Here is a 57671-nt window from a genome sequence, read left to right on the forward strand (position 1 = left end):
AGAAGGGCAACCACACCTTCGACTTCGAGCCCCCTCCGGAGCCCATCTCCGTCCACGGCGACACGTTCCGGCTGGAGCAGGTGGTCTCCAACCTGCTGGAGAACGCGCTCAAGTACAGCCCGGACGGCGGGACCATCCGCGTGCGGCTGTCGTTGACCGACGACGTCGCGGTGCTGTCCGTGACGGATCCGGGCATCGGCATCCCGGAGGACCAGCAGCAGCAGCTCTTCGACCGCTACTTCCGCGCGCGCAACGCGTCCACCCGCTCCTACGGCGGCCTGGGGCTGGGCCTCTACATCAGCCGCGACATCGTGGAGCGCCACGGCGGCCGCATCTGGGTGGAGAGCACGCCGGGACGCGGGTCGACCTTCTACGTCGCGCTGCCGACACTCGCCGCCGCGAGGCCCGCGCTGCCGCAGGTGTGGCCTGATCGCCAGCTCCACTGAATCCCCGGCCGCGCCGCGCTGAAAGAACTTCAGCCCTGCCTCGCCGCCCCTGCCGGGAACCGGATGCAAAGGGCTGGAATCCCACGATGCCCGGCCCTGGCACGCCCCCTGCTCTATCCGGGTGCACGGGAGGGAAGGCACCCATGGAGAACATGACGATGACAGGCGAGTCCCCGGTCACGCGCGACAACGAGGGGTGGATTGTCCGGGTGAAGGTGGGCGGACGCATCCAGGAGGTGCGCTGCACCTCGGAGAACCAGGCGCGCTACTTCGCCGCCGTGCTGTCCTTCAACGCGGCCCGCCCCTCGCGCCTGCGCAACTAGCGCGAGGAGCCCCCGCCCGGCTCGAGCATTGAGCCGGGCCCCGCGGCTCAAGCATTGAGCCGGGCGATGTCCGTCGACAACACGTTGGCGAAGGACACCCAGCCCAGGTACGGGGCCATGAACCAGGGCGCCTTGCGGTCCACGCGGCTGGCGGCGGCGGTGTACGCCGCGATGCTGCCCAGCAGCGCCCAGCTCTCCACCGCCGCGGCCTTGAGCCGGCGCTTGCGGAAGAACAGGTGGGACCACGCGGCGTTGAGCCCCAGTTGCACGAACCACAGGCCCAGCGCGCGCGAGCGCTCCACGCCCGCCGGAGAGCCCCAGATGCGCCAGCCGGAGACGGCGATGAGCCCGTAGAGCGCCGTCCACACCGGCCCGAACGCCTGCCGGGGCGGCTGGAAGGACGGCTTCTTCAAGCGCCTGTACCAGCGCCCCTCCACGGCCTCGTGGGTGCTGCGCGCGTTGAGGAACACCGCGCCCGCGGTGAGCGCGCCGAAGGCGCCCAGCGCCACCAGTGATTCGCGGTTGAGCGTGGCGTTGTGTTCCAGGCCCTCGGAGCCTCCCAGCTCGCTGAGCTGCATGTCGTTCCTCCCGGACGTGAAGAAGCCGTGGTGCGAGCCCACAAGCTGTGTCCTCGCACCACGGCCCGCCACGTCCGTCCCGCCTGCCTGGCTGTGTGCTCGGGGCTGCGCGGGAACGGACGCGAAGTCCATCGGCGCGCGCCGCCGTCCCCCGGGCGAAGGTCCGACGCCGGGGAGGGCGGGCGTGCACGGGCTCCCGTGGTCCGGGAGCCGCTCGTGATCTCGCCCGTTCAACGGGCTGCGGAAGGAGCCGCAGGGCAGCGCCTTCGACGCCGGGCAGAGGCTTCAGCGCACCGTGGCCTGGCTCAGGGCGCGGTGCACGGACTCCAGGGCCTTGCGCGCCTCCAGCAGCTCGGCGCGCTCGGCCGTGAGGGAGGCGACCTGTTGGGCCAGCACGTCGCGCTCGCCCTGGAGCGTCTCCACGGCGCGGCGCAGCGACGCGGCCTCGTCCTTGGCGCCCTCCAGCTCCACGGCGAGGCGCTCCTCCTCCGCGAGGCTGTCGGCCAGGGCCTGCTTGCCCTTCGTCACGACCTGCTCCAGCGCCTCGTGCTCCCTCGCGGCGGCCTGGAGGGCCTGGCGGGCCTCCTGGAGGGACAGGAGCGCTTCATCGCGCTCGCCCTCCAGCGAGGCCAGCTCGCGCTCCAGGTCCGCGAGCAGCTTCACGCGGCCTTCCATCTCCGCGGACAGGCGGCGGGCCTCGTCCATGCGCAGGCGGGCCTCCTCGGTGGCCTTCTCCGCTTGGCGGCGGGCGACCTCCAGGTCCTGCGTGAGGGTGAGGTTGAGCGCCTTGAGCTTGGTGAGCTCGGCCTGGAGGTGGGTGATGCGCTCCACGGCGCGCTGGCCGGCCTCCGCGACGGTGGCGGGCAGCGGCTCCGGGCGCGGGTTCTCGCGCACGGCCTTGAGGCGGGCCTTGAGCTTCTCGCGGCGGGACTCGGAGTCCTCCTCGCGGGGAGGCGCGGGCGTCTGCACCTCGACGGGGGCGGGCGCGGCTTCCTGTCGGGCCACCGTCTCGGTGGTGGTGACGGTGGAGGACTGGACGGAAGCGTACGTCGTCATGGGTTCTGCCTCGGAAGGCATGCGGAGGGCCTGAACGCCCATCCGTCCATCGAACTGTACTCCGGGCGGCGGGCCCGCGAAGGTGGCCGGGGCGCCCCGAGGGGCCTCCGCCTGCGCCATCGCCGGAGGCGGCGAGGCGAAGGTCACGGGAGCGCCCCGCGCATCGGCGCGAGGCGCCTCGGCCTGCGCCGCCGAGAGAGGCGCGCGGGCGGCCTCGGCGTGCGCCGGAGGACTCGCGAGCGTGGCGCGGGGGGCGTCGGCGTGAGGCGCCGGGCCCGCGACGGCCGCGCGAACATCCGCCAGGGGAGGCACCGGCGAGCGGGCGGCATCCGCGTCCGGCGCGGCCTGCCCCGTGCGCTCCATGCGGGCCACCTCGGCGCGCAGCGCCTCCGTGTGCGTCACCGAGTGGGCCAGGGGCGCCACGCGCGTCGCGTCCACGTGCACCGCGGCTTCCGGGCGCGCCGTCAGCGCATCCCAGCGAGCGGCGGCGGGCGCGGGCGGCTCCACGTGCGTGGGGGTCGGCTCGGCGCCCAGGGGCTCCCGGCCGAAGGCTTCGACCACGGCCTCCCGCTGCTGCGCGACGGACACGTTCCACGCGGACGCGGCGACGGCTTCCGCCACCTCGCGGTGCGACACCGGCGGCACGGCGTCCGCGTCCCAGGCGGACTCCTCGGGCGCGGGGGCCTGCGCCACGTTCCAATCAGACGCGGTCTCCTGCGAGTCCGCCTCCAGCCACGGCGCGGGCGGCGCCTCTTCCTCCTCGCGGCGCGACTCCGGGGACACCAGCGCGGACAGCGCGTGCGACACCGGCGAGAACGTCGGCGCCGTCACCGCCGGCAGTCCCTGCGCGGCCGGGGGCGGCGCGGCGTGCTTGGGCGGTGCGTTCAGCGCGGCCTCCATCGCCTCGGCGGCGGTGGGGCGCGGGCCGGCGCGGCGCTCGATGCGCGAGCGCACCTCGGAGGACAGGTCCGGCGCTTCCGCGACGGGCGGCGGCGCTTCCGGCGCGGCGGGCTCCGGCTGGGCGGCGGCGGCCCCCGTGGGGTCGGCCGGGTCGAGGGCGCCCGTCAGCGCCCCCAGGCGGAGGCGCGGCTTCGCGCGGGACACGTTCTGTTCGAAGGCTTTCTTCATGGGGGAATCTCAGCCGGCTTTCGTCGCGGTGCCGGCCTTCACCGCCGCGGCGTGCGCGGCCACCAGGCGCGGCAGCACGTTGTCCAGCATGGCCTGGATGTCGTTGGCCCCCTTGGACGTGGGGTCCGCCACGAACACCGGGCGGCCCTCGCTGGAGGCCTGCGCGAACTTGGTGCACTGCCGGATGATGGTGGGCAGCAGGTACTCGGGGTAGTGCGTCTGGAGCGCCTCCAGCGCCTCCTTCGCCAGCTTGAAGGTCGCGTTGAAGGAGTTCACCACGATGAACACGTGGTCCAGCACGTGGTTCAGGTCCTCCTCCAGGCTCTGCACCGTTTCGAACAGCAGCTTGAGGCCGTGGAAGGACAGGAAGTCCGCGAGCACCGGCACGAACAGGTCGTTCGCGGCCATCAGCGCGTTCAGGTTGAGCAGGCCGAAGGACGGGGGCGCGTCGAAGACGATGAAGTCGTACTGCGCCTCCACGTCCTTGAGCGCGTTGCGCAGCTTGAACTCACGGCCGGCCATGGGCATCAGCGCCAGGTCCACCGTGGACATGCTCAGGTTGGACGGGATGAAGTCCAGGTTGGGCAGGGTGGACTTCTGCACCACCTGCGCGAGCGGCGTCTTGCGCACCAGCACGTCCAGCAGCGTCTTCTCGAAGTCCTCGCCCTCGTAGCCCAGGCACTTGGTGGCGTGGCCCTGGCTGTCCAGGTCGATGAGGAGGACGGCGTAGCCCAGCTCCGCCAGGCGCCACGCGTAGGACGTGGACAGGGACGTCTTGCCGGTGCCGCCCTTGAAGTTGAGGAAGAGCTGCTTGCGCAGGCCGGCGGTGGGCGGGAACTTGTTGAGCGTCGTGCGCAGCTCCCACACGTCCTCCGGGCCGTAGGCATCCTTGCGCAGCTCCGCGGGGATGGCCTTCGGAGTCACGCCGAGCATCTCGGCCACCTGCTTCGAGCTGTACGTCGGCGCTTCCATGAACGACCCTTCGGATGACGTGTGAGGCCTGGGTGCGTTTGCACCTTGCCTCAAGCGGCGAAGTATTTGTGCCCCCTTCGCACGATGGCCCCTCGGGCCACCAGCAGGGCAACGGCCTCCTGGGCCAGTTCGGCCGGAGCGGACAGCCCGGACGTCAGCTCAGCGAGCGAGCGTCCGCGAACGGCGACCCGCACCTCCTGCAACATCGCCCCACACAGCGCTTCCACGGGAGAAGGGCCGCGCTGGGGAGGAGCCGGTGGCGGCTTGGAGGGCGCCGGGGCCCGGGCGGGCGGCGGCGCGCCCATGGCGACCAGCGCGGCCTGCACGGGCGTCCGCCGCGCGGCGGGTTGCGCGGGAGGCGGGACAGGCGCGGCGGGAGGAGCGGAGGCCACCGGGCGCGAAGGCAGCGCGGAGGGCCCTGAAGCGAAGGACACGGGCCCGCCGTTCGCGACCCGGGCAGGCGCGGGAGCCGCGCCGTGCATCGCGACCTGGACAGGCGCAGGAGCCGCGCCGTGCATCGCGACCTGGACAGGCGCGGGAGTCGCGCCGTGCATCGCGACCTGGACAGGCGCGGGAGTCGCACCGTGCATCGCGGCCGAGACAGGCGCAGGAGCCGCACCGTGCATCGCGACGGGTGCGGAGCGGGCACCGCCCACGGTGGCGACCGCGAGCGCGGGCGCGGCCATGGGGACGGCGGTCCACTGCGAAGTGTTCGCGGCCACGTCCGCGAGTGACACCGGCACGGCGGCGTGTGCGGGAATCGAGGGAATCGCCTGCGGCGCCGCGACCGGAGCACTCACCTGCGGCGCGGCATTCACCGCCACGGCCTGCGTGGCGACGGGCTGCGCGACATTCACCGGCGCGGCCTGAGCAGCGACGGGCTGCACGGCATTCATCACCACGGCCTGCGCGGCCTGAGCAGCGACGGGCTGCGCGACATTCACCGGCGCGGCCGGCGCGGGCTGGGCGACGACGGGCTGCGAGGCATTCACCGCCACAGGCGGCACGGCATTCACCTGCATGGACTGCACGGCCTGAGCGACGACGGACGGAGCGCCCTGCCCCACCGCCTGCGCCACTTCCACCGCGACCGCGGGAGCCGCGCGCACGGGCTCCGCGGGCTTCACATCCAGCGTCGCGCGCACGGGCTTCACGGGCAGCGTCGCCAGCCGGCGGATCTCCCGGCGCCGGTGCGCGTCGTCCAGCGCGACCACCGCGGACACGTCCTGTCCCAGGATGCGCGAGAGGCTCTGCGCCGCCGCCTTGCGCACGCGCGCCTCGCCGTCGTCCAGCGCCCCCAGGAGCAGCATCCGGGCGTTCTCGCCCCGGCCCGCGCCCAGCGCCAGCGCCGCCAGCGCGCGGACCTCCGGATCCGCGTCGTGGATCGCGTCCTCGCCCAGCCGCCGCGCCGTCTCGCCCTCCAACCCCAGGGCCAGCAGCGACGCGCGCCGGCGCACCGCCCGGTCCGCGTCCTTCATCGCCTGCGCCAGGTGCGGCGCCGCGTCCCTGGGCGCCAGCACCAGCAGCGCCTTCAGCGCCGCGATGCGCACCTCCGGCACCGGCGACGACAGGAGCGGCGACACCACCGACGCGCCCTCCTCCCGGCACAGCCCCGCGAACGCCTGCACCAGCGCCACCTGCGCCGTCGCGTCCGTCTCCGCGTGCAGCGCCGCCGCCAGCGCGGGCGCCGCCGCCGGATGCGCCAGCGCCTTCAGCCGCTCCGCCGCGCGCACCCGCGCCGCCGCGTCCGCCGCCGACAGCTCCCGCACGGAGAACCCGAACAGCGTCTCGTCCGTAGGGCTGCCCGCGTGCCCCGACAGCTCCGCCATCTGCTCCGGGCTCACCTTCAGCCGGCCCTCGCTCTGGAGTCGCTGCGCCTCGCGCGCCACCGCCGACAGGCCCGAATCCGACATGGCCACCGGGGACCGGGGCGGAATGGGCGCCGCGGGCTTCTCCGTCCACGGCACGCTCGGCTCGGAGGGCTTCAGGGGCACCGCCGGCCCGCTGTACGGCGTGCGCACCGCCGGCACGTCCCCGCGGAGGATGACCTCGCTGCGCAGCTGCGAGATGAACGACGCCAGGTCGAACCCCAGCTCGTCGTCATCGTCCTCCGCCACCGCGCGCGCCTGCCCGGACGCGTGGATCCGGCTCGCGTCCAGCAGCTTCGCCATCAGCTGGTCGCGCTCCAGCCGCAGCGCGTGGTTGAGCCGCGACAGCTCCTCGCGCTCGGCCTGGGCGCGGGCGCTCTTCACCTCCAGCCCGGCCAGCTCCCGGCGCAGCTCCAGCTCGCGCTGACGCGCCTCCGACAGGTCCTCCTTGAGGTGCGAAAGCTCGTCGCGCGTAGACGCCAGCTCGCCATGCAACTGCTGCGCACGGGCCTCGAAGTAGACGATCTTTTCGAGTGCGCTCTTGAGCAGCGCGTCCGGACGCTCGTCACTCACGACTGGCTCTGGCCTCCCCGCGAAGGCGCACGGCGGCGCTCCCCGGCTCGCGTCACCGAAGGGACTCCCCGGTTTCCCGACCTGGCGCCGGGGCGGGCACCTTATGTCAGCCCTACGTGCTACGTAAACCACGGAAACACCAGGGGTTTTCCCCCGCCAGGGCACGCCGTGATTGACAACGCCGCCCGGGCCGATTTTTCGGCCTCGCGCCCGCGTGCACGCATGCTCCAATGGGCCCATGGCCCCTACGCGCATCGACACCGCGGTGACCCGGATGTTGGGGATCCGCTATCCCATCATCGCAGCCCCCATGTTCCTGGTGTCCAACGCGGCGCTCCTGGAGGCCGCCGGGCGCGCGGGCGCCATCGGGGCGGTGCCGTCGCTCAACTACCGCACCGCGCAGGCGTACCGGGACTTCCTCGCCGCCTTCCCGGAGGGCGTGCCCTTCGGCGTGAACCTCATCCTCAAGTGGGCCGAGCGCCTGGAGGAGGACGTGGCCGCGACGGTGGAGCGCAAGGTGCCGCTGGTCATCACCAGCCTGGGCGACCCCACGCCCATCGTGGAGCGCGTGCACGCGTACGGCGGCAAGGTGTGGAGCGACGTGATCTCGCTGCGCCACGCGGAGAAGGCCGTGAAGGCCGGCGTGGACGCGCTCGTCGCGGTGGGGACCGGCGCGGGCGGCCACGCGGGCAACCTGAGCCCCCTGGTGCTGGGGCCGTGGCTCAAGGCGGAGCTGGGCGTGCCGGTGGTGCTCGCGGGCGCGCTGTCCACGGGGCGCCACCTGGCCGCGACGCTCGCGCTGGGCCTGGACGGCGCCTACGTGGGCACGCGCTTCCTGGCCACCGAGGAGGCCGGCGCCGCGCCCGACTACAAGCAGGCGCTGGTGGACGCGAGCCCCGAGGACCTCGAGTACACGAAGGAGGTGACGGGCGTGCACGGCAACTTCCTCAAGGCCGCGCTGGAGCGCTTCCGCGCGGGCCAGGGCAAGGCGTGGAAGGACACCTGGAGCGCGGGCCAGGGCGTGGCCTTCGTGAAGGACGTGCTGCCCGCCGCCACCGTCGTCGAGCGCATGGTGCGCGAGTACACCGAAGCCCGCGCCGCGCTGCCGTCCGAATCCTGAAGCGGCAGTGAAGCAGCCCGGGTGTCGAGCCCCGCTTCCGGCAGGTCCCGCCGGAAGCGCGCGGTCTCCCCGGACCCGCGTGGACCGCCTCCCCACCCACGGAGCAACCCCGCACGTCGGGCGCGCGCGCGCGGCCTTCCCCTGACGTCATGGGAGGGACGCGGGCGCGCGCGCCTACCACCCCGGTTCGGCGCGCGTCGCACGCGCGAAGAAAGCACCCGGGAAGCCTTGCCAAACGCGCGCGCCGGAGCGGCGGAAACGGCGAATTGTCGCGGGTTTGCGGGCCCTTTCCGCACGCCCGGAGATGTCAGACCCCACTCGTAATCTGTGTCTCACGAGGTCACGCAAGGCAGCGACTTCTCCCCGGTACCTCTCCGTCCGAAATGCGGGGGGAGAAGCTCCTCTTTCGACAGGTTTTCCACGCCATGGAACAACGACTGGCAACCCTCATTGGAAACGCGGTGCGAGTGGCCCGGCAGCGGCTGGAGCTGACGCAGGCCGATGTCGCCGAGCGCGTCGGCATCGCCACCGAGGTGTACGGGCGCTTGGAGCGCGGGCACATGCTGCCCAGCGTGCGGACGTTGCGGAAGCTGTGCCTGGTGCTCAACTGTTCGTCGGACGTGCTGCTGGGCCTGAGCGCGACGGCGGCGGTGACCGGGGACGGCGCGCCGCAGCTCGCCGAGGATCCGCCGGAGTACCGCGAGCGGCCGGAGGTGCGGCGCCTGTTGCGCACCGTGCGCAAGCTGGACTCCCCGCGCCTGCGGCTGTTGGGGCAGGTGGCGCACGCGCTGGAGCGCTGAGGGGGCCGTTACTCGGCCGCGGGCTCCGCGTCCACGGACGCGGGAGGTTCGCGGTGGACCGGGGGGGATGAAGTCCCGGCGACGGGCAGCCGGAGGATGAAGCGCGCACCGCCTTCCGCGCGGTTCTCCGCGTCCAGGGTGCCGCCCGCGCGCGCCACGTAGTCGCGGCAGAGCGCCAGGCCCAGGCCGGTGCCCTTGCCGGGCGGCTTCGTGGTGAAGAAGGGCTCGAAGAGGCGCGGCAGCGCGGCCTCGGGGATGCCCGGCCCGTTGTCCTCCACCTCCACCCGCACGCGGCCGTCCTCCATGCGCGCGCGCAGCACCACGTGCGCGGGCTTGCTGGAGCGGGCGGCCTCCAGCGCGTCCGCGGCGTTGAGCAGGAGGTTCACCAGCACCTGCACCAGGTGGCGGGGCGTGACGCGCGCGGGGGAGAGCCCCGGCACCACGTCGCGCTCCACCGCGCCCAGGCTGCGCAGGCGCACCGAGGCCAGCCGCTGCGCCTCGGCCAGCGTCTCCGCCACGTCGCAGGACTCCGCGCCGTCGGGGGCCTCGCGGGAGAACAGGCGCAGGTCGGTGACGATCTGCTGGATGCGCAGCACGCCCTGCTGCGTCTCCTCCAGCACGCGCCGCACGTCCTCCAGGTCGTCGGGCACTCCTTGCGCCCACTCCTCCTGGAGGTAGTGCAGGTTCGACTTCACGTACGCGAGCGGGTTGTTCACCTCGTGGGCCACGCCCGCGGCCAGCTGCCCCACCACCACCAGCCGCTCCACCTCCGCGCGCTGCCGCTCCACGCGCGCGCGGCGCGACTCGCTCTCCGCCAGCCGGCGCAGGGCCTCCACGCGCTCCAGGTGGGCGTGGCGCTCGGCCGCGCGCAGCTTGCGGAAGGCCTCCGCGCCGTAGGCGGACACCGCGAACACGAAGAGGAGGCTGAAGCACTGGCTGACGCTGCCCAGCCACGGCACGTGCGCCCGCCACAGCATCAGCAGCACCGACAGCAGCGTCCCGGCCATGGCGGACCACACCGGCAGGCGCTGCCCGGGGACGAAGACGGCGACGAAGAGGGGCACCGTGTAGAACGCGGGGAACAGCGGGCTCGACAGGCCCCCGGTGAGCTCGATGCACACGGTGAGCGCCGTCAGGCTGAGGACGCCCGCGGTGATGCCGCTGAACGGCGGGCGCAGCCACCCCGCGCCCACGGCGGCCCCCAGCACGAGGAACGAGCCCGCCCACGCCAGGTGCACGCCGAGGAAGTCCGCGCGGAAGCCGCCCAGCACCAGCGGGTGCGCCAGCGAGCCCAGCGTGATGAACAGCGCGCACCACCAATACGTGCGCCGCCGGACCCGCCTCCGGGCCCGGACGTCCGCGTCCGCGTCGTCCCACGCGCTGGCGGTCGGAGGCGTCACCCCGCGCTAGTCCCCCCGGGCGCGTCGCGCGGCGGGCCGGGCGAGGTGGCGCTGCGCGTACGCCTGGAGCCCCGGAAGGTCCTTCGTGCGCCCCATCATTCCGGCCCACGCCAGCAGCGACGCCATCAGCACGTCCGCGGCGCTGAAGCGCGAGCCCACCAGGAACTCGCGCTCGCCCAGCCGCGCCTCCAGGACGCGCGCCGCGGCGTCGAAGCGCCGCACCGCGCGCTCCGCCAGGGCCGGGACGCGCTGGTCCTCCGGCAGGGACTGGGTGTGCTCCAGGAAGGCCTCCAGTTGCGGCTCCAGCGTCGTCACCGCGAAGGAGATCCACTGGTAGTACTCGGCGCGCTCGGGCGAGCCGGGCGCGGGGGCCAACCCCTTCTCCGGGAAGCGGTCCGCCAGGTGGAGCAGGTGCGCGGTGGACTCCAGCAGGGGCGCGCCGCCGTCCTCCAGCGCGGGCACGACGCCCAGCGGGTGCACGTGCTGGACGTAGTCCGGCTGCTTGTGCGCGCCCTGGGAGAGGTCCACGCGGACCAGCTCGTACGGCACCCCCAGCTCCTCCAGCAGCCAGCGCGGACGCGTCGAGCGCGTGCGTGGCGCGAAGTACAGCTTCATGTCGAGTCCTCCCGAGGACGGCGCAGGCGGCGGGGCTTCCCCAAGCGAACCGCGCCCCGCCCCCGTTTCTTCGCCTGTCCGGCGCCGGAGGGCAAGATGGGGTCCGGACACACAGCGCGGAGCCGACAGCCGCGGCACTCGGCGCCGCTCCACACCGCCTCGAAGAGGGCGCACGTCCGGTCGATGGTGTCGAAGTCCTCCGTCACGAAGCCCAGCTCGAAGTTGCGGACGTCCTCGCCCTTGGCGCCCAGCCCCGCGCCGGTGAGGTTGGCGCTCCCCAGGTAGACCCAGGCGCCATCCACCACCACCGCCTTGAAGTGGACCCGCGGGCACACCTTCAGCTCCAGCCCGCCCTCCACCAGCCGCGAGCGGGCGTCGAACGCGGCCCGGAACGGCCGGCTGGGCAGCTCCGCGTGCAACAGCCGCAGCGCCACGCCCCGCGCGGCCAGCCCGTCCAGCACCTCCAGCAGCGGCACGAACGCCCCCTTCGCGCGCTCCACGTACATGGCCTTCACGTTGGCGGTGGCCATCCACACCGACTCGCGCGCGTGGGCCAGCTTGCGCAGCACCACCTCCCGGTACAGCGCGCTCCCCGACAGCAGCTCCGCGTCGATGGGTCTCATCATGTCACCCAGCGTCGCACACAGGATTACATGACACCATCCCCTCCCCGTCCGCTCCGTCGGCCGGTGAAAGGAGGCGTGGGGGGCGGCTTGACCGATGACCTGGGGTCATTTAGCTCCATGACATGGCGGGAGCACTGGCCGCGAAGCGGGACGTCCCCCTGCGGGCGCGGCGGGACGAGGACAAGGAGGCGCGGCGGCGGGCGCTGCTGGCCGCGGCGCGGGCGCTGTTCGAGGCCACGTCGTTCGCCGAGGTGAAGATGGCGGACGTCGCGGCGCGCTCGGGCCTGGCGAAGGGGACGGTGTTCCTCTACTTCCCGACGAAGGAGGCGCTGTTCCTGGCGCTCCTGGACGACCTGCTCACCGCGTGGTTCGCGAAGCTGAACCGTCGCCTGGCCGAGGGCGGCGCGTGGACGGGCCCCCAGCTGGCGCGCGCGGTGGCCGCGTCGCTGGAGGGCGAGGAGACCTTCACGCGGCTGCTGGCGCTGGCGCAGACGGTGCTGGAGCAGAACGTGACGGTGGCGCAGGCGCGCGCGTTCAAGGAGCGCGTGCTGGTGGCCATGGACACGACGTCGGCGCTGCTCCAGGCGCGGCTGCCCTTCCTCACGCCGGAGGCGGCGGGCCAGCTCATCCGCCACGTGCACGCGCTGGTGACGGGCTTGCGGCAGATGGCGGACATCGCGCCCGTGGCGCGCGAGGTGCTGACGCTGCCGCACATGGCGCCCCTGCGCGTGGACTTCACCGCCGAGCTGACGGCGGCCATCACCACCCTGCTTCGCGGGCTCGAGGCCCGCTGACCCTTCACGCGTCTTTGAGAAGAAACGGAGCGTTGTCATGCTGGAAGCCGTCGCGTCCCTCCTTCCCCAGGCCTCGGTCGAGGTGGACCGCATCCGCGCGGTGTTCGAGTCGCAGCGCGCGAACCGCTGGAACCTGTCGCGCAGCACGGCGGCGGAGCGCATCGCGAGGCTGCGCAAGCTGCGCGAGGCCATCCTCGCGCGGCGCGAGCAGCTGGCGGAGGCCATCCACCAGGACTTCCGCAAGCCGGCGGTGGAGGTGGAGCTGACGGAGATCCACCCGACGCTGGAGGAGCTGAACCACACGGTGAAGCACCTGAAGTCGTGGATGAAGCCCAAGCGGGTGGCGACGCCGCTGACGCTCAAGGGCGCGTCCAGCCACGTGCGCTTCGAGGCGAAGGGCGTGGTGGTCATCCTGTCGCCGTGGAACTACCCGTTCCAGCTGCTGGCGGCGCCGCTCATCGCGGCCATCGCCGCGGGCAACGCGGTGATGCTCAAGCCCAGCGAGAAGACGCCGCACACGTCCCGCTTCCTGGCGAAGCTGCTGCGGGACCTCTATCCGGAGAACGAGGTGGCGGTGTTCGAGGGCGGCGCGGAGGTGGCGGAGGCGCTGCTCCAGCACCCGTTCGACCACTTCTTCTTCACGGGCAACCCGAACATCGGGCGCAAGGTGATGGCGGCGGCGACGAAGTTCCTCTCCAGCGTGACGCTGGAGCTGGGCGGCAAGTCGCCGGTGATCATCGACACGTCGGCGAACCTGAAGGCGGCGGCGGAGGCGCTGGCGTGGGGCAAGTTCATCAACGCGGGCCAGACGTGCGTGGCGCCGGACTACATCTACGTGCCGGCGTCGAAGCAGCAGGCGTTCCTGGAGGCCTTCAAGGCGGTGCTGACGCGCTTCTACGGGGCGACGGAGGCCGAGCGCCAGGCGAGCCCGGACTTCGCGCGGGTGGTGGACCCGGCGGCGTGGAGCCGGCTCAAGGAGGTGCTCGACCGCACGGTCGCCGCGGGGGCGAAGGTGGAGGCGGGCGGCACGGCGGACGGGCCGTCCAGGTACGTGGCACCCACGGTGTTGTCCGGGGTGACGACGACGATGCCCATCATGGAGGCGGAGATCTTCGGGCCGGTGCTGCCGGTGCTGACCTACGAGCGGCGCGAGGAGGTCTACGCGCACATCAACGAGGGCGGGAAGCCGCTGGCGCTGTACGTGTTCTCGCAGGACTCCAGGATGGTGGAGGAGGTGCTCCAGCACACGACGTCGGGCGGGGTGGTGGTGAACAACGTGCTCATCCACGTGGCGAACCCGAACCTGCCGTTTGGCGGGGTGGGGATGAGCGGCCTGGGGAACTACCACGGGCACTACGGCTTCAAGACGTTCAGCCACGAGCGGGCGGTGATGGTCCAGTGGATGAAGTCGCTGGCTGCCGTGTTCTTCCCGCCGTATCGGGGAAAGGCCCAGGCGTGGGCCTCCCGGGCGACCCGGATGTTGGAGTAGGTCCCGGGGTTGGAGAGAGGAACCGGCATGCGCGTGGTGTCAGTGGAGGAGGGCCTGGTCCCGGGAGACCTGCAGGCGGTGTTCGACCGCCTCCAGGCGCGCCGCTGGGAGCTGGCGAAGACGGGGCCGAAGGAGCGCCTCGCGCGGCTGGAGAAGCTCAAGGCGCTGCTCCTGGAGCGGCGCGAGGAGCTGGCGGACGCGCTGCACGAGGACTTCCACAAGCCGCCGGCGGAGGTGGAGGCGACGGAGGTCCTCCCGGTGCTGCTGGAGCTGGCGCACGTGCAGAAGCACCTGAAGGCGTGGATGAAGCCGCGCAAGGTGGGGGCGCCGCTGCTCCTGGCGGGCACGAAGAGCGAGGTGCACCCGGAGCCCAAGGGCGTGGTGCTCATCCTGGCGCCCTGGAACTACCCCTTCCACCTGCTGGTGTCGCCGCTGGTGGCGGCGGTGGCCGCGGGCAACGCGGTGCTGTGCAAGCCCAGTGAGAAGACGCCGGGCACGGCGCGCTTCCTGGCGCAGCTGCTGCGGGACGTGTTCCCCGAGGACGAGGTGGCGCTGGTGGAGGGCGGGCCGGAGGTGGGCGAGGCCTTGCTGCGGCTGCCCTTCGACCACTTCTTCTTCACGGGTGGGCCGCGCGTGGGGCGGCGGGTGATGGAGGCGGCGGCGCGGCACCTGGCGGGGGTGACGCTGGAGCTGGGTGGGAAGTCGCCGGTCATCGTGGACGCGTCGGCGGACGTGGACGCGGCGGCGGAGCGGATTGTCTGGGGGAAGTTCCTGAACGCGGGACAGACGTGCATCGCGCCGGACCACGTCTGGGTGCACGCCTCGAAGGAGGAGGCGCTGCTCGCGGGGCTGAAGTCCGCGCTGGAGCGCTTCTACGGGAAGACGGAGGAGGCGCGGCGGGCGACGCCGGACCTCTGCCGGATGGTGGATGCCGGGGCGTTCAGGCGCGTGTGCCGGCTGCTGGACGAGTCCGTGGCGGGAGGCGCGCGGGTGGTGGCGGGCGGCGGCGTGCACGCGGAGACGCGCTACATCGCGCCCACGGTGCTGGCGGACGTGACGCCGGAGTCGGCGGTGATGGACGAGGAGATCTTCGGGCCGCTGTTGCCGGTGCTGCGCTTCGAGTCCCTGGACGAAGTGGTGACGCAGGTGCGCGCGGGCGGCAAGCCGCTGGCGATGTATGTCTTCAGTCAGGAGGAGGCGACGGTGGAGCGCCTGCTGAAGGAGACGAGCGCGGGCGGCACGGTGGTGAACAACGTGGTGTTGCACAACGTGAACCCGCAGCTGCCGTTTGGAGGCGTGGGGCAGAGCGGCCTGGGCGCGTACCACGGCGAGGCGGGCTTCAAGGCCTTCAGCCACGAGCGCGCGGTGGTGCGGCAGGGCCGCACGGCCTTCACGAACCTCTTCTTCCCGCCCTACCGGGGCAAGGCCCAGCGCCTGGCCCGGCTCGCGAGCAAGCTGTTCGAATAGGACTCAGCGACAATCGGCATCACGTCAAAGAGCTTGGGATTTCCTGACAGTGCAGGCCCAAGGCGTCGTCACCCGTGTACGCGACGTCCTTCGTGTAGTCGTCAAGACAGATTGGCTCCCATCTCTTGGACCTGCCTGGCTGACGAGCAATAGGCTATGGGCCGACGCTGTCTTCCGGGGGACGGATGCAAAACCAATCTCGCTCCAGGCCAATCCCATGGCAATGGCATGGCTTCCTGCTGCTGTTGGGAGGAGGGCTCTGGGGCTGCCCTGGACAGGATGCGCCCCCGCGTCCTGACGAGAGCTGCCGCTCCGCCGTGTGCGGCGGAGCGGATGGCGGCCTCTCAGGAGATGCCGGCATGAATGGAGGCGGAGCGCAGGCGCCCTCGGCCATCGACCCCTCCGTCCCAACCGACTTCGGCGCCTCCATCGAGTTTCTCTACAAGGGCCCGAACCCCGTGCAGGTGGACGTGGCCGAGGGCGCCCTGGAGCCACGTCGCGTCGCCGTCGTTCGCGGGAAGGTGGTTGGCAGGAATGGACAGCCCATCGCGGACGCCCGCGTCGGTGTCCTCGCTCACCCCGAGCAAGGCCATACGCTCACGAGTGCCCAAGGGGAGTACTCGCTCGCCGTGAATGGCGGTGGGGCACTCACGATCGATGTGGAGAAGCCAGGGTTCCTGCCCGTGCAGCGCCAGGTGGACGTTCCGTGGCGCGAATTCGTTCCGCTCCCAGAGGTGGTGTTGACCGCCCTGGACTCCAACGTCACGGCCATCACGCCGGGAGCAACGGAGTCGCAGGTCGCGCGTGGCAGCGTGGTGGAGGACAGCGCCGGCAGCCGCCAGGCCACCCTGGTGTTCGCCCCCGGCACCCAGGCGGAGATGTTCCTGCCCGACGGGACCCAGGTTCCCCTGACGGGACCATTTCACGTGCGCGCGACCGAGTACACCTCGGGCCCCGAGGGCCCCTCGGCCATGCCCGGCATGCTGCCAGCCACCAGCGGCTACACCTACGCCGTGGAGCTGAGCGTGGACGAAGCCCTGGCGGCAGGCGCCACCGAGGTGCGCTTCAACCCGCCGGTCCAGGGATACGTTGACAACTTCCTGGCCTTTCCGGCGGGTCTCGTCGTGCCCTCCGGCTACTACGACCGGCAACAGGGCCACTGGCGCACGTCGGGCAATGGGCGGGTCATCACGCTCGTGGGGGAGCGCGATGGGCTCGCTCAAGTGGATGCGGATGGAGATGGCGCGCCTGACGTCCGTGAGCAACTGACGGCCATGGGCTTCACCGATGCGGAGCGCGCGCGCCTGGCCGCCTTGTACGCCGTGGGCAAGAGCCTGTGGCGGGTGCCCGTCACGCACTTCACGCCGTATGACTACAACTGGCCCTTCGGGCCTCCACCAGATGCGCAAGAGCCCCAGCAGCCCGAGCCACGGCCAGAAACACCGGAGGCCCTGCCCGACTGCGAGAGTGGCAGCATCATCGAGTGCCAGAACCAGACGCTGGGAGAGGTCCTGTCCATCCCCGGGACACCCTTCCAGCTCCACTACCGCAGTGACCGGGCCGCCGCTCGCACCGCCAACCGGGCCCTCCGGATTCCGCTGAGCGGAGGTCACGTCCCCGCGAGCTTGAAGAATATCATCCTCATCGTGAATGTCGCGGGACAGTCCTTCTCCCGGACCTTCCCCGCGCGTCCGAACCAGAGCTATCGCTTCGTATGGGATGGCCTGGATGCATTTGGCCGGCAGGTGTGGGGAGAGCAGACCGCCCGCATCCGGATCGGCTACGTCTATGGATTGAGCTACTACGCGAGCCCGGATGATCAGTCCGAGGCATGGGCCCGGTACGGCGACCGAAGCACCCGGTTCGAGGGCCCTGACGGCCGGGACATGACGCTGTGGCAGTTCCACTCCGCCACGGTGGTGTCCCTGCCGGACTTCAGCCAGTTGGGAGGCTGGAGCCTGGACGCGCATCACGCCTACGACCCGTGGCGGAGCACCCTCTACCCGGGCCAGGGAGGCACCCTCCCCGGGCGGGAGTCCCTGGGCCGGACGCCCAGGGCACTGACCACCGCGACGCCGACCTTCAGCGGAGACCATGGCCCGGCGAAGCAGGCACGCATCGCCGCGCCCCGGGGAGTCGCCGTCGCGCTGGATGGAACGGTCTACATCGTGGACACCGGCAACCATCGCATCCGGCAGGTGAAGCCCAACGGGGTCATTGCCACGGTGGCGGGCAACGGGGTGAAGGGCGCAACGGGAGATGGCGGCAGGGCGCTCGCCGCCAGCCTGGATTCTCCCGAGGCGATGGCCGTGGGGCCGGAGGGAACCCTCTACATCGCGGACACCGGCAATCATCGCATCCGCCGGGTCACGCCAGACGGAGTCATTTCCACGCTGGCGGGCACGGGACTCGCGGCGGACGGCGGAGACGGAGGTCCCGCGACGCTGGCGAACTTGAGGGCTCCCGCGGGCGTCGCGGTGGGGCCGGATGGCGGCATCTACCTCGCGGATACCGGCAACCACCGCATCCGTCGCGTCACACCCGACGGCAACATCTCCACGGTGGCGGGCACGGGAGTCCGTGGCAGCGCGGGAGAGGGCGGACTGGCGATCGCGGCGAGCCTGGACACACCCCGTGCGCTGGTCGTGGGCCCCGAAGGCTTCCTCTCCTTCGTGGACTCAGGCAGCCGCCGCCTGCGCCGGGTGGACACGGAGGGAAGGCTCTTCACGCTGCTCGCCGCACCGGACGAAGAGGAGGTGCGCACCGCGACCAGAACCCGGAGACAATCGCTGGATGCGGAGGCTCCGCGAGGCGCGCTCTGGGGCCTTGCCCTCGGCCCCGACGGCAGCCTCTACACGACGTCTGCCCACCGATGTCTCGTGCATCGCCTCTTCCCGGATGGGAGCGCATGGGCCCTCAACAGGGGCGGGTGCGGAGGCGAACCTTCGGAAGAAGGCCCGGCCGCGCTCCTCTCCTCGCCCCGGGGGATTGCAATGACCTCCCATGGCGAGCCCCTCGTGGCGGACGAATCCCAATACATCGTCCGCAGGGTCTCCTTGGAGGGCAACCTCTTTGTCTTCGCCGGTGGGGGGCCGGAGGCACCGGTCGTGACCGCGCCCCCCCAATATCCGGTGGGGGCCCTGGAGACGCCCTGCGGCCAGATCGATGACCTCGTGCCATCGCCCGACGGCAGCGAGCTGTATGGCTTTGGTTGGCAGGGACGGCACCTCTGCACCCTGGAGGCCTGGACGCTCGCGGTCCGCTATCGCTTCTCCTACGACGAGGCCGCGCGGCTGGTGTCCATCACGGATGGGGCCGGCCTCATCACCCGGATTGAACGGGACGCGGCAGGCGCACCCACCGCCATCCTGGCACCCCACGGTCAGCGCACCACGTTGAGGGTGGGACCCGACGGATTGCTGGCCTCCTTTGTCCGACCAGGCAGGGAGGGCGTGGCATTCACCTACCAGGAGGGCGGACTTCTCTCGTCCCTGCGTGACGAGCACGGCGGGCTGCATGGGTTCGCGTACACCCCGGAGGGCTGGCTGACGAAGGACTCGCATCCCTCGGGAGGATTCAAGGCTCTCGAACGGACGCAGGTGGACAAGGGTTACTCGGTGACGCTCACGACCGCGCTGGGGCGCACCCGGAAGTACCAGGTGGAAGACCTGGAGTCAGGCGTCCAGCGGCGCGTCACCACCGCGTCGGATGGGACGATGTGGTCGACGCTGCGTTCACCGAATGGCACCACGGTCTCCACCGCACCGGATGGCAGGGTCACCACGGTGGTGGAGGCACCGGAGCCCCGTCTGGGCATGCAGTCACCGCTCGTGGCATCGCGCATCGTGAAACTGCCGAGCGGACTGACCTCGACGTCCACCCACCAGCGGGAGGTGACCCTCCTGCCCCAGGGCACACTGCTGGATGTGGGGACGCAGACGGACCGGGTGACGGTGAATGGCCGGACCACCACCCTCCACTATGAGCCGTCCGGCAGACGGCTCCTCTCCACCACCCCCATGGGCAGGGTGTCGGTCCTCACGCTGGACGCGCAGGGACGTCTCCACAAGGCCGAGGCGCCGGGCCTGCTGCCGGTGGAGTTCACCTACGACGCGGAAGGTCGCCCCGGCTCCGTCATCCAGGGAAGCCGGCGAAGGACCTTCACGTATGGAGCGGAGGGGGCCTTGCGCTCCGTCACGGATGGGCTGGATCGCGCCACCGTCCTCACGCGGGACGAAGCAGGTCGCATCACCTCCAGCACGCGTCCCGGAAACCGTGTCACGGGGTTCACCTACGGGACGGGGGACGCGCCCGCCTCGGTGACGCCACCAGGACGGTCCCCACACGTGTTCCAGTACACGGCCTCGGAGGCGCTGGCGTCGTATGCGCCTCCTGGCGGGAGCGCCTTCGCGTCGGGCTACAGCTACGACCGGGATGACGCCCTCACCGAGCTCCGACAGCCGGGCGGCACCGTGGCCTTCGCCTACGACGCCGCAGGGAGACTCGCCACCCTGGACATCCCTGGCACACGCGTCACGACGGGCTATGACGAAGCAGGACGTCTCCGCTCGCTCGCGAGCACCTCCGGGGTGGGGCTCGAGTTCAGCCACGACGGTCCTCTGGTGACCGGCGTTTCCTGGAAGGGAGCCGTGGCGGGTTCGCTCCAGTACAGCCATGACACGGATTTCCGGATCGCGACGTCGTCGGTCAATGGCGAGATGCCCGTGGCGTATGCCTATGACCTGGACGGGCTGCTCGTCTCGGCGGGAGCGCTGACACTGTCACGGCGCGACGACAACGGCCTGCTCGTGGGAACGCAGCTCGGCTCGGTCTCGACCGTTGAGACCTCCAACGCCTACGGGGAGCAGGAGTCCTGGTCCGCCTCCTCCGGGAACGTCCCGCTGTTGTCCTACCAGTTGGAGCGCGACGTGCTGGGCCGCATCGTCCGGCGAACTGAAACCGAGGGGACCACCGTCCATACGGACGTCTTCACCCATGACGAAGCTGGAAGGTTGGCGTCCGTCACCCGCGACGGAATCCTCCTGGAAGCGAACACCTACGACACCAATGGCAACCGTACCTCCGTCCTCCGGGATGCGCTGCAAACAGCCACCCATGACGTTCAGGACCGGCTCCTGTCATTTGGGAACAAGACCTACAGCTACGGCCCTGGCGGGGACCTTCAGACGCGCACGGAGGGAGCGCGCACCACCCAGTACGCATATGACGCGCTGGGTGCGCTGGTGCACGTCGAGTTCCCGGAGGGCACGCAGGTCGAGTACGTGCTCGACGCCGCGTCGAGACGTGTTGGCAAGAAGGTGGATGGCACGCTCATCCAGGGCTTTCTCTACGAAGGGCGGCAGGTCATCGCGGAGCTCGATGGCGCGGGGAACGTCGTCAGCCGCTTCGTCCATGCCACGCGGGGCCATGCGCCCGACTTCATGATCAAGGGAGGCATCATCTACCGCATCCTCGCGGATCCGCTGGGAAGCCCGCGACTCGTCGTCGACACCCGGAATGGGACGGTGGTGCAGCGCATGGAGTACGACGTCTGGGGCAACGTCGTCGCGGATTCGAGCCCCGGCTTCCAGCCCTTCGGCTTCGCGGGAGGCCTCTATGACCGGCACACGAAGCTGACCCGCTTCGGGGCGCGGGACTATGACGCCGAAACGGGGCGGTGGACGGCGAAAGACCCCATCCGATTCGCGGGCGGGGACTCGAACCTCTACGCCTATGCCGCGAACCAGCCCCACCAATTCATCGATCCCGACGGACGCCGCATCGTCTCCATCGCCCCTGCGCTACAGCCCGCGTTCAACAACATCAAGGCCACGGAACTGGGCAGGTTCGCCATCGACAAGTTGGAGCACAGCCCTCACGAGTTCAACTTCCATCAAGGGAGCCAGATGCGAGATCGTGAGGGGAATCGCACGCCAGGACAATCACGCCCGATGGGAAACGCATGTTCCTCGCAGCCAGATGGGCTCCAGCGCTATCTCGGCCACCAAGCCTTCGTGAGCACCATCGATATCGATTTCGCGGCCAAGTCAGGGCACTCCGTCGAGGAGGTCTTGTTCCACGAGATGTGGCACAGCACCCAGTTTTCCGAACGCCCATACAGGACATCCATCACGGGGCTCGAGTTTCTTGAGCTCGAGCAGGAGGCGCAGTCCTTGACGACGGCCTTCTTGGATGAGGTCTTCCATGCTGGCCCCTAGGACGTCCTGGATCCTCCTCGCCGGAGTCATTGGAGGCCTGTTGACCGGGCATTGGATGAGCTCAACGAGCCCAGCCGCACCGGGAGCATCTTTGCCCGATGCATCGCTCACCCATCCCCTCCCCCTATTGGCCCGGGTTCGCTCGGGCATGACGCGCGCCGAGGTGGAAACGCTCGGACAGGGCGCTACCTTGGGCGGATACCCGGCGAAGGTCACCTACGGGTTCTCCTCCAATGATCAGCTTGAGAACTTCGGGCTCTCGGTCTTTCGCCGGGAAGCGCGCTGCGCCACGGCGCTCAAGGTCCTCCACGACGAGATGACTTCGGCCTTCGGCGCCTCCACCGATACCAGTCAAACGAAGGACGGGACCGCGGAAGGCAAGCAGTGCGAAGACTGGGCCCTCAGTGACTCAGCGATTCGCATCTGCTGCAGACAAGCCAGCCCGATGGACGGAGGAACCGGCTGGGTGCTCCTGATGGCGATCAAGTCCTTCTCTCCCCACAAGATGATCGACATCACAAATGGCTTTCACTGAGGTTCACGATGGAGTTCGCTACCTTCAAGAGCATCCTGTTCGCGAGCAGCAGGCCATGAGCGTCCTGGACGAGGCAGCTCTAAAAATCGCCGTTCCAGAAGAACAAGTCCACACACCTGATATCCGTTGGCTACTGGAAGCAATACGCGAGGCAGTTCGACTTGCGCGTCCGACATTCGAGCGTGGAGGAGGACCTGCACGCCAAGAGGGTATTGTCGCTGGCGCACGTGACGTTGGGCGTGGTGCACACCGCGTCGCTGTCGGTGCACGCCATTGGCCAGGCGCTGGAGTGGGCGCGAGGCGGCGTGCAGAAGCACGGCATCAAGCAGGGTGAGTACCCTGGCCCGGCGCTGTTGACGCTGCTGGGGAGAGTCTCGGGATGGCTCAGGGAGCAGCTATGGGAGAAGAAGATATGGCGCAGTATCTGCAAATGGCCGAGATGTTCACCAAGAAGCTACGCGGCGCAAAGCAGTTTCCTGTCGATGGATTCACTCCCGGCGTGACCCGCTACGTCAAGAACGGTCGATACATTGACCTTGCACCAGATTGCACAATCATCTCATTCGGTCTTCGTTAGGAGATTCGCAAGATGGACTGGAAGGCCATCAACTTGCACGGTGGAGCAAGCATTTCCAGAGTCGCCAATATCTACGAACTGCGGGACTTCCGCATCCCCAGCACAATATACAGAGTCAAGGTTCTGGAGCGTGACTTGGGCGATTTCCTGGCGGTGCCCAATGTGGTCGTGAAAAACAAATCCGGGGATCCCGAGTTGATCGCAGGACTTGGCCGGACGGAACATGAAGCTCTTCAAGACATCATCGACCGGATGGATGAATCGTTAATGTCCGCGGAGCGACTGACTTCAGAAGACTTCGAGTGGAGTGACCCCCGTGACTTTTGAGTCAGAAACCGCTCTACCGATGAGCCCCCTGAGGTAACCTCTCCTTTGAAGAGTCCCCTCGGAGAATGCACGGATGGCTGAGCGAGCAAGCTCCGCGGGAAAATCGCAAATGAGAGGCTACCTCAGGAAGTAGCCCGGCCGTGGGCCTACGGCACCCGGCAGGCCATGGCCTGCTCAAGGGGCCTCAATGAGTTCATCCATGTCAACCCAGAGAGACCCGGCGTCCTCGCCCAGAGCGTTTCCACGCCCCGGGCGCCTGGTACGTCTCAGCTGCGCAGGCCCGGGGCCTCGTGGCCCGTGCGCGCGACGTACTCCGTGTAGCCGCCGCCGTACTTGTGGATGCCGTCCGGCGTCAGCTCCAGCACCCGGTTCGACAGCGCACCCAGGAAGTGCCGGTCGTGGGACACGAACAACATCGTTCCCTCGTAGCGCGTCAGCGCCTTGATCAGCATCTCCTTCGTGCCCATGTCCAGGTGGTTCGTGGGCTCGTCCAGCACCAGGAAGTTCGGCGGGTCGTAGAGCATCTGCGCCATCACCAGCCGCGCCTTCTCTCCACCCGACAACACCCGGCACTTCTTCTCCACCTCGTCGCCGCTGAAGCCGAAGCAGCCCGCCAACGCCCTCAACGAGCCCTGCCCCGCGCGCGGGAACGCGTCCGACAGCTGCTCGAAGACCGTCTTCTCTCCGTCCAGCAGGTCCATCGCGTGCTGCGCGAAGTAGCCCATCTTCACGCTGCCCCCCAGCACCACCGTGCCCTCGTCCGGCTGCGTCGTGCCCGTCACCAGCTTCAGCAGCGTGGACTTCCCCGCCCCGTTCACGCCCATCACGCACCAGCGCTCCGACCGGCGCACCAGGAAGTCCAGGCCGTCGTAGATGGTCCGCTTGCCGTAGCCCTTGCACACGTTCTTCAGGTTCACCACGTCGTCACCCGAACGCGGCGGCGGCTGGAACTCGAAGAGCACCGTGGTGCGCCGCTTCGGCGGCTCCACCTTCTCGATCTTCTCCAGCTTCTTCACCCGGCTCTGCACCTGCGCCGCGTGCGACGCGCGGGCCTTGAACCGCTCGATGAACTTGATCTCCTTCGCGAGCATCGCCTGCTGACGCTCGTACTGCGCCTGCTGCTGCGCCTCGTTCTGCGCGCGCTGGCCCTCGTAGAAGTCGTAGTTGCCCGAGTACGTCGTCAGCGAGCCACCGTCGATCTCCACCACCTTCGTCACGATGCGGTTCATGAACTCGCGGTCGTGCGACGTCATCAGCAGCGCGCCCTCGTACCCCTTCAGGAAGCCCTCCAGCCAGATGAGCGACTCCAGGTCCAGGTGGTTGGAGGGCTCGTCCAGGAACATCGCGTCCGGCCGCATCAGCAGGATGCGCGCGAGCGCCACGCGCATCTTCCAGCCGCCTGACAGCTTGCCCACGTCGCCGTCCATCATCTCCTCGCTGAAGCCCAGGCCCGCCAGGATCTCCCGCGCGCGGCCCTCCAGCGCGTAGCCGCCCAGCTCCTCGAAGCGGCCCTGCACGACGCCGTAGCGCTCGACGAGCTTCTCCATGTCGTCCGCCTGGTCCGGGTCCCCCATGGCGGCCTCCAGCTGCTTCATCTCCGCCGCCACGGTGCTCACCGGGCCCGCGCCATCCATGACCTCGGACACGGCGCTGCGGCCGGACATCTCGCCCACGTCCTGGCTGAAGTAGCCAATGGTGACGCCCCGGTCGATGGAGACCTGCCCCTCGTCCGGGTACTCCTGGCCGGTCATCATCCGGAACAGCGTCGTCTTGCCCGCGCCGTTCGGGCCCACCAGCCCCACCTTTTCCCCCTTGTGGAGCGCGGCGGACGCCTCCACGAAGAGGATCTGCTGACCGTGCTGCTTGCCGATGTTGTCGAGACGGATCATGTGCGTACCGAGGAGGCCCGGGGAATCAGGCGGCGCGCCCTTATGCCACGAGCCGCCCGCCAGCGGGATGCTTCCGAACCCCCGACGGCCTCCAGCCCATCCCCGCGGCCGGGCAGGCAGGCCCCCGCCAGGGATTCCGCCCGACCTGGAACCTGGAACCTGGAGCGCGGCGCTCAGGCGTCCCGGTGCACCGTGCCCGGGGAGAACGCCGGGGTGCAGATGGCCACGTACTCCGCGCCCTCCTCCAGGGGGGTGCTGTAGCGGACCCACTCGCCGGGCTCGCACACCACCGTCTGGCCGGCGTGCACGTCCATCACCCCGCCCTTGTGCTCCACGCGCAGCGTGCCCGCGAGCACCAGGGTGATTTCACGGAACTCGGGCGTCTGCCCCGGCTCCTCCCACCCGCCCGGGCTGCGCATGTGGGCCACGCTGATATTGGACGTCTTGGAGTTCACCCGCCCCACGTACTCGTCGATGAGCTTCGGCTTGTTGCCCACCGCCGTCACACGGATGGGCTTCGGGATGAGCGTGGGCATGCGAAGGCTCCAGGTGGCGACGAAGGAAACAGCGGCGCGGTCCCTACCCTACCAGCGCGTGGCGTAGAGTGCCGCCGTGCTGACCGTCGACAACCACCCCTTCCTCGACCTCATCGCGTTCACCTCCTCCTTCCCCGCTCCCCTGGGGGACCTGCCCGCGCCCGACTGGCTGCAGGCCCTGCTGAAGCCCGGCGCCACCGCGCCGCTCCAGAGCGACGACGCGGTCCGGGGCGCCGTGCGGGACCTGCTCCGCCACGGCGGCTACAAGCCCACGGGCCGGGGCAAGCCCGCGTCCGAGTACCTGGTGCGCGCCGCCGGCGACGGCACGCTGGGCACCATCAACGCCGCGGTGGACGCGTGCAACGCCGTGTCGCTGCACAGCGGCCTGCCCATCAGCGTCGTGGACCTGGACCGCGCCCGGGAGCCCTTCCGCGCCTCCATCGCCATCCAGGGCGACCGCTACGTCTTCAACGCCTCCGGGCAGACCATCGACCTGGAGGGCCTCCTGTGCCTCTTCGACGCGCAGGGCCCGTGCGCCAACGCGGTGAAGGACGCCCAGCGCACCAAGACGGACGCCACCACGCGCCGCACCCTCACGCTGCTGTGGGGCACGAAGGAGCTGCCGGGCCACACCGAGCGCGCCTTCACGTGGTACCGCGAGCTGCTGGAGCGCCTGGGCGCCACCGTCGAGCGCGTGCGCTGAGGAGGCCTACGCCCGGGGCCCTCCCACGTGGGGCTTCAGCCCCACCCCGTCCAGGATGCGCTGGACCACGTCGCCCGCCGGGGGCGTCACGTCCACGGTGAACACGTCGTCGGGCACCTCCAGGGCCGCAAGCTGGCTGTCGAGCAGCGCCGCCGGCATGAAGTGCCCCAGGCGCTGCTGGAGCCGCTCGCGGATGAGGGACGCGGGCGCGTGCAGGTACACCCAGCGCTCACGCTGGGGGTCCACGGTGAGGCGCTCGCGGTAGCGCCGCTTGAGGCCGGAGAACGCCAGCACCAGGTCCTCGCCCGCGTCCAGCGCCTTCACCAGCCGCGCGCGCAGCAGCTCCAGCCAGGGCTGCCGGTCCACGTCCGTCAGCGGCGTGCCCGCGGCCATCTTCCGGCGGTTCTCCACGGAGTGCAGGTCGTCCGCGTCCACGAACGTCCACCCCAGCCGGTCCGCGAGCTCCCGGCCCACCGTGGACTTCCCGCTGCCTGAAACCCCCATGACGATGACCACCATGCGTCCGCCACCTCCCTCGCGCTGTCCTTGAATGCTGGCGCCTCCGCGCGCCCGGCGCCACGCGGGAAGCCCGGCGCGTGACACACCGGACATCCCGCCCGGAGGGCCGTGAGCGTCCGCTGCCCAACGCCCGCGCTCCCGCCCCTCACGCTCCACTGGGGAACCGCTACCCTGGCGCGCATCATGAGCCCCGTGGGTGTGAACTCCGGCCGGACGCTCGTCCGGCTCCTGTCCTGCATCGTCCTGGGCTCGGTGGCGCTGGCCGCCTGCCGGGACCCCGCCGCCGCGTCCGGCACCGCCCTCTTCGTCACCACCGAGTTCGAGTCCTCGCTCAACCTCGACCGGCTGCGCGTCTCCGCCACCGCCGAGGGCGCCTCCGTGCCCACCACGCTGCTCCCCCAGGACTCCAGCCGCGCGCTCCAGAGCGGCGAGACCTTCCGCGTCCTCCTGGACGGCGCCGTCGACGGCACCCAGGCCACCGTCCGCGTGGAGGGCCTGCGCGGCGACACCGCCGGGGTCGCCGCCGGCGAGGCCACCGCCACCGTGCGCGCGGGCTACGAGGTGGAGGTCACCGTGCGGCTGACCGCCACCCCCACCGGCACCTTCTGCCTGGACTGCCCGGACGGCTGCTGCCGCGAGGGCGTGTGCACCGCGCGCACGTTCCGCTCGTGCGGCGTGGGCGGCGTCGCCTGCGAGCTCTGCGACGACACGCGCGCCGACACCTGCACCGGCCGGGGCACCTGCGGCTGCGGAGACGGCCCCGCGTGCGGCGCCAACACCGACCGCTGCGCCATGGGCCGGTGCTTCTGCGGCCTCGGCAACGCGTGCGGCCCGGGCCTGGCGTGCATCAACGGCTTCTGCCGCTGCGACCCGTCCACCTGCGCGGGCTGCTGCGACGGCAACAGCTGCATCCCCGCCCCCAACAAGAACCAGTGCGGCAAGGACGGCGAGGCCTGCAGGAAGTGCGACAAGCGGTGCAACCCCGACGGCAGCTGCGACTGACGCCGGGCCCTACCGCACGGTGAACGGGCGCGAGCTGCCCGAGTACGGATGCACGCGCCCGTCCCAGCCGGACTTCCAGTTCCCCTCGTGCACCAGCCGGTAGGTGCCCGGCGGCGTGTCCGTGGAGATGGGCCAGGTGATGCGCACCAGCGAGCACGCGAGCGTGGGCACGCAGTACTCGCGCTGCCAGTGGTACAGCGCGACGCCGTCCCCGTCGTTCGCCACGTCCTTCCACGAGCCATCCGGCTGCCGCTGCTGCACGCGCAGGAAGGTGCCGCCCAGCTTCAGGTCATTGCGTGGATGGCCGCCCCAGAAGGTGACGCTCGCCGTGTCGCCCCGCGCGTAGGACGCCTTCGCCTCCTCCGCGACGGAGCCGAAGTCCACCCAGAGCAGCTTGTCGTCGAACACCACGCCGGGCTGGAGCCCCACCACCGCGCCGCGCAGGTCCCGCGGCGTGGGCCCGGGCGGCACGGCCGTCCCGTCGCGCAGGCTGGCCGCGAGCCCCGCGAAGGACTGCTGGAGCGCCGCCAGCGTCCACGGGCCGAAGTGCGTGGACGCGCCCTCGTAGTCCTGGCGCGCGTACTCCTCGCGCGTGGCCACGTAGCCCGAGTAGGCGTTGGCCAGCCCCGCGATGACCACGTCCGTCACGCCCGCGCCCGCAAGCTGCGCGCGCACCGTGTCGCGCAGCCGGCGGCCCGCCATGGTGGTCACCTCGAAGGGCACCGCCACCAGCGCCAGCGGCCCCACCGTCACCACCTGGAGGGGCAGCACCTCCGGGGACCACGGGTAGGGCTTCATGGTGCCCATCTCCAGGACGATGGGCTTCTCCCCCTGGCAGGGCGTGGTGACGGCGGCGCAGGTGAACTGGCTCCACACGTCGTGCACGGACTCGCACGTGGCCCCCTCCGAGCCGAAGCCGGGCCCGTCCTCCGCGCCCGCCAGCATGGACAGGCCGATGGCCGCGGGGCAGGTGCGGTGCGCGCTGCCGTCCGCGAACTCGGGCGCGACGTCCACCGCGTCCATCTTCACGTAGGTGTGCCGGTAGTCCACGCCGCCCATCACCGGCATCGCGGCGTGGGTCCACAGGTGCACGGCGAAGTCGTACTGCTTCTTCGCGGCCAGGGCCGCGTCCTCGAAGTCGTCCGCGCCGCCGCCGTTCGTGCCCCCCAGGATGTTGGGCGTGACGTCGCCCTCGTTCGAGTTCGCGAACGCCGCGACGAAGGTGTCCGGGCCGCCGGGCGTCCGCCCTCCCTGCTCCACCTCGAACAGGTGCGCCGCGAGCCCCTTGTTGTCGCCGCTGATGAGGTGGTTGGTGTTTCCGAACGACGTGCCGTGCACGGCGAACCAGTCGATGAGCCCCAGCTCGCGCCCGTCCGCGCCCGTCATCCGCAGGACCGTCATGCGCGTGTCCACGTTGGCGCGGTAGCGGGCGCGCTCGGCCTCGGGGTTTCGCAGGTAGGCCTCCGGGGAGCGGTTGGCGCTGGCGCCGTACAGGTCCCCGGAGGACAGCCGCAGCGAGCCCTCGGCCAGGCGCGCGTTGGCGCGCACGATGGAGTCCGTGATGCCGGAGACGATGGCCTCGAAGTTCTGGGGCACGAAGCCGAAGGTGGTCAGGTTGTAGAGCGTGTAGTGGCTGAAGCCGCCCGGCCCGGAGTGCGTGTGCGTGCCGCTGAGCAGCACGTTCTCGTCGGAGAACGCGTCGCCCAGCTTCGCGCGCAGCCGCTCCACCACCTGCTGCTTCACCGCCTGGAACACCATGCCCAGGTCCGCGCTGACGAAGGCCACCCGGCGGCCGTTGCACGGCGAGGCGATGACGAACGCCCGCGAGTACAGCCGCAGGTGGAGGCCCTCCGTCTTCTGGGCCACCTGCCCGTAGCCCATCATCCCCACCTCCGCCGCGGGCCCCGTGATGTCCGAGCGCGCCGCGCCGATGAGGAAGCGCGCGGACCCCGCGCACGCGTTCCCTCCGGGCGCCGCCGGGGCCTCCGCGCGCGCCGTGGGCAGCCCGGGCCTGTCCCCCGGCCCCAGCGCCAGCGCGCAGCCCAGCAGCAACCCGAGCACGGGGGCGAGGCGGGCGTTCAGCGTGCGCATGGCATCCTCCACGGCCTCCGGAAGCAAGAAGGCCCGGCGGCGGCGGCTCCCAGGGTGACGCCGCCGCCCTCGGGAGGCAGCGCACGGGAGGGCAGGCCGTCCGGCGCTCCACATTCGAACACGGGAGCGCGGCGGATTCAGTCCATTTCGCGGCAGCGGACGGGCGGCCCGCGCCTCCGCACGGACGCGGGCCGGTCAGGCCGCGGGCGCGGGCTGCGCGGAGGCGTTCAGGGTGACGCGGAAGGTGGCCCCGTGGCCCGGCGTGGACTCCACGGCGATGGTGCCGCCCAGCGCCCGCACGATGGTGTCGCAGATGGACAGGCCCAGGCCGGTGCCCTGGCCCGGCGCCTTGGTGGTGAAGAAGGGGTCGAAGATGCGGCGCGAGAGCTCCGGTGCGATGCCCCGGCCCGTGTCGCGCACGTCCACCACCACCCGGCCGTCATCGTCCGCGCGGGTGATGAGGCGGATCTCGTGCTCGTCCGTGAAGCCCTCCGGGATGGCGTGCGCGGCGTTGATGACCAGGTTGAGGAACACCTGGAACAGCTTGCCCTCGTTGGCGCGCACCGCCGGCACGGCGCCGTACTGCTTCACCAGCCGGGCGCGGGGGCGGATCTCGCTGGCCGCCATCTGCGCCACGGAGTCCAGCAGGCGGTGCAGGTCCACCGCCTCCTCGTGCGCGTCGTCCACGCGGGAGAAGACCTTGAGCTGGCGGACGATCTGCCGCATCCGCTCGGAGCCCTCGCGCGCGTCGTCCAGCACCTGCTGGTACTCCATCAGCTCCTCGGTGCCCAGGGGCCGCGGCATGGGGCCCAGCGCGCGGTGCAGGAACTCCAGGTTGGAGAGCACGTAGGACAGCGGGTTGTTCAGCTCGTGCGCGATGCCCGCGGCCAGCATGCCCATGGAGGCCAGCCGGTCCCCCAGCATCAGCTGCGCCTGCATGTGCTTGCGCTCGGTGAAGTCGCGCGCCACCGTCACGCGCGCGGGCACGCCGTCGAAGAGCACGCCCAGCGTCACCAGGTCCGCGCTCACCACCTGCCCGTCGCGGCGCACCAGCGGCACCTCGTGCGAGCGGGCCGCCAGCGCCCCGTCCTGCGCCTCCTCCAGGTGGCGGCGCGCTACCTCCTGGTCCTCGCGCCGCACCAGGCCCAGCAGGTGCCGGCCCAGCAGCTCCGCCGGGTCCTGGTAGCCCAGGTAGTTGGCCATGGCCGGGTTCACCGACAGGAGCATGCCGTCCGTCGTGTGCACCACCACGGGGTCCGGGAAGCCCTCGATGAGCAGGTGGAAGCCGGCCTCCGTGCGGCGCAGCGCCGTCTCCGTGCGCACGCGCAGCGCGTCCGTGGTGTGCTGCTCCAGCGCCAGCGACAGCGCGCCGGCCGCGCCGGACAAGAGCTTCACCTCCACGTGCGACCAGGGGCGCGCGTCGTCGCAGTTGTCGAAGCCGATGAAGCCGAACGCCTCGCCGTGCACCACCAGGGGCAGCACCAGCAGCGACCGGATGCCCTGCGCCAGGAGCACCGGCGCGTTGTCCGCGCCGAAGTCCTCCGGGGTGCCCTGCACGGCCTCGCCCCGGTGGAGCTGCTCCAGTTGGTGCCGCTCGAAGGCCTGGTCCACCGGCCACGCCTGCGTGTCCGGGTTCTCCAGCTCGCGCGAGACGCCGGGCGCGCACCACTCCGCGCGCTGGGACTGGAGGATCCGGCCGGAGGCGTCGCGGTGGAACTCGAAGACGTAGGCGCGGCTGGCGCCCGCGACGCGGCCCAGCGGCTCCAGGATGGAGTTGTACAAGTCCCCGGAGGTCTCCGGCGCGAGCAGCCGCCGCTGCACCTCCACCATGGCGCCCAGGTAGCGCTCGCGCGTGGCGGCGGCCTCCTCCGCCAGCCGTCGCGGGGTGACGTCCACCAGCGTGCCCAGCACGCCGCCCAGGTGCTCCGGGTCCCCCATGGCGGACAGCTCCACCCAGCGCGGCTGCGTGCCGCCCGCCAGCCGCAGCTCCAGCCGCGTGGGCGTGTCCGTGCGAGCAGTCGCCGCGCGCAGGAGCGCCCGCGCCTGGTCCCGGTCCTCCGGGTGGAACAGCTCCACCAGGGCGCGGCCCGTCCACGCAGGCACGGGGGCGCCGACCAGCCGCTCCCACGCGGGGCTCGCCAGGACGAGCCGGCCCGCGACGTCCAGCTCGAAGAGCACCTCGCGCAAGAGCGACCCGGCGCGCTGGAAGCGACGCGTGTCCACGAGGTCGCTCGCCACGGAGGACTGCCCCGGAGCAGCGGCGCTCCCCGTCTCGCGTTGCTCCTGCGCCACCGCGGCCTCCTTCATCACGGATGAGACGGAATGAAACCCTGGATTGGAGGGGGACCCACCCGGTGCGTCCGAGCCCGAGCCCGCTCTCCGTCTCACCGCAGCCTGAAGCATAGGACGCTCGAATGTTTCAAAGTCAATGGACCCACCAGCGTCTCAGGGATTTCCCTCGGAGTCTGGAGGCTCCCAGCCCCCGGGAATTCCGGACCGTGGACGTTGGCGGCGGTCCCCGAGCAGGCGTGCAGGCACACCGCCCACGATGGCCCACGGGGGCACGTCGCGGGTGACGACGGCGCCCATGCCAATCACCGCGTGGTCGCCCACGGTGACGCCGTCGGTGATGCCCGCGTTGGCGCCCACCCAGACGTCCTGGCCGATCACGATGCCCCTGGAGGTGACGGGCTGCTCGCGCACGGGGCGGTCCGGCGCGAGCCCGTGGTCGAAGGCGTAGAGCGTGGCGCCGGTGGCGATGCGGCTGCCCTCGCCGACGCGGATGCCGCACGCGCCGCCGTCCAGGCTGACGCGCGCGTTGAGGCTGACGCGCGGCCCCAGCACCACCGGCCCGTGCACGAAGGCGTCCGCGCCGATGCTGCACCCCGGCCCGATGCGCACGGTGCGGCCGGGCTCCGCGAAGATGCGCGCCTCCGGGGCGATGAAACACCCTTCGGCGATTTCAACCGTCTCCAGCGCGCGCAGGCGGTCCTGCACCTCGCGCTGCCAGGCCTCGGCCCACTCGCGGTGGCGCGGCTTGAGGCTGAAGTAGAGCCACGGCATCCACGACAGCCGCAGCTTGTGTTGTTCACGGCGTCGCGCGTCCAGGTCCACGCCGTCCTGACTACCACGGGCCGGGCCTGCGCCACGGCCCCGGCGTCACACGGGCTCGGCCTTCACGGACGGCGCCGTGGAGGGCGCCGGCGCCGCGGCGGGCTCCACGGTGAAGTGGCAGCGCTCGCGCTCCTTCGCCACGGCCTCCGCGTCCAGGGGCACGGGCGTCAGGCGGCAGAGCATGTCGTCCGGCTCCCACGGGTACGGCTGGCCGTCCAGGCGCACGCGCCCCTCGGCCACGGCGTGCGTGGCCTCCACGAGCGACAGCGCGGACAGGTCGCGCATCAGCGCCTCGAAGCGGCCCTGGCGCTCCGGGGTGGCGAAGCGGAAGCGGCCGCGCGCGACGACGGCCAGATGGTACCACATGGGCCGGAAGGCCACGCCGGCCAGGCCCAGGCGCTGGGCCATGGCGAGCAGCACCTCCGTCGTCTCGCGCGCCAGGCCCAGGCCGGGCACCTCCTGGCCGGGCAGCTGCGGGCGCGTGTCGCTGAAGCGCGCGCGGGGGTGGCGCAGGGACAGCCAGTTGGCGAAGAGGAAGGTCTCGCCCTGGAGGACGCGCTTCTCCAGGACGGAGTCCGACAGCAGGTGCTCACGGCCACCCGCGTGGCCCAGCACCATGATGCGGTCGCCAGTACCGCCGGTGGAGGCCACCTGCACGCGCAGGCGGCTGTAGCCCAGGCGCTCCACGTACGACAGCAGGCCGTAGCGGAAGAGGGCGTACTCGATGCCCTGCGCGGTGTAGTGGCCCAGCACGCGCGGCTGCACCTCTGGCCCCAGCCGCAGCGGGCCCTCCAGGTCCTCCAGGGAGAAGGGCTCCCAGTCCGGCGCCTTCCCGGCGGCGTCCACCTTCTGCGGATCCAGCAGGTGCGCGATGCGCTGGAAGCGCGCGCTCAGCGGGTCATAGCGCGCGGTGATGCGCTGGTGGCCCAGGCCCGCGAGCACCAGCACGGTCCCCGCGAACAGCTTCCAGGACTCCGCGTGGTAGCCGCCGCCGGGCAACCACACGCTGGCCCGCCCCCGCAGCGCGGCGGCGATGGCCACGTCGCGCCTGCGCGCGCCCTGCAGGGTGATGCCCACGCGCCCGAAGCGGTCGCCGGACAGCACGTCCCCGCCGGCGATGACGAAGGTGATGTCCGAGCGGGGCATGCGCGCGAGCAGGTCCTGCACCTTCTGCGCGTAGGTGGCGTCGTCGCAGCCGTCGGGCACGCGGGTCTCGTCCACGCCGGGGGGCAGCGCGCCCCAGTCGCTGCCGGACACGGAGCCGATCCACACCTTCGGCTGGCCGGCGAGGCACGCGGCGGTGCCGTCCGGCGGGTGCGCGTCCAGGTCGAGCACGGCCACGGAGCCATCGAAGCCGGCGGCGCGCAGGTCCGCCACGGCCACGGCGATGTCGTTGACGGTGCAGAAGCCGCCGCCCTTGTCCGGGCGCGCGTGGTGGAAGCCGCCGGCCATGTTGACCACGGGCGTCTGCCGCGCGAGCGCCAGGCGGGCCGCGCCCAGCGTCCCGCCGCACACGAGCCGGACGCTGTCCAGGAGCGCGTCCACGGGGATCTCGGACGGGTCGGTGGCGTAGATGCGCGCGAGGGTCGCGGGGTCGGAGAGGGACTCCAGGTAGCGGGCGTCGTGCACGCGCGCGAGCTGCGCGTAGGACACGGGCACGGGGTGGCGCACGTCCGCGGCGCGCACCACGCCGGACTCCAGCAGGTACCAGGTGGTGAAGTCGGTGCCGCGCGGCTCGAGGCCCACGGCGGACTCGATGCCGGAGAGGGGCAGGCGGTAGTCCTCGTCGTAGAAGACGTGCACCCGGCCGCGCCCCAGGCCCAGCTTCCACAGCCACGCCTGGATCATCCGCGCCTCGCGGGTGGCAGGGGGTGGACGTTCATGGCGGCGAGGGGCACGGGGGGACGGGGAGGCAGGAGTGGAGCCCCTTCATCCTGCGCGGGGGCGGTGGGCGCAAGGCTCATTCCACGGGGCGCCGGGCCTCCTCGCGCAGGGCGGGGCTGCGGCGGTGCACCGAGCGGGCGGCGACGGTGACGAGGAGGGCCCACGCGAGCCCGGCCACCCAGCCGCCGAGCACGTCCGTGGGGTAGTGCACGCCCAGGTACACGCGGGTGCAGCCCACGAGGCCGGACAGGACCAGGGCGACGGCGAGGAGGTAGACCTTCACGCGGCGGTGCTCGGAGAACTGCGCCAGCAGCGCGCCCAGCGTGAGGTAGGTGATGGCGGACAGCATGGCGTGGCCGCTGGGGAAGCTGGTGGACAGCGTCTCCGTGAGGTGGGGCACCACCGAGGGGCGGGGCCGGTTGAAGAGCCCCTTGAGCAGCGCGTTGAGGATCCACCCGCCGACGATGGCGGAGAGGACGAAGAGGCTGGTGCGGTAGCGGCGGGCCACCAGCAGGAAGCCGCACGCGGCCACGGTGATGAGCGACAGCACGGGGAAGCCGCCCAGGGACGTCACGTCGCGAGCCGTCTCCGCGAGCCACCACGGGCCGCGAGGGAGCGCGGGGTCCTCGGGGCGGCGCAGGGAGCGCACGATGCGCTCGTCGATGTCCTGCGTCTCACCTTCATGGACCTCGTCGGACAGGTAGACGAAGCCCAGGACGCACGCGACCCCGAGCAACAGCAGGCCCAGGGGCCGCGTCACCATCACGTCCCACCCCGTCCCCCACCGCCATGGCCCTCGCGACATGGCCGTGACTTAGGCCAGCGGGTGCGGGCTGGCCACGGGCTTTTCGCGGCGAGTGTCGGGCAGCCTCCAGGCGCTCAGGCAGGGTCCACGGAGAGGCCCATCGCCTCGGCGCCGGCGTCCCTGGCTCCGTCGAGGGCGCGGACGAGCCGTGCGGAGGGGGCACGGGCATCCGGCTGGAAGAACAGGCCGCGCTGGCCCTTGGGGCGGGCTGCGAGGAAGGCGCGCAGGCGCGGCACGTACATGATTCGGTCATCGGCGCCGCGAGTACGCCCCTGGACGCTCCGGCTCCGGGGGCATTGTCACGGGAGCGTGGCCTGTTATCACCCCGGGACGCTCGCACCGGGAGGCACCCGCACATGGCCATCGCCACCATCAGCCCCACCACCGGCAAGACGCTGCGCACCTTCAATGTGCTCACGTCCGAGGAGCTGGAGCGCAAGCTGCAACGGGCCGCGGACACGTTCCGCGCCTACCGCGAGACGTCCTTCGCCGACCGCGCCCGCTGGATGCGCCGCGCCGCTGAAATCCTCGAGGTCGAGGCCGACCGCTTCGGCCGCATCATGACGGAGGAGATGGGCAAGCCCCTGGAGGCCGCCAGGGCCGAGTCCCTCAAGAGCGCCACCGCGTGCCGCTACTACGTCACCCGCGCGGAGAAGCTCCTGCGCGACGCGCCCATCGACGTGGACGGCGACACCGCCTTCGTGCGCTACCAGCCCCTGGGGCCCGTGCTCGCCATCATGCCGTGGAACTTCCCCTTCTGGCAGGTCGTGCGCTTCGCCGCCCCCGCCCTCATGGCCGGCAACGTGGGCCTCCTCAAGCACGCCAGCAACGTGCCCCAGTGCGCCCTCGCGCTCGAGGAGCTCTTCCGCACCGCCGGCTTCCCCGAAGGCGCCTTCCAGGCCCTGTTCATCGAGACGTCCGAGGTGAACCGCGTCATCGAGGATCCGCGCGTGAAGGCCGTCACCCTCACCGGCAGCGAGGGCGCCGGCCGCGCCGTGGGCGCCGCCGCGGGCCGCGCCATCAAGAAGGTCGTCCTGGAGCTGGGCGGCAGCGACCCGTTCATCGTCATGCCCAGCGCGGACCTGGACAAGGCCGTGCACACCGCCGTGTCCGCGCGCCTCATCAACAACGGCCAGTCCTGCATCGCCGCCAAGCGCTTCATCGTCGCCGAGCCCATCGCCCAGGAGTTCGAGCGCCGCTTCGTCGAGCGCATGAAGACCATGGTGGTCGGCGACCCCATGGACCCCAAGACGGACGTCGGGCCCCTCGCCACGCCCGGCATCCTCGAGGGGCTCCACGCCCAGGTGCAGGAGAGCGTCAAGGCCGGCGCCCGGCTGCTCCTGGGCGGCGAGCCCCAGGGCGGCCCCGGCAACTTCTACCCGCCCACCGTCCTCGCGGATCCGCCGCCCAGGGCCCCCGCCTTCCACGACGAGCTCTTCGGCCCCGTGGCCACCCTGCTGCGCGCCCGCGACCTGGAGCACGCCATCGAGCTGGCCAACGCGACGCCCTTCGGCCTGGGCGCCAGCGTGTGGACCCAGGACATGAACGAGCAGCGCCGGTTCATCGACGGCATCGAGGCCGGCATGGTGTTCGTCAACGCGCTCGTCGCGTCCGACGCGCGCCTGCCCTTCGGCGGCGTGAAGCACTCCGGCCACGGCCGCGAGCTGGCCGACCTGGGCATCCGCGAGTTCGTCAACGCCAAGACCGTCCGCATCACCGGCGCGGCCGGCGCGCCGCCGCCGTCGAAGCACACGGGCGAGTGACGCCCGCGCGCCACGCTCAATACAGGCCCTTCTTGTAGTCCTGGTCCAGGGCCCAGCCCATCAGCCCCTTCGTGGCCGAGGCCACCGTGCGCAGCGCCGTCGCGGCGGCGCCGCGATGCGGGCTCCGCTTCACGTGGTCGATGAAGACGTCCGCCATCCTCGGCAGCTGCTCCTTGGGCACGTGCCGCGCGCCGTCCCACAGCCCCGCCGCCACGATGGCCGCGCTCTCCCGCAGCCGCGCCGCCCGGGGCTCCAGCAGCATGGCGATCTTCGGCGCCTTCTCCTGGACCGTCATCGACGCCAGCAGCGCCGGCGCCGTGGAGAGCGACGCGACGCCGGAGACCTCCAGCTCCCGCGCCTCGCCCGGGATCAGCGCGAGCAGCGCCACCCGGGGCTGCTCCAGCAGGTTGTGGAACGTGTCCGTGCGGCGGTTGCCAGGCCGGTCCGCCACCGCCAGCCGGCCTCCATCCAGGCGCAGGAACCCCGCCGGGTCCCCCTTCGGGCTCACGTCCGCGTGCCCCTGCCCGTCCCATGACGCCAGCACGACGAAGGGCGTCCGCGACAGCCAGCCCCGCACGCCCGGGTCCGCCAGCGGCTCCGGGACCTCACTCCCGAACGGCGTGGGCGCCACCGGCACCGGCGGCTTCCAGAACGCCGAGCGCAGGAGCGCCTTCGCGCAGTGCGCGAACGCCTCCTCCACCGTGACACACAGCGTGCTCCCCTCGAGCGTCGCGCGCCCGTTCACCCGCAGCGTCTCTCCCAGCCCGGGGATGAAGAACAGCAGCCCGCAGCCCACCGCGGTGTCGAGCGGGATGGGGCCGGGCAGCGGGAGGCGCAGGTGCGTGGCGTCCTCGACCTGGGCGAACCCCAGCGGCCCCCCGGCCGTCGCGATGCGCGCCTGCCCCGACACGTCGACGTAGCCCACCGCGGCGAACGACGACACGCCGAGCAGCCGCACACAATGCCCGTCCAGGGCATCCAGCGACTTCATCATCACACCGAACGGACGCGCGCCCACGACGCGCTCCAGGGCCTCGACCGACGCGATGGCTGTCATGCCCCAAAGCATGACATCTTGAATTTGATTTGCAAAGTCAGGGGCCCATCCCCCTGCCTCAGCGGGTGCGCACCCGGCCGTCCACCGGGGCGCCGTGCACCTCTTCCAGGGCGGACGTCACCGCGTCCACCTCCGCGCCCAGCTGCTCCACGCTGAGGCGCAGGCCCGCGCCGGCCACGTCCGCGTCCGCCGCGTCCGCCGAGCGCACCCGCAGCACCTGCGCGTAGAGGTTCTCCAGCGTGTAGGCCAGGCGCGTGGACTCGGCCTCCAGCCGGTCCGCCGCCTTCGTCAGCTCGGCGCGCTGGCGCACCTGCTCGTCCAGCACCTGGAGCGCCGCGCGCAGCCGGTCGCGCACCACCGCGTCCTCCTCCGCGGCCCAGCGCGTCTCCAGCTTCTTGCGCTCGTCCGCCAGCCGCTGCACGTCCTCCGGCGGCGCCACCGTGCGCAGCTCGCGCTCGCGGCGGATGAGCTCATGGCAGCTCTTGCGCAGGTCCTGCACGGTGCGCTCCGGCGAGCGCACCATCTCCTGCAACACGCCCGGGCCCGCGCGCAGCTCCGCCAGCAGCTTCTCGCAGACGGTGTCCACCCGGGCCAGGCGTGGATCCGCCGGCGCCTCCGGCGCCTTCGCCTGGGGCAGCACCGGCGCGGAGGGCTCCTCCACGCGCGTCAGCAGCGGGTTGTTGGCCGGGCGCAGGTGCTTCGCGGCCTTCTTGAAGAACGCGAGCGCCACGAACACCAGCCACCAGTAGTGGTACGGGGGCCTCACCGCCGTGGCCACGCACGCCAGCGCGACGACGAGCAGCCCCACGCCCACCAGCGGGTTGCGCGAGGCCGCCTCCCTCGCCGCCTTCTCCGCGCGCCTCGCCTCGCGGTGCGCCTGCTGCTGGGCGAGGTACGCGTCGCGCTTGGACTGCCGCTCCGCGCGGCGCAGGGCCTCCTTCGACTCGCGCTCCCACTGCTTCTCCCACCGCTGGCGCTCCCGCTCCGCGCCGCGCTCCCACTCCCGCTCCCAGCGGTCCCGCTCCTTCTCGGTGGGCAGGCGGCCCATCCGGCGCACCCACGCCTCCAGGGCCGCGTCCTTGCGCGCGCGCCCCTCCTCGATGGCCGCTTCCAGCCGACGCAGGCGCTCGGCCGCGTCGTGGGGGGGCGAGGAGGCAGGGGGCGCTTCGCGGTCTCGGGGCACGGGGTGACGCTAACAACTTCTCCCAGCGTTGGGGACTGCCGCGGGAGGCCCCATAAGCGCAGGTGTTGAGCCATTGGCGCGCGGCGGGCGGGCGGGCACGGGCGCGCGGTGGTCCCCTGCGAGGGGATGCGGTACTGGGAGGGCACGATGACCCTTCCCACCGCCGCCACCCGCCGCTTCCAGTGGTTCAGCCAGGGCGTGCTCGTCTACAGCCTGGGCGTCATCCTCTGGGGCGCGTTCGTGCGCGCCACCGGCTCCGGCGCGGGCTGCGGCGACCACTGGCCCGTCTGCAACGGCGAGGTGCTGCCCCGCGCGCCCTCCCTCCAGACCCTCATCGAGTACACCCACCGGCTCACCAGCGGCCTGGCCACGGTGCTCGCGGTCGCGCTGTACGTGTGGGGCCGCCGCGAGTTCCCCAAGGGCCACCCCGGCCGCCGCGCGGCGTTCTGGGCGCTGGTGTTCATGCTCACGGAGGGGCTCGTGGGCGCGGGCATCGTGCTGCTCAAGTACGTGGCGCAGGACGCGCGCCTGGGCCGCGCGGTGTGGATGGGCGTGCACCTGACCAACACCTTCCTGCTCGTGGGCGCGCAGACCCTGGTGGTGTGGGCGTCCCGGGGCCGCGCGCGGATGGTGCTCCGGGGCCAGGGCGCGGCGGGCGCGGTGCTGGGCGCGAGCCTCGTCGGCATGCTGGTGCTGGGCATCAGCGGCGCGGTGGCCGCGCTGGGCGACACGCTCTTCCCCGCGTCCAGCCTCGCGCACGGCTTCGAGCAGGACCTGTCGGAGACGGCGCACGTGCTCCTGCGCCTGCGCGTGTTCCACCCGGCCATCGCGGTGGGCATGGGCGCGCTGCTGGTGTTCGGCGGCCGCTGGGTGGCGCGGCTGCGGCCCTCGCCGGACGTGCGGCGGGCGTCCGCGCTGCTCACCGGCGTGTACGTCGCGCAGCTGTGCGCGGGCGTCATCAACCTGGTGCTGCTGGCGCCGGTGACGATGCAGCTGGTCCACCTGCTGCTCGCGGACTGCGTGTGGATGTGCGTGGTGCGGCTGTGCGCGGCGGGGCTCGCGGAGGACGCGCCGCGCCTGGAGCCCGCGGCCCGGCCCGCCTCCCACGTGGAGCCGGTGTAGCGCTCAGCCCCGCAGGCCCCGGGGCACCAGCGCGCGCGCCACCGCCTCGAAGAGGCCGCTGACCCCGAGCGCCAGCACCGCCGCGGGCACCGCGCCCTCCAGGATGAGCCCCACGTCGTCCAGGCGGATGCCGGTGAGGATGGGCTGGCCGTAGCCGCCCGCGCCCACCAGCGCGCCCAGCGTGGCGGTGCCCACGTTGATGACCGCCGCCGTCTGGATGCCCGCGAGGATGGACGCCGCCGCCATGGGCAGCTCGATGCGCCACAGCCGGGCGCCAGGCGGCAGGCCCAGCGCCTCCGCGGACTCGCGCACCTCCCACGGGATGCCCTGGAGCCCCGCCGCCGTGTTCCGCACGATGGGCAGCAGGCTGTAGAGGAACAGCGCCGCGATGGCCGGCCTGGAGCCGATGCCCAGGAGCGGAATCATGAACACCAGCAGCGCCAGCGACGGCACCGTCTGGATGACGCTCGACAGGCCCAGCACGCCCTGCCCCAGGCGCGGACGGCGCGCGGCCAGCACGCCCAGCGGGATGGCCAGCGCGATGGCCGCCACCAGCGACAGCCCCACCAGGAACAGGTGCTCGCGCGTGCGCTGCCAGATGCGCGCGCCCCGCCCGTCCGTGCGCACCTCCGCCGTCAGGCCCAGCGTGTCCCGGAGGAAGTCCGCCGCCACCCGCGCCTCCGGCACGCGCTCCAGCCGCGCGCGGGCGTTGAGCCGCACCATCCTCGCCTCCGACAGCGAGCCCTCCAGCCGGAGCAGCCCCCGCACCACGCGGGGCGCGCGCGCCTCCAGGTCCGCGCGGTAGAGGAGCACGGCGTCGTACGCGGGGAAGTGGTGCCGGTCGTCCTCCAGCACGCGCAGCCCGTAGGCGGCCACCTCCGCGTCCGTGGAGTACAGGTCCGTGAGCTGGATGGCGCCGCTCTCCATCCCCCGGTAGGCCAGGTCGTGGTCCAGGCCGCGCACGTCGCGCTGGGGCAGGCCATACGCGTCGCGCAGCGCGGGCCAGCCGTCGCCCCGCTGCATGAACTCGTTGCTGAAGCCCACGCGCAGCGCCGGGTGCGCCCTCAGGTCGGAGATGCGGCGGATGCCCAGCCGCTCGGCCTCCGCTTCCTTCATGCCCAGCGCGTAGGTGTTGTTGAAGCCCAGCGACGCGCTCATCCGCAGGCCCTCGGCCTCGAGCGCCCCGCGCAGCGCCGCGTCGTCCGGCAGCGCGCGGCCCACGAGCAGCTCCTGCCGCAGCGTGCCGGTGTACTCGGGGTAGACGTCCAGCTCGCCCCGGCGCAGGGCCTCCCACAGCACCGTGGTGCCGCCCAGCTCGCGCCGGTGCGAGGCCCGCGCGCCGGCGTCCTTCGCCACCTGCGCCACCATCTCCCCGAGGATGACGGACTCGGTGAACTTCTTGGACCCCACGCGCACCGGGGGGCCGCCGTCGTCGGTGCGCGCGCACGCGACGCCGAGCAGCAGCAGCCACGCCAGCGCCAGCGCGCGCGTCATCCCAGCCTCCGTGACGGCAGCGGGCGCTGCGCCTGGATGAACCGCGTGACGAACGGATCCGCGGGCCGCGCCTCCAGGTCCTCCAGGGTCCCCCGCTGCACCACCTGGCCCTCGCGCATCAGCACGACGCCGTCGCCCAGGAAGGCCGCCTCCGCCAGGTCGTGCGTGACGAGCACCACCGTCTTGCCCAGCCGCTCGAAGATGCCGCGCAGGTCCGCCTGGAGGTCGTGGCGCACCAGCGGATCCAGCGCGCCCAGGGGCTCGTCCAGGAGCAGCACGTCCGGGTCCAGCATCAGCGCGCGCATCAGCGCCACGCGCTGCCGCTGGCCTCCGGACAGCTCGCTCGGGAAGCGCGCCAGCGCCTCCGCCGGGAAGCGCGTCAGGTCCACCAGCCGTGTCAGCCGCTCGCGGATCCGCGCCTCCGGCCAGCGCAGGTGCCGCGCCATCAGCGCGACGTTGCTCGCGCCGGTGAGGTGCGGGAACAGCCCGCCGCCCTGGAGCGCGTAGCCCACGCGGCGGCGCGCGGCGCGCAGCGCGTCCGCGTCCTCCGGCAGGGGCCGCCCGTCGAAGAGCACCCGCCCCGTGTCGGGCCGCAGCAGGCCGTTGAGCAGCCGCAGCAGCGTGGACTTCCCGCAGCCGCTGGGGCCGATGAGCGCCGTGGTGGCGCCCTTCGGCAGGTCCAGGCTCAGCGGGTGCAGGGCCCACGCGGAGCCGAAGCGCTTGGACACCCCTTCCAGTTGGAACACGGACGCCACGTCCCTTCAGCGCGGAGCGAACACGCCGTTGCAGGCGGCCGGAAAGGGGAAGGACGCGCTCGCCGGGAGGCTGCACGCCGCGAACAGGCCCCAGCCCTTCAGGTCCACCCCGCCGGCCCAGACCTGGAGGTCGCCGCTCCCGTCCGGAGCGGGCGCGGTGAAGCGGGCGCAGCGCGAGGCCAGGCCCTCCACGTAGCAGTCGCGCGGCTCCACCGGGCCCGCTCCCGGGAGCGCGTCGCGCAGCTCCTCCACGCTCTGGTCGCGCCAGCGCTCCACCTGGGCCGTGCCGGGCCATACCGGGAGGAAGACGCTCCAGGAGAAGGTGGTCGCGGCGCAGCGGATCCGCCCCGCGCGCGTCGTCGAGTCCGCGAGCTCGCAGGCCTCCGGCAGGTACAGCACCCGCCACGGCAGCCGGGGCGGCGTGACGAGCGCTGACGGCGACAGCGCGTCGCCCTCAGGGTTGCCCCGCGCGGCCAAATACGCGAGCAGCTCCAGGCACCGGCCCAGGCCCGCGCGGACGTCGTCGCGCGCCACGCAGCCCAACTGCCGCGCGTGGCCCGCCGAGGGCGTCACCGCCGTGACGTAGCCGCCCACCGCGCAGCTCCCGTCGCCGCCCTCACCGGAGCACCGCTCGAAGCGGAGGGAGGGGTGCGGCTGTCCACCGAGCGGCAGCTCGCCCCGGACCTCCGTGAGGCCTGAACCCAGCCGCGCGTGGACGCGGGCGCGCCCGGAGTCCACCGCCTGCGCCTCGCCCAGGCCGGGCTGCTCGCGCAGCCACACGGAGAGCGCGCCGCAGCGGTACACGCGCGACGTGGCGCTGTCCGGGACGGGGACGCAGCCGTCGAAGAGGGGGCGCGCGTCGTCGACGAAGGGGCCCGCCGGCGTCGCGCCCACGGGCGGGACCGCGGGGGAGGCCGGCAGGGGCGCCTGACACGCGCCCAGCAGCGCTCCCCATGCCACCCCCACCGCCACGCGTGCCGTGCGCATCCGGGAGGGGATAGGCGCCGGACCCGGCCGAGTCAACCGGCCCGGTGGCCCGACGCCCACCGCGCTACACACGCGGGCACGGCTACTTCTCGCGCTTCACCTGCTTCTCCAGCTCCTTCGCCTTCGACTCGTTCTGGCGGACGACGCTGTCGGTGTCGCTCAGGAGCGCCAGGAAGGTGGCGTCGTTCTTGTACTCCCGACGGCCCTCCTTGAGGATGTCGTTGCCCTTCTTCTGATCATCCGCGATGCGCGACAGGAAGGCCTTGTCGAACTCGGGGCCCTGCTTCGCCTGGAGCTCGTTGATCTGCTCGTTCGTCTTGTCGAAGGCCTTGCCCAGCTTCTCGCCGGTGCCCCGCATCTTCTCCTGGTAGCCCTCCTGCACGCCGGAGCCGCCCGTGCCCATCATCTGGTCCTCGGAGGTGATGCTGCTGTCGCTGAGCGCGCTGATCTGCATCTTCTGGCCCTGGGCCCAGGTGCGCAGCTTCTCCTGGTTCTGCTCGTGGTCCTCGCGCAGCTGGGTGGCGAACTCCTTCACCTGCGGGTTCGACGCCTGCTGCTCCGCGAGCTGCGCCAGCTTGATCTGCCGGTTGTTGAAGACGGCCAGCTTGCCCACGTACTGCACGCGCTTGGCGGCCGCCTCGCCCACGGCCTTGCCCTGCTTCATCTCGTGCTTTTCCTGCTTGGTCTGGTCCTCGGCATGGGCCGCGAAGCCCATCAGACCCGTCACGACCGCCGCCGTCACCGCCCGCGTCTTCCAGTTCGTCTTGCTCATCGCCCTGCCTCCCCGCCGTCAAGCGGATGAAAGTTTGACGGAGGCAAGGTGTGGACGCCCAGGCCGGTTGCCAGGGCCGCCTGGCCGAGCGCCCCACCCCCGGGCACGAGGGCCCGCGGAATGAAACGGCGTCACTCCACGGACAGCAGGCCGCGCACCACCGCGCCGCGCCGCTGCGCCGTGGCCTGGGCCCAGCCGCGCAGGAGCGCCAGCACCTCCGAGGAGAAGCCGGGCCTGTCGAGCAGCGTGACGGTGGTGGCCGCCCCACCCGTCTGCGCCTGCTCGAAGCGCGCGGTGAGCCAGCACGCGCCGGCGCCCGCGTCCTCGAGCACCCCGCGCGACACCTCCAGCTCCAGCAGCGCGGAGGGCGCCAGCCACGCCTCCGCCCAGCACAGCCGCCGCTCCAGCAGCGCGCCCAGCGACTCGCTCGCGGCCGGGGCCTCCAGCGCCAGGGGCGCGCTGTCGCCCGCGGGCAGGTACACCTCGCGCAGCGAGGGCGGCTCGCGGGTCAGCGCGTGCGCCGTCGCGCGCAGCCACAGGCGGCAGTCGCGCAGCACGTCCGCCGAGGACACCTCGAAGGGAGGCAGCGGGTGGCGCGTCGCGGCGCGGCGGCTGCCCTTGCGGTCCGCCTCCACCTCCACGAAGGGGGACACGCGCGCGCCCCCCTCCACCTCGCCATCCACCTCCAGCGCCAGCCGCTCCAGCCGCGCGCCCCGGCCCAGGCCGCGCCACAGGTCCACGAAGCCCGCCGCCAGCGGCGCCGCGTTCGCGACCGAGTACGGCCGCCACTCCACGCGCTGACACACCACGCGCGCCGACGGCACGTGCGCCCCGGGCGGCCCCAGCCCCAGGGTCAGGTCGGCGCCATCCACCGTCACGCGCGCGGACAGCACGTGCCGCACCGGGCCCTCCAGCAGCCACACCCGCAGGGCGCCTCGCGGCACCGCGCCCTCCACGTAGCGGGCCCCCAGCAGCCACAGCTCGCCCTGGATGAGCACGTCCTCGCCCCGGGGCGCGTGCAGGTTCGGCCTCGAGTCCTGACAGCCCAGGACCCAGGCCCCGCGGCCCTCCTGGACCCAGCGCACCCGAAGGCCCTCCGGCAGCGCCTCCAACGCGCGCCGCGTGGCCTCCGCCTCGCTCATTCCCTCCGCCATTGGGCCCCTCAACCAAACAGCGCTACGGTATTCTTATGTAATAATTGTTATTCACCCTCCGTGTCAGCTCGTATTTCTGGGTTTCCCGAGTGGGTAGCGGGGAACCCGGTGGGTCTGGGTGCGGAGCCCTAGGAGGGCTCAGGGGGTGGGAGGCCGGGGGGCCCGGGCTCCGAAGGCGCGCTCCAGGAGGGCGTCGCTGGAGAGGCCGGGGCTGGCCTTGGCGGCCTCGACGTCCAGGCCCTCGCCGTGGCCGCGGCCCTGGCCCTCGAAGCGGACCTGGGGGCCGTCGAAGGAGGCGCGCTGGGGGCAGGAGGGCAGCTTCAGGCCGGCGCGCAGCATGTCGCACGGGAGGGAGCTCGCGTCCTCGTAGGGGGCAGCGGGGGTGCCCTCCGTGCGCAGGTAGCGCACGCGACCGGCCTCGAAGCGCAGCGAGACGAGGTTCGCGCCCAGCAGGGCCTCCACCTCCGCGCGGGGGCGGACCTCGCTCCACGGGGTGGCGCCCCCCTGCGAGAAGGTGAGCCACGCGTCCCACTTCAGCGGCTTGAGCCGGAGGGCGCGGGACTCCTCGGGGCGGACGCGCACGGTGCCCCGGAAGGCCTGGCAGTGGGTGGTATCGCAGACGGCGCGGCCGGGGTGGCGGGGCTCGGCGTGGCGCTCGTTGTGCGCGACGACGCGGGCCAGGGCGACGCGGGCTTCGCCGTGGAGCGTGACGTCCTCGGCGGCGATGACGCCGGCGGTGTACTGCACGCGCGTGGTGCGGAAGATGAAGTCGGAGCCGCGCCGGGCCTTGAGGGCGCTGGGCGTGGTGGGCACCCCGGGGGGCGGACGGTACGGCGGGGGCGTGGACCAGGTGAAGACGCCCGCGTAGTCGCGGCCGCCGTCGGGGCCGTCCGGGAAGCGCACGCGCCAGGGGCTGCCCAGGCAGACGGCGGGCCCCCTCGCGGTGAGCGCGTCCAGGCGCGAGAAGTCCCCGGGCGCGGCGCGCGGGGTGCCGTCATCGAGCGAGAAGCCGGCGCCCGCGCAGCGGGCCTCCACGGTCGCGGAGGGCAGCAGGCCGAGCACCTGCACGCGCGCGGCGTCCAGCCCCGCCTGCCGGTGCACGCGGGCGAGGAGCGCGGGGAGCTCGTTCACGAAGTGCCGGGGCATCTTGCCGGGGCGCACGATGACGGCGACGAGGTCCGCGTCCACGGCGGCGATCCACCCGAGCTGCGGGCGGCTCGCGGCGTCGCGCACGGTGCCCGTCTTGGTGGCGACGCCCTTGAGGGCCTTCGACGTGGCCAGGCCGCTGAGCGTGCCCTCATCCACGTTGCCGGTGAGGAGCGCGAGCACGTCCGGCCGCGCCTCCGCGAGCAGCCGGTACGCCTGCGCCATGCCCCACGGGGACAGCCCGTGCGCGGAGCGAAGCCCGATGGCCTCCGTCATGTCCGCGGGCAGGCCGGTGAGGCCCACGGAGGACAGCACGGGGCCCCAGACACCGAAGCCCGCCGGCGCGCGGCCCGTGGCCTCCCAGTCCAGGAACCAGCCGTTGCACGAGCGCAGGAGCGCGGTCCGCGCGTCCACCTTCGGAGGCAGGCCCGCGCCACAGGCCCACTCCTGCACGCCCGGGCGTGGCGCGAGGAGCGGGGGCGCGCTGGCGCCGCGCGGCGAAGCTCCCGCGTCCGCTCGCGCGAGGGCGGTCCCCGCCGCGTACAGGAACGGCTTGAGCGCGGAGCCGTAGGGCACCGCGCGCCGCACGTCGCCCTCGGCGAACAGCACCTCTCCCGAGTGCCGGCTCACCACCACCGTGGCCGGCGCGGGCGCGAGCACCGCCACGTCCGCCAGCTCCTCCACCGTCAGGGTCGCGGCCCACCGCGCGCCGTCCTGACACTGCCGCAGCCTGCGCGTCAGCGCGGCGGGGAAGCCGGTGTGCTCACCGAGGATGCGCGCCAGGCCCCTCCGCGCTCGCCGCGTGTCCACCGCCGGCGCGCTGGCCACCGCCTGCGCCGCGCTCGACAGGGATTGATAGGGCCCGTCGCGCCACGCGGGCAGCTCGCCGCTCACCGTCAGGGCGAAGGCCTCGTGGAAGAGCCGGTCCTCGCTGGACGCGGGACAGGCCCACCACAACAGCTGGTGCGCCAGCTCATGCCGCAGCGCCGTGCGCGTCCTCGCATCCAGCACGCCGGGCGCGTTCTGCCGCAGCTCCACCACGCCGGGCCGTCCCTGCGCGTTGCGCTCGGGCGGCAGCGCCGTGCCCTGCTGGAGCGCCACGGTGACGGGGGCCCTCGTGGGGAGGCCCCCCGCCTGCGCCGCGTACTGCGCCTCCAGGGACGTCCAGGCGGCCTGGGCCTCGCGGCGCAGGTCCGCCTCCGGGGTCACGTCCCCCCGCGTGACGAAGGTGGGCGAAGCCGACAACACCACGGCGACGGCGACGGCCCACCCCATGGGCTACAGGTCACTCACGGACGTCTTCGAGGGCACCACCTTCAGCACGTCCGACGCCGTGCGGCCCCGGATGCGCGCCGAGTACATGTCCTCGATGGTCGCGGGCGGCGCCGCGAACGTGCCCGCGAACTGCGCGCGCATCACGTAGCCCACCGTGCGCGGGCTGTCGCTCCACCACGCCGGCTCCTCGAAGAAGAACGTCGCGTGCGAGGGGTCCAGTTGCCGGCGCTTGAGCGCCTCCGGCGCCAGCGGCAGCGAGTGCGGCGGCCCCCGGAAGACCTTGTCCTCCTGGAGCGGGACGAAGCCCGCCGGCACCGCGTCCTCCACCACGTAGTACGCGGAGCGCGCCCGGTTCTCCCCGCGCGCGTCCAGCTTCAGCTCCACGTAGACGTCCTCGCCCTGCGTCACGGACGCGCCCGCCTCCAGCCTCACCTTCCCGCCCTCGCGCAGCACGTAGTACGCGCGCTCCACGGACATCCCGTTCACGCGCGGCTGCACGTCCTTGAGCGGCGTCGCCGCGGCGGCGCGCAGCGTGGCGACCCCGTCGAAGCCGCCCACGTCCACCGTGCGGGTCCCCGCCGGCAGCGTGGCGACCAGGCCCATGCCGCGCGGCGCGAACCTCACCGGCGCCGACGCGCCCTTCACCTCCGGCGGCGCCATGCCCTTGAAGGCCTTCGCGTCGCGCTCCACCAGCCAGAGCGAGTGCAGCAGCGCCGTGCTCCGGTCGAAGGTGGACAGGCCCGGCTCGCTCAGCATCTCCAGGATGCGCTTGCGCGCGCGCGTGAGGTCCAGCGCGCCGAACGACGCCGCGTGCGCGGTGATGGCGGTGAGGCCCACGCGCCGCAGCGGGTAGCGGTAGAACGCCTCGGGCGTCTCCGCGTCCCCCTGGAGCCCCGCGAGCCTCGCGAAGCCCTCGTTGCTCTCCTTCACCAGCCCCTGGATGCGCTCCTGGAGGCCGGGCTCCTTCATCACGCCCGCCTTCTCCGCGGCCAGCACCGCGAGCGCCAGCGGATACAGGTCCCCCGGCTTCGCGGCCTCCACCAGCGCGCGAACCCGCGCCGCCTGACGCGGGCCCTGGAGGCGCGCCAGCACGTAGGCGCGCGTCGCGTCGTACTCCGGCGGCAGGTGCTCCTGCGCCTCCAGCCACTTCGCGCTCTCCTGGATGCGCACGTCGTCGCGGTCCACCAGCCCCGCCTCGGACGCGTACGCCAGGCCGTCCAGCGCGATGAGCGTGAGCGGCAGGCTGGGCTCGTTGTAGCCGCCGAACCAGGTGAAGCCGCCGCCCTTCACCGCGAGCCCCAGGATGCGCGCCGTGCCCTGCACGGAGCGGCTGCGCGCCTCGGCCAGCAGCGCCTGCGACTCCGGGTCCAGCTTGTCCAGCGCGCCCGCCTTCTGGAGCACCTGGTACACCGCCACGTTGGGCACCGTCGTGGAGACCAGCTGCTCCAGGCACCCATACGGGTACGTGAGCAGCTCGCGCACGTTGGTGAGCGCCGCGTCCACCGTGGACGGCTGGAGCACCAGCTCCACGCGCGTCAGCGTGGCCGCCCCCGGCGCCTCCAGCGCCAGCGCGCCGCCGCCCCACGCGCTCACCTGCACGGGGTCCTCCACCGCGGCCGGCGCCACGTCGAAGCGCTTCAGGTCGCGCAAGGGGTCCTCGCCGCCCGCCACGTCCACCGCGAGCTCCGCCGGGCCCGTCCTCGCCGCGCGCAGCGTCACCGGCACCACCTGCTCGCCGCCCTCGCCCAGCTCCAGCTTGCGCTGGAGCGACTCCGCCTGGAGCGCGCCGCCCGGGCGCAGGCTGACGTCCAGCACCTGGCTGCCCTTGGACTTCGAGCCCGCGGCCAGGCGCACGGACGCGAGCGCCTCGTCGCCCTCGCGCAGGAACTGCGGCAGCGCCGCGTAGACGTTCAGCCCGCCGCGCGTGGCGAACTCGGCCGTGCCTTCGCCGAAGCGGCCGGACGTGTCCGCCGCCACCGCCGTCACCACCCACAGCGTCTGGTTGGAGGGCAGCGTGAAGCGCACCGTCGCGCGCCCGTCCCGGTCCGTCACCACCGCCGGGTCCCAGTGCGCCGTGTCCTTCTCCAGGTCCTTCGCGTTGCGGCTGGGCGGCTTGATGGACGCGAACGCGTGGTCCGGCAGCCCCGCCAGCTTGCGCGCCAGCTGCTCGCCGTAGCCGTAGCCCTGGAACTCCGCCGAGTAGAAGCTCGTCACGTTGTCGCGCGCCGGCGGATAAAAGAAGTCCAGCACACCGGGGCGGAACTCGGACTGGATGGCGTAGACGGCCTTGTCCACCACGCCCACGGACAGCTGCGCGGACACGCCGTTGCCGTCGCTGTCGGTGACGCGCACGTCGATGGCCTGCTCCGTGAGCGGCAGCGCCTCCGCGCGGCGCGGCTGGAGCGCCACCGTGAGCGTGCGCTCCCTGGGCACCACGCGGAAGGCCACCGTGCGCTCCTCCCAGCGGCCCGTCGCGGTGGGGTACGCCACGGACGCGTACACCGCGCTGCCGAAGCGCTTCTCCACCGGGAAGGAGTGCACCAGCGTGCGGCCCTTCAGCGGCACCACCGCGGTGCCGTACAGGCCCGCGCCCGTCAGCGTCACCCACACCGGCCCTTCGTCGCGGCCGCCCTGGCCCCAGGCGTCCGGCAGCAGCGCCACCAGCTTCGCGCTGTCCCCCGGCGCCAGCGTGCCGGACAGCGACGCGAGCGTGAGGTTGGGCACCTGCGCCACGGGCTCGTCCGCGCCGCCGATGACGAGCAGCGACTCCTCGCCCGTCCACGCCTCGCCCTTCTTGTCCTTCACCGTCACGCGCGCGAGCACCGTGCCCACGTCGGAGGTGGGCACCTGCTGCCGGGACGTGCCGTCCTGCTGCGTGGTGAAGGGCCGCGAGCCCAGCGCCTTCTCGCTGCCGTCCGCGCGGCGCAGCACGAAGTCCACCGCGCCCGTGGTGACGCCGTAGGGCTTGCCGGACAGCGTGGTGGCGCGCACGGACAGCTGCGCGTCCGCGCCCTTCTGCACCACCGCGTCCGAGTACCGCGCCACCCCCAGCACCTCCACCTTCGACAGGAAGAAGGCTGCGGTGCCGGTGGCGAACGTCTCCTGATCATCCCGCGCGCGCACGGTGAGGCTGTAGCGGTACGGCAGCCGCTCCTCGCCCGGCTGGAGCGCGGGCACGGCGATCTCCACCTCGGCCTCGCCGTCCGCGTTGAACTCGCTGGCGGAGGCCCACGGGTCGTCCGTGGCCTGGCGCTCCGCGACGGAGGAGTACAGCCGCTCCGGCACGCTCAGCTTGCCCTCGCTGCTGGAGGCGGTGCCGTACGTCACCGCGCTGCCCTGGCCGCCGCGGCCGGAGTCGTCCACCCACGCGGGCGCGTCCAGCAGGCTGCGGTAGAGGAACACCTCGTACTTCGCGCCCTTGGGCACGCCGCCCGCGTAGCGGCGCGCGCGCACCGTCACGGCCACCGTCTGGCCCGGCACCACCGTCTCCGACCTCGGCTGCACCTCCAGGTAGAACGTGGGCTTCACGTAGTCCTGCACGCGCGCCTCGCCCTGGTAGGGCCGGGCATCCAGGTCCGCCTCGATGCGCAGCACGCCCGTGCCCAGGTCGTCCGGCACCTTGAGCGTGCCGTTGAACGCGCCGAACTCGTCCACCGCCGCGCGGGTGACGAGCTCCCGGCCCTCCTGCGACACCAGCTTCACGCGCACGTCGCGCTTCTTCGGCGTGAAGAGCCGCGCGAGGAACGTGTCCGGCTGCCGGACGAGCCCGCGGAACTTCACCTCGTTGCCCGGCTTGTAGATGGGCCGGTCGCTGTAGATGAACACGTCCGGCGCCACCGCCAGCGCGGAGTAGAAGTCCGTGTCCACGATGGCCGTGTCCTGCCCGGCCGTCACCGTCGCGATGATGCGCGGCTCCGCCACCGCGAGCGTCACCTCGCCCTTGTCGTCCGTGGTGCCCGCGGGGCCCTTGCCCGTGGGCAGGTACACCTGCACCTGCGCGCCCGCGCGCGGCTGCTGGTCGCGGCCCGCCACGCGCACCAGCACCTGGCCGTCGGTCTGCTTGAGCTGCACGGTGACGTCGCTGACGACGAGCACCACCTGCCCCTCCACCCGGCCCTGCACCAGCTGGAGCACGTAGGTGCCCGCGGGCAGCGGCGCGAGCAGCACGCGGCGCTCCTGGAAGCCGCCGCCGCTGTCGCCCGTGTCGAAGCCCGGCACGTTGAAGTCCCGGTTCGCGCCGCCCAGGTCCAGGTTGAGCCACTGGCTGCGCACCACGGAGAAGCCCGGCGGCGTGCCCACCAGCTTCTCCGGCCCCTCGGCCACCTTCGCCAGCGGCTCGCCGGACGAGGACGCCCCCTGCGACGCAGGCAGCGCGTCCGACACCTCCTGGCGGAAGGCGGGCGACAGCGCCTCCAGCAGCGCGATGCCCGGCGAGCGCACCGCGTTGAGGCCGCGGCTCAGGCCCCGGCCCGGGTTGAGCAGCGTGGGCGGCGCCTCGTACGCGCGCCGCAGGTCGCCCTGCGCGCGGATGAACGCGTCCAGGTTCGCGGGTTGGAGCACGCGCAGCTCGACGGGGCCCTTGTCCTCGAAGGCGACGTCCACCGCCACCGGCTCGCGGGTGCCGTAGGAGCGCGGGACGGTGATGTAGAGCGGCTTGGCCAGCGCCACGCCGGACAGCAGGAGCGCGGCCAGCGCCGCGAAACGCACGGAGGTCTTCATGTCCCGAACCCTTCCGACAGCATGACGTAGCCCTGCACGCGGCCGCGGAAGCCCAGGTACGGCAGGGCCTCCAGGTCGCGGCGGGCCGCTTCGATTTCCGGGGGCAGCGCCCTGGGCAGGGGCGACGCGCGGTCCACGCGCGCCTCGGACGTGTAGCCGTCCACGGCGAGCCCGCTGAACAGCCGCCCCGTGTTGACGCCCAGCACCACCGTGGAGGGCGCGCGCAGCCCCGTCACCACCGGGCCCGCGGCGTTGAGCATGTTGGGCGCGCGGCCGTCGCACGCCTTCTGGAGCCGCTCCACCTCCGCCTGGCTCGTGGCCAGCACCACGTGCTTGCACAGCGTGGCGCGCACCAGCGTCCGCGCGCCGCCGGAGAACAGCGCGGCGAGCCCCTCCGCGTCCTGCGCATCCCCCCACAGCAGCGCCAGCTCCGGCTCCATCGACGCGCTGCCGCGCGGCGTCCACACCAGGGCCACCTGGCGCGCGCGCGTGCGGGGCTGGCCCTCGTGCGCCCAGAAGGCCTTGAGCTTCGCGGGCTCCAGCGACTCCGGCAGCGTGAGCTGGAACGCGAACAGCACCGGCGTGTCCTCGGGCACCAGCTTGAGCAGGTCGTCGGACAGGGGCCTGCCGTCGTTGGCCATCGCGTCCGGGCGGAGCTTCCCGGCGATGCCCCTCGCCACCAGCCGGTCGCCGTCCACGCCCAGCTGGAGCCGCGCGTCCGCCCCCAGGCCGAGCACGTGGGTGAAGAGCTGCGCCTCGCGGCCGTAGGCGTCCGGGTCGAAGCCCACCTCCACGTCCACGCCGTCCTCCGCGTCCAGCTCCGGCAGCGGGCCGCACAGGGCCTGGAGCACCACCACCGGGTGGCGCGAGAGCACCAGCCGGTCCTCCGTGCGCGCCGCCCACAGCGTCTGCTCGGCGACGAGCCAGCGCGACAGGTGGAAGCCGTCGCCCGGCGGCGGCGGCTCCGTCGTGCCGCCGGGGCAGGAGGTGGCGCGCAGCTCCCCGCGCTTCGCCACGGCGTCCAGCGCGTCCCAGGCCGCCCGCGACGCCTTGCTCGCCTTCGGGACGATGACGGCGGGCGTGCCCACGCGCGCGTCGCCGTTGAACCACACCGTGCGGAACGGCGTGTCCAGCAGCGGCCCGGCGACGACGTCCAGCACCGCGCCCTTGAAGGACGCCTTGAGGTCGGTGCCGGTGGAGCCCAGGAACGCGGCCCAGCCGCTCGTGAAGCCCTGGCCCAGCGGCTTGTCCCACTGCGCCTTCAGCCACGCGTTGCGCGCCAGCGCGTCGCGCACCTTCGCGGGCGCGTGCACGTCCACCCAGATGGCGGGGCTGGCCGCGGAGCCGGGCACCTCCATCAGGGTCGGCTCGGAGGGCACCTCCGGCATGCCCTCCACGGAGGCGCCCGCGGACGGCGGCCCCTTGGGCTCCCCGGAGGAGAAGGCGGGGCCGGAGCCGCCGCCGCCGCTCTTGCGGCCGATGACGAAGGCCCCCACGCCCACGCCCACGACGAGGGCGCCGAGGAGCGCGATGCGCGCGGTGGACGAGGGGCCCTTGCCTCCGCCTCCGGCGGGGGGCGGCGGGCTCACGGGAGACGTCATGACATCCACTCCTTGAAGCGGAAGAAGCCGAGGAAGGCGGCGTTGGCCGGCACGGGGCGCCACTCCAGCGGCGCCTCGGTGGCGAGCGAATCCAGGAGGCCGGTGCGCACCCGCGCGCCGGCCTCACCGGGGTGGTAGACGACGCGCGCGGGCGCATGGGCCCGGTCCTCCGGGCGCACCACGAGCATCAGGTGGAAGACGGGGCCCTCGTCGTGCTCCTGGCGGAAGGCCACCACGTCCCCGGTGCGGAGCTGCTCACGCGCCTCCAGGCCCCGGCCCAGCGGCAGGAAGCTGCGCGCAAGGAGCGTCTCCGCGTCCGCGAAGTCGGAAGGGGCGCCGCGCGCGTCCCGCCACAGCGGCGACGCGAGCCGCGCCGAGGCCACGCGCCGGTACGCCGTGCGGTACGCGTAGCGGATGAGGCCCGCGCAGTCGCGCTGCGCGGGCTGCCACGCCGCGTCCGGGGCCTTCACCTGCGCGAGCGCCACCTGCGCGACCTCCCGGCGGAGCAGCCGCGCGCGCGTCTCCGGGGCGACGGGCTCCGGGGCGAGGGACGCGGCTTCGCGCGCGGGAGACACGGGGGCCGTCCCGGACGGAGCGGGCGCGGCGTTCAGCAGCAGCGTGAGCATCAGGACGCGCATGGCGGGGCCGAGCCGGGAGCGCCGGCCGCTTCAGTAGCCTTCGTCTCCACCGCCGCCGTCACCGCTCTTCTGGAGCTCCTTGAGCGCCTCCTCCAGGTTCGTGGGCCAGCCCTTCCCCTTCGGCTTGGGGTCCGCGGACGGCACGTACACCTCCGCCTGTCCGTCCCCCAGGATGTTCACCCACGCGAGCACCCGCGTCGTCCCCGGCGTCGCCAGCGGGATGCGCACGCGGCGGCGGAGCTCGCCCGGCGTGCCCTCGAAGAGCGCCAGGTTGAGCGTGGCCACCGTGTGCGCCTTGTCGCCGCTGGGCCAGTAGTTCGTCGCCACCAGGTACACGCCCTTCGGCGGCGCGCGGTGGATGTAGAGGTACGGGCCGTACGCCGGCTGGTCGAAGTCGCCGCCCTGCTCGTTGAGGAAGAACGTGCCGCCGGACGGGCTCTCCGTGTTCGCCCAGTACACGTGCGCCATGGACGCCACGCTCAGCGTGTCGCCCTCGCTGCTCGCGTCCGTGGGCTCGTAGATGTGCAGGTCCGTGTAGACGCCGTCCGTGTCGCTCGTGAGGATGGCCTTGAGCGGCACCGGGGGCACCTGCGCGTAGCTCGTCGCCTGCGCGCGCGCCGTGCCGCCCTTGTTGGTGGCCATCACCGTCACGACGTTCTTCCCGCTGGCCGCCGGGAACTTGCGGCTGAAGCGCCCCCCTTGCGTGCGCATCAGGTAGCGGTCGCCGTTGATGGACACGACCACGGGGTCCACCGTGGGGTCGCTCACCGTGCCCTCGATTTGGAGCATCCGGTCCACCGTCCACCCGCCGGACGGCGCGCTCAACACCACCTTGGGGACCGTGTCGCCCCGGCCAATGGGCACGCCCTGCTGGCGGGCGTTGACCGGCGGCGCCGTCTGCGTCAGCAGCCCGGCGAGAAGGACGGAGAGCATCGTGGGACCTGGAGCCTGGGAGTGGGGTGCGCGAACCGCGTGTCCGCGAGGAAACACAGCGTGCGGCAAGCTCCCACTTCTTTCAAGCCACCCGGCCCCCGCCAACGACCCCGCCCGGAAGCCCCCCCACCGCGACGCCGGGCGGCGCGGCCTTCGCCTTCCTTCCTCGCGCGCCCGTCCGTCCGCCCTGCGCCCGGGCCCGGACACCCACGGTCACGCGCCGGAAGGGCAGCGGCCTTCCGCCCCCGTCCTACTGCGGGCGCTCCCAGCCATGGCGGTTCACGAAGTCCGACACCATGGCGGCCGTCGTGTCGCGGATCTTCTCCACGTCCGCCGCGGACTTGCCCGCCGTGTCCTCCATGGGCCAGTCCTCGCGCTTCTGGTCCGCCACCACCGGCGCGTCCGGCAGGCCGCCCAGCGTCACCAGGATCTGCGCGCTCTTCGCCAGCTCCGGCGTCAGCCGCTGCGGCCTGGCGTCGCCCAGGTCCACGCCCATCTCCTTCATGGTGGCGAGCACCTCGGGGTGCAGGCGCTCGGCCGGCTGCGTCCCCGCGGAGATGGCTCGCGCCTTCGCCGGGTCCGCCAGCAGGTTGAAGAAAGCCGCCGCGATCTGCGAGCGACCCGCGTTGTGCGTACAAGCGAAGATGACCGTGTTCATCGCACCGCCTTTGGAGTGTTGAAAATCGTGAGGTTCCTGGGCTTCCAGGGAAGTATCACATCCTGAGTGGGGAGGAGGACAACGCTCGCCCGCTTCCCCGAAGGGGCCTGCTGTGACGGGGGATATGGGTAGGATTTGACTCCGCGCGAACCCTTTCCTCGAGCGGAAGCCGGGGGGATGGCTAGGTTGGAGGGGTCATGCAAAGCACCCCTTCCTGGGCCTGGGTTGTCTTCTGGGCGCTGCTCCTGGCGCTGCTGGTGGTGGACCTGCTGGCGCACCGGGGCGGGCGGGGGCAGTCGCGCCGCGCGGCGCTCCTGTGGAGCCTGGCGTGGGTGGGGATGGGGCTGGGCTTCTGCGGCTTCGTGTGGGTGACGCTGGGCAGCGCGAAGGGGCACGAGTACCTGGCGGCGTGGCTCATCGAGAAGAGCCTCAGCCTGGACAACGTCTTCGTCTTCCTCGTCATCTTCCGCAGCCTGAACGTGCCCCAGCGCTACCAGCACGAGGTGCTCTTCCTGGGCATCTTCGGCGCGCTGGTGTTCCGGGCCCTGTTCATCTTCGTGGGCGCGGCGGCGCTGCAGCGCTGGGGCTGGGTGTCCTACGTCTTCGGCGCCATCCTGCTCGTCACGGCGTGGCGCGTGCTGCGCGAGGACCCGTCGAAGCAGGAGGACAACCGCGTCGTGGGGTGGCTGTCGAAGCGGCTGCCGGTGACGGACCGGGTGGAGGGGCCGCGCTTCGTGGTGAAGCACGAGGGCCACCGGTTCGCCACGCCGCTCCTGGTGGCGCTCGTGGGCCTGGAGGTGACGGACATCCTGTTCGCGGTGGACTCGGTGCCGGCGGCGTTCTCCGTCACCACCGACACGTTCATCCTCTACAGCTCCAACGCCTTCGCCATCCTGGGGCTGCGCGCGCTCTACCTGGTCATCTCCGGGGCGGTGGGGCAGCTGAAGTACCTGCACTAC

Annotated in this window: 45 protein-coding genes (2 of these 45 only partly in view); 16 read left to right on the top strand and 29 right to left on the bottom strand. The window is 72.5% G+C overall.

Annotated features, from left to right (window positions below; translation table 11 throughout):
* Both U8525_RS18600 and U8525_RS18605 read left to right on the top strand, forming a co-directional pair.
* Positions 1 to 446: the 3' portion of a PAS domain-containing protein gene (locus U8525_RS18600; RefSeq protein ID WP_374267525.1), read on the top strand. It extends 1498 nt beyond the left edge of the window; the window shows 446 of its 1944 coding nt (coding positions 1499-1944); the start codon falls outside the window, past its left edge; its stop codon occupies positions 444 to 446.
* Between the two features lie 143 nt (positions 447 to 589).
* The gene (locus U8525_RS18605) at positions 590 to 769 is read left to right on the top strand and encodes a hypothetical protein (protein WP_374267527.1); all 180 of its coding nucleotides are present in this window, start codon (positions 590 to 592) and stop codon (positions 767 to 769) included.
* 47 nt (positions 770 to 816) lie between these two features.
* Here the strand turns inward: U8525_RS18605 and U8525_RS18610 are convergent, their stop codons facing one another.
* From U8525_RS18610 to U8525_RS18625, 4 genes are all read right to left on the bottom strand, one after another.
* Entirely contained in the window at positions 817 to 1347 is a 531-nt protein-coding gene (locus U8525_RS18610) for a TspO/MBR family protein (protein ID WP_374267529.1), read from the bottom strand.
* A gap of 285 nt (positions 1348 to 1632) precedes the next feature.
* The gene (locus tag U8525_RS18615) at positions 1633 to 3531 is read right to left on the bottom strand and encodes a hypothetical protein (protein WP_374267531.1); all 1899 of its coding nucleotides are present in this window, start codon (positions 3529 to 3531) and stop codon (positions 1633 to 1635) included.
* A gap of 9 nt (positions 3532 to 3540) precedes the next feature.
* Positions 3541 to 4503 carry a ParA family protein gene (locus U8525_RS18620; RefSeq protein ID WP_374267533.1) on the bottom strand — a complete coding sequence of 321 codons (963 nt, stop codon included), beginning with the start codon at positions 4501 to 4503 and terminating at the stop codon, positions 3541 to 3543.
* Positions 4504 to 4553: 50 nt separating this feature from the next.
* Positions 4554 to 6944, bottom strand: coding sequence for a HEAT repeat domain-containing protein (locus U8525_RS18625; protein ID WP_374267535.1), 2391 nt, complete (start codon positions 6942 to 6944; stop codon positions 4554 to 4556).
* Positions 6945 to 7182: 238 nt separating this feature from the next.
* On the opposite strand from U8525_RS18625, the gene U8525_RS18630 reads away from it, so the two are divergent.
* Positions 7183 to 8064: an NAD(P)H-dependent flavin oxidoreductase gene (locus tag U8525_RS18630; protein WP_374267537.1), complete on the top strand. Its 882-nt coding sequence runs from the start codon at positions 7183 to 7185 to the stop codon at positions 8062 to 8064.
* 425 nt (positions 8065 to 8489) lie between these two features.
* Positions 8490 to 8864, top strand: coding sequence for a helix-turn-helix transcriptional regulator (locus U8525_RS18635; protein ID WP_374267539.1), 375 nt, complete (start codon positions 8490 to 8492; stop codon positions 8862 to 8864).
* Positions 8865 to 8872: 8 nt separating this feature from the next.
* Here the strand turns inward: U8525_RS18635 and U8525_RS18640 are convergent, their stop codons facing one another.
* The 3 genes from U8525_RS18640 to U8525_RS18650 are packed head-to-tail and all read right to left on the bottom strand — an operon-like array spanning position 8873 to position 11502.
* Positions 8873 to 10264, bottom strand: a complete 1392-nt coding sequence (locus U8525_RS18640) for a sensor histidine kinase (protein ID WP_374267541.1) — start codon at positions 10262 to 10264, stop codon at positions 8873 to 8875.
* 6 nt (positions 10265 to 10270) lie between these two features.
* Positions 10271 to 10879, bottom strand: a complete 609-nt coding sequence (locus tag U8525_RS18645; protein WP_374267543.1) for a glutathione S-transferase family protein — start codon at positions 10877 to 10879, stop codon at positions 10271 to 10273.
* Positions 10876 to 11502, bottom strand: coding sequence for a phospholipase D-like domain-containing protein (locus tag U8525_RS18650; RefSeq protein ID WP_374267689.1), 627 nt, complete (start codon positions 11500 to 11502; stop codon positions 10876 to 10878). The genes U8525_RS18645 and U8525_RS18650 overlap by 4 nt, the downstream gene beginning before the upstream one ends.
* 125 nt (positions 11503 to 11627) lie before the next feature.
* Between U8525_RS18650 and U8525_RS18655 the strand changes: the two genes are divergently transcribed.
* The 7 genes from U8525_RS18655 (at position 11628) to U8525_RS18685 (ending at position 22912) form a co-directional block, all read left to right on the top strand.
* Entirely contained in the window at positions 11628 to 12299 is a 672-nt protein-coding gene (locus U8525_RS18655; RefSeq protein ID WP_374267545.1) for a TetR family transcriptional regulator, read from the top strand.
* Positions 12300 to 12336: 37 nt separating this feature from the next.
* Positions 12337 to 13788, top strand: coding sequence for an aldehyde dehydrogenase family protein (locus tag U8525_RS18660; protein ID WP_374267547.1), 1452 nt, complete (start codon positions 12337 to 12339; stop codon positions 13786 to 13788).
* Positions 13789 to 13815: 27 nt separating this feature from the next.
* On the top strand, positions 13816 to 15255 hold the full coding sequence (locus U8525_RS18665) for an aldehyde dehydrogenase family protein (protein ID WP_374267549.1): 1440 nt from the start codon (positions 13816 to 13818) through the stop codon (positions 15253 to 15255).
* A gap of 359 nt (positions 15256 to 15614) precedes the next feature.
* The gene (locus tag U8525_RS18670; protein WP_374267551.1) at positions 15615 to 21473 is read left to right on the top strand and encodes an RHS repeat-associated core domain-containing protein; all 5859 of its coding nucleotides are present in this window, start codon (positions 15615 to 15617) and stop codon (positions 21471 to 21473) included.
* A 148-nt stretch (positions 21474 to 21621) separates the two neighbouring features.
* Positions 21622 to 22008, top strand: coding sequence for a hypothetical protein (locus U8525_RS18675; RefSeq protein WP_374267553.1), 387 nt, complete (start codon positions 21622 to 21624; stop codon positions 22006 to 22008).
* Positions 22009 to 22190: 182 nt separating this feature from the next.
* Positions 22191 to 22511 (top strand): hypothetical protein, encoded by a 321-nt coding sequence (locus tag U8525_RS18680; protein WP_374267555.1) that lies wholly within the window; start codon positions 22191 to 22193, stop codon positions 22509 to 22511.
* Positions 22512 to 22597: 86 nt separating this feature from the next.
* A complete protein-coding gene (locus tag U8525_RS18685; RefSeq protein WP_374267557.1) occupies positions 22598 to 22912 on the top strand; it encodes a hypothetical protein in 315 nt (104 codons plus the stop codon).
* Positions 22913 to 23178: 266 nt separating this feature from the next.
* Here the strand turns inward: U8525_RS18685 and U8525_RS18690 are convergent, their stop codons facing one another.
* Both U8525_RS18690 and U8525_RS18695 read right to left on the bottom strand, forming a co-directional pair.
* On the bottom strand, positions 23179 to 24801 hold the full coding sequence (locus U8525_RS18690; protein WP_374267559.1) for an ABC-F family ATP-binding cassette domain-containing protein: 1623 nt from the start codon (positions 24799 to 24801) through the stop codon (positions 23179 to 23181).
* Between the two features lie 173 nt (positions 24802 to 24974).
* The gene (locus tag U8525_RS18695) at positions 24975 to 25337 is read right to left on the bottom strand and encodes a cupin domain-containing protein (RefSeq protein ID WP_374267561.1); all 363 of its coding nucleotides are present in this window, start codon (positions 25335 to 25337) and stop codon (positions 24975 to 24977) included.
* Positions 25338 to 25413: 76 nt separating this feature from the next.
* Between U8525_RS18695 and U8525_RS18700 the strand changes: the two genes are divergently transcribed.
* On the top strand, positions 25414 to 26040 hold the full coding sequence (locus U8525_RS18700) for a phenylalanine--tRNA ligase beta subunit-related protein (RefSeq protein ID WP_374267563.1): 627 nt from the start codon (positions 25414 to 25416) through the stop codon (positions 26038 to 26040).
* Positions 26041 to 26046: 6 nt separating this feature from the next.
* Here the strand turns inward: U8525_RS18700 and U8525_RS18705 are convergent, their stop codons facing one another.
* Positions 26047 to 26559 (bottom strand): gluconokinase, encoded by a 513-nt coding sequence (locus U8525_RS18705; RefSeq protein WP_374267565.1) that lies wholly within the window; start codon positions 26557 to 26559, stop codon positions 26047 to 26049.
* Between the two features lie 183 nt (positions 26560 to 26742).
* Between U8525_RS18705 and U8525_RS18710 the strand changes: the two genes are divergently transcribed.
* Positions 26743 to 27561, top strand: a complete 819-nt coding sequence (locus tag U8525_RS18710; protein ID WP_374267567.1) for a hypothetical protein — start codon at positions 26743 to 26745, stop codon at positions 27559 to 27561.
* Between the two features lie 9 nt (positions 27562 to 27570).
* On the opposite strand, the gene U8525_RS18715 is transcribed toward U8525_RS18710, so the two are convergent.
* From U8525_RS18715 to U8525_RS18740, 6 genes are all read right to left on the bottom strand, one after another.
* Positions 27571 to 29652, bottom strand: a complete 2082-nt coding sequence (locus tag U8525_RS18715; protein ID WP_374267569.1) for a neutral/alkaline ceramidase — start codon at positions 29650 to 29652, stop codon at positions 27571 to 27573.
* A gap of 195 nt (positions 29653 to 29847) precedes the next feature.
* Positions 29848 to 31944: an ATP-binding protein gene (locus U8525_RS18720; protein ID WP_374267571.1), complete on the bottom strand. Its 2097-nt coding sequence runs from the start codon at positions 31942 to 31944 to the stop codon at positions 29848 to 29850.
* Between the two features lie 153 nt (positions 31945 to 32097).
* On the bottom strand, positions 32098 to 32766 hold the full coding sequence (locus U8525_RS18725) for a DapH/DapD/GlmU-related protein (RefSeq protein ID WP_374267573.1): 669 nt from the start codon (positions 32764 to 32766) through the stop codon (positions 32098 to 32100).
* A gap of 45 nt (positions 32767 to 32811) precedes the next feature.
* Complete coding sequence (locus U8525_RS18730) at positions 32812 to 34614, bottom strand: histone deacetylase (protein ID WP_374267575.1); 1803 nt, start codon at positions 34612 to 34614, stop codon at positions 32812 to 32814.
* A gap of 112 nt (positions 34615 to 34726) precedes the next feature.
* Positions 34727 to 35455 carry a phosphatase PAP2 family protein gene (locus U8525_RS18735; protein WP_374267577.1) on the bottom strand — a complete coding sequence of 243 codons (729 nt, stop codon included), beginning with the start codon at positions 35453 to 35455 and terminating at the stop codon, positions 34727 to 34729.
* Positions 35456 to 35529: 74 nt separating this feature from the next.
* On the bottom strand, positions 35530 to 35697 hold the full coding sequence (locus tag U8525_RS18740) for a hypothetical protein (RefSeq protein ID WP_374267579.1): 168 nt from the start codon (positions 35695 to 35697) through the stop codon (positions 35530 to 35532).
* A 114-nt stretch (positions 35698 to 35811) separates the two neighbouring features.
* On the opposite strand from U8525_RS18740, the gene U8525_RS18745 reads away from it, so the two are divergent.
* Positions 35812 to 37218 (top strand): NAD-dependent succinate-semialdehyde dehydrogenase, encoded by a 1407-nt coding sequence (locus tag U8525_RS18745; protein ID WP_374267581.1) that lies wholly within the window; start codon positions 35812 to 35814, stop codon positions 37216 to 37218.
* A gap of 16 nt (positions 37219 to 37234) precedes the next feature.
* Here the strand turns inward: U8525_RS18745 and U8525_RS18750 are convergent, their stop codons facing one another.
* Entirely contained in the window at positions 37235 to 38275 is a 1041-nt protein-coding gene (locus tag U8525_RS18750) for a pyridoxamine 5'-phosphate oxidase family protein (RefSeq protein WP_374267583.1), read from the bottom strand.
* A 58-nt stretch (positions 38276 to 38333) separates the two neighbouring features.
* Positions 38334 to 39458: a hypothetical protein gene (locus tag U8525_RS18755; protein WP_374267585.1), complete on the bottom strand. Its 1125-nt coding sequence runs from the start codon at positions 39456 to 39458 to the stop codon at positions 38334 to 38336.
* Between the two features lie 147 nt (positions 39459 to 39605).
* On the opposite strand from U8525_RS18755, the gene U8525_RS18760 reads away from it, so the two are divergent.
* The gene (locus U8525_RS18760) at positions 39606 to 40580 is read left to right on the top strand and encodes a COX15/CtaA family protein (protein ID WP_374267587.1); all 975 of its coding nucleotides are present in this window, start codon (positions 39606 to 39608) and stop codon (positions 40578 to 40580) included.
* Positions 40581 to 40583: 3 nt separating this feature from the next.
* Here U8525_RS18760 and U8525_RS18765 read toward each other — a convergent pair whose 3' ends face one another.
* The 11 genes from U8525_RS18765 to U8525_RS18815 all read right to left on the bottom strand — a co-directional run bounded on the left by U8525_RS18765 (position 40584) and on the right by U8525_RS18815 (position 56712).
* A complete protein-coding gene (locus U8525_RS18765) occupies positions 40584 to 42074 on the bottom strand; it encodes a glycine betaine ABC transporter substrate-binding protein (RefSeq protein WP_374267589.1) in 1491 nt (496 codons plus the stop codon).
* On the bottom strand, positions 42071 to 42820 hold the full coding sequence (locus U8525_RS18770; RefSeq protein ID WP_374267690.1) for an ATP-binding cassette domain-containing protein: 750 nt from the start codon (positions 42818 to 42820) through the stop codon (positions 42071 to 42073). Before U8525_RS18770 ends, U8525_RS18765 begins: the two co-directional genes overlap by 4 nt.
* A gap of 15 nt (positions 42821 to 42835) precedes the next feature.
* Positions 42836 to 43816, bottom strand: a complete 981-nt coding sequence (locus U8525_RS18775; protein ID WP_374267591.1) for a hypothetical protein — start codon at positions 43814 to 43816, stop codon at positions 42836 to 42838.
* A gap of 82 nt (positions 43817 to 43898) precedes the next feature.
* The gene (locus U8525_RS18780; protein ID WP_374267593.1) at positions 43899 to 44588 is read right to left on the bottom strand and encodes a DUF4142 domain-containing protein; all 690 of its coding nucleotides are present in this window, start codon (positions 44586 to 44588) and stop codon (positions 43899 to 43901) included.
* Between the two features lie 131 nt (positions 44589 to 44719).
* The gene (locus U8525_RS18785; protein WP_374267594.1) at positions 44720 to 45742 is read right to left on the bottom strand and encodes a hypothetical protein; all 1023 of its coding nucleotides are present in this window, start codon (positions 45740 to 45742) and stop codon (positions 44720 to 44722) included.
* 138 nt (positions 45743 to 45880) lie between these two features.
* The gene (locus tag U8525_RS18790; protein ID WP_374267596.1) at positions 45881 to 48163 is read right to left on the bottom strand and encodes a hypothetical protein; all 2283 of its coding nucleotides are present in this window, start codon (positions 48161 to 48163) and stop codon (positions 45881 to 45883) included.
* A 3-nt stretch (positions 48164 to 48166) separates the two neighbouring features.
* Positions 48167 to 52882, bottom strand: a complete 4716-nt coding sequence (locus U8525_RS18795) for an MG2 domain-containing protein (protein WP_374267598.1) — start codon at positions 52880 to 52882, stop codon at positions 48167 to 48169.
* Entirely contained in the window at positions 52879 to 54483 is a 1605-nt protein-coding gene (locus U8525_RS18800; protein WP_374267600.1) for a hypothetical protein, read from the bottom strand. Before U8525_RS18800 ends, U8525_RS18795 begins: the two co-directional genes overlap by 4 nt.
* Positions 54480 to 55121, bottom strand: coding sequence for a DUF1175 family protein (locus U8525_RS18805; RefSeq protein WP_374267602.1), 642 nt, complete (start codon positions 55119 to 55121; stop codon positions 54480 to 54482). Before U8525_RS18805 ends, U8525_RS18800 begins: the two co-directional genes overlap by 4 nt.
* A gap of 30 nt (positions 55122 to 55151) precedes the next feature.
* On the bottom strand, positions 55152 to 56054 hold the full coding sequence (locus U8525_RS18810) for a DUF2135 domain-containing protein (protein ID WP_374267604.1): 903 nt from the start codon (positions 56052 to 56054) through the stop codon (positions 55152 to 55154).
* A 250-nt stretch (positions 56055 to 56304) separates the two neighbouring features.
* Positions 56305 to 56712, bottom strand: coding sequence for a low molecular weight phosphatase family protein (locus U8525_RS18815; RefSeq protein WP_374267606.1), 408 nt, complete (start codon positions 56710 to 56712; stop codon positions 56305 to 56307).
* Between the two features lie 197 nt (positions 56713 to 56909).
* Between U8525_RS18815 and U8525_RS18820 the strand changes: the two genes are divergently transcribed.
* Positions 56910 to 57671, top strand: partial view of a TerC/Alx family metal homeostasis membrane protein gene (locus U8525_RS18820; RefSeq protein ID WP_374267608.1) — the 5' portion only. It continues 162 nt past the right edge of the window; the window shows 762 of its 924 coding nt (coding positions 1-762); it begins with the start codon at positions 56910 to 56912; its stop codon lies off the right edge, out of view.

Origin of the sequence: Corallococcus sp. RDP092CA, from assembly GCF_041903675.1 — a bacterium.
GTDB lineage: Bacteria > Myxococcota > Myxococcia > Myxococcales > Myxococcaceae > Corallococcus.

Bases quoted from the DNA above. Each gene is read 5' to 3' on its own strand.
- U8525_RS18710 (WP_374267567.1), top strand. From the start codon at position 26,743: ATGAGCCCCGTGGGTGTGAACTCCGGCCGGACGCTCGTCCGGCTCCTG.
- U8525_RS18715 (WP_374267569.1), bottom strand. From the start codon at position 29,652: ATGCGCACGCTGAACGCCCGCCTCGCCCCCGTGCTCGGGTTGCTGCTG.
- U8525_RS18675 (WP_374267553.1), top strand. From the start codon at position 21,622: ATGACGCGCGCCGAGGTGGAAACGCTCGGACAGGGCGCTACCTTGGGC.
- U8525_RS18685 (WP_374267557.1), top strand. From the start codon at position 22,598: ATGGACTGGAAGGCCATCAACTTGCACGGTGGAGCAAGCATTTCCAGA.
- U8525_RS18745 (WP_374267581.1), top strand. From the start codon at position 35,812: ATGGCCATCGCCACCATCAGCCCCACCACCGGCAAGACGCTGCGCACC.
- U8525_RS18705 (WP_374267565.1), bottom strand. From the start codon at position 26,559: ATGGTGGTCATCGTCATGGGGGTTTCAGGCAGCGGGAAGTCCACGGTG.
- U8525_RS18620 (WP_374267533.1), bottom strand. From the start codon at position 4,503: ATGGAAGCGCCGACGTACAGCTCGAAGCAGGTGGCCGAGATGCTCGGC.
- U8525_RS18785 (WP_374267594.1), bottom strand. From the start codon at position 45,742: ATGGCGGAGGGAATGAGCGAGGCGGAGGCCACGCGGCGCGCGTTGGAG.
- U8525_RS18645 (WP_374267543.1), bottom strand. From the start codon at position 10,879: ATGAAGCTGTACTTCGCGCCACGCACGCGCTCGACGCGTCCGCGCTGG.
- U8525_RS18805 (WP_374267602.1), bottom strand. From the start codon at position 55,121: ATGCGCGTCCTGATGCTCACGCTGCTGCTGAACGCCGCGCCCGCTCCG.
- U8525_RS18815 (WP_374267606.1), bottom strand. From the start codon at position 56,712: ATGAACACGGTCATCTTCGCTTGTACGCACAACGCGGGTCGCTCGCAG.
- U8525_RS18615 (WP_374267531.1), bottom strand. From the start codon at position 3,531: ATGAAGAAAGCCTTCGAACAGAACGTGTCCCGCGCGAAGCCGCGCCTC.
- U8525_RS18730 (WP_374267575.1), bottom strand. From the start codon at position 34,614: ATGATCCAGGCGTGGCTGTGGAAGCTGGGCCTGGGGCGCGGCCGGGTG.
- U8525_RS18795 (WP_374267598.1), bottom strand. From the start codon at position 52,882: ATGAAGACCTCCGTGCGTTTCGCGGCGCTGGCCGCGCTCCTGCTGTCC.
- U8525_RS18605 (WP_374267527.1), top strand. From the start codon at position 590: ATGGAGAACATGACGATGACAGGCGAGTCCCCGGTCACGCGCGACAAC.
- U8525_RS18665 (WP_374267549.1), top strand. From the start codon at position 13,816: ATGCGCGTGGTGTCAGTGGAGGAGGGCCTGGTCCCGGGAGACCTGCAG.
- U8525_RS18650 (WP_374267689.1), bottom strand. From the start codon at position 11,502: ATGAGACCCATCGACGCGGAGCTGCTGTCGGGGAGCGCGCTGTACCGG.
- U8525_RS18655 (WP_374267545.1), top strand. From the start codon at position 11,628: ATGGCGGGAGCACTGGCCGCGAAGCGGGACGTCCCCCTGCGGGCGCGG.
- U8525_RS18780 (WP_374267593.1), bottom strand. From the start codon at position 44,588: ATGAGCAAGACGAACTGGAAGACGCGGGCGGTGACGGCGGCGGTCGTG.
- U8525_RS18790 (WP_374267596.1), bottom strand. From the start codon at position 48,163: ATGGGGTGGGCCGTCGCCGTCGCCGTGGTGTTGTCGGCTTCGCCCACC.
- U8525_RS18635 (WP_374267539.1), top strand. From the start codon at position 8,490: ATGGAACAACGACTGGCAACCCTCATTGGAAACGCGGTGCGAGTGGCC.
- U8525_RS18740 (WP_374267579.1), bottom strand. From the start codon at position 35,697: ATGTACGTGCCGCGCCTGCGCGCCTTCCTCGCAGCCCGCCCCAAGGGC.
- U8525_RS18660 (WP_374267547.1), top strand. From the start codon at position 12,337: ATGCTGGAAGCCGTCGCGTCCCTCCTTCCCCAGGCCTCGGTCGAGGTG.
- U8525_RS18765 (WP_374267589.1), bottom strand. From the start codon at position 42,074: ATGACGCGCGCGCTGGCGCTGGCGTGGCTGCTGCTGCTCGGCGTCGCG.
- U8525_RS18690 (WP_374267559.1), bottom strand. From the start codon at position 24,801: ATGATCCGTCTCGACAACATCGGCAAGCAGCACGGTCAGCAGATCCTC.
- U8525_RS18760 (WP_374267587.1), top strand. From the start codon at position 39,606: ATGACCCTTCCCACCGCCGCCACCCGCCGCTTCCAGTGGTTCAGCCAG.
- U8525_RS18800 (WP_374267600.1), bottom strand. From the start codon at position 54,483: ATGACGTCTCCCGTGAGCCCGCCGCCCCCCGCCGGAGGCGGAGGCAAG.
- U8525_RS18630 (WP_374267537.1), top strand. From the start codon at position 7,183: ATGGCCCCTACGCGCATCGACACCGCGGTGACCCGGATGTTGGGGATC.
- U8525_RS18810 (WP_374267604.1), bottom strand. From the start codon at position 56,054: ATGCTCTCCGTCCTTCTCGCCGGGCTGCTGACGCAGACGGCGCCGCCG.
- U8525_RS18670 (WP_374267551.1), top strand. From the start codon at position 15,615: ATGAATGGAGGCGGAGCGCAGGCGCCCTCGGCCATCGACCCCTCCGTC.
- U8525_RS18750 (WP_374267583.1), bottom strand. From the start codon at position 38,275: ATGACAGCCATCGCGTCGGTCGAGGCCCTGGAGCGCGTCGTGGGCGCG.
- U8525_RS18695 (WP_374267561.1), bottom strand. From the start codon at position 25,337: ATGCCCACGCTCATCCCGAAGCCCATCCGTGTGACGGCGGTGGGCAAC.
- U8525_RS18775 (WP_374267591.1), bottom strand. From the start codon at position 43,816: ATGCGCACGGCACGCGTGGCGGTGGGGGTGGCATGGGGAGCGCTGCTG.
- U8525_RS18735 (WP_374267577.1), bottom strand. From the start codon at position 35,455: ATGTCGCGAGGGCCATGGCGGTGGGGGACGGGGTGGGACGTGATGGTG.
- U8525_RS18610 (WP_374267529.1), bottom strand. From the start codon at position 1,347: ATGCAGCTCAGCGAGCTGGGAGGCTCCGAGGGCCTGGAACACAACGCC.